The 57671-nt window shown below is 35.0% G+C and carries 61 protein-coding genes (1 of these 61 running past the window's edge); 30 read left to right on the top strand and 31 right to left on the bottom strand.

Annotation, left to right across the window (positions count from 1 at the left end; all coding sequences use genetic code 11):
* On the top strand, positions 1-299 hold the 3' end of the coding sequence (locus tag AACP56_RS15870) for a DNA polymerase III subunit gamma/tau (RefSeq protein ID WP_339335349.1). The gene continues 1435 nt to the left of window position 1, outside the view; 299 of the gene's 1734 nt are visible here — the last part of the coding sequence; its start codon lies off the left edge, out of view; the stop codon is at positions 297-299.
* Here AACP56_RS15870 and AACP56_RS15865 read toward each other — a convergent pair.
* Complete coding sequence (locus AACP56_RS15865) at positions 288-647, bottom strand: transmembrane 220 family protein (RefSeq protein WP_339335351.1); 360 nt, start codon at positions 645-647, stop codon at positions 288-290. The two genes, AACP56_RS15870 and AACP56_RS15865, sit on opposite strands and share 12 nt — an antisense overlap.
* Before the next feature lie 126 nt (positions 648-773).
* Between AACP56_RS15865 and AACP56_RS15860 the strand changes: the two genes are divergently transcribed.
* Complete coding sequence (locus AACP56_RS15860) at positions 774-1355, top strand: tRNA-(ms[2]io[6]A)-hydroxylase (RefSeq protein WP_339335492.1); 582 nt, start codon at positions 774-776, stop codon at positions 1353-1355.
* A 4-nt stretch (positions 1356-1359) separates the two neighbouring features.
* On the opposite strand, the gene ppk1 is transcribed toward AACP56_RS15860, so the two are convergent.
* Genes ppk1 through pdxH form a run of 3 tightly spaced genes read right to left on the bottom strand, consistent with a single transcriptional unit; the run spans position 1360 to position 4581 of the window.
* A complete protein-coding gene (gene ppk1, locus AACP56_RS15855; RefSeq protein ID WP_339335353.1) occupies positions 1360-3441 on the bottom strand; it encodes a polyphosphate kinase 1 in 2082 nt (693 codons plus the stop codon).
* A gap of 1 nt (position 3442) precedes the next feature.
* Positions 3443-3928 carry a SixA phosphatase family protein gene (locus tag AACP56_RS15850; protein WP_339335355.1) on the bottom strand — a complete coding sequence of 162 codons (486 nt, stop codon included), beginning with the start codon at positions 3926-3928 and terminating at the stop codon, positions 3443-3445.
* Positions 3929-3933: 5 nt separating this feature from the next.
* Positions 3934-4581 (bottom strand): pyridoxamine 5'-phosphate oxidase, encoded by a 648-nt coding sequence (gene pdxH, locus AACP56_RS15845; RefSeq protein WP_339335357.1) that lies wholly within the window; start codon positions 4579-4581, stop codon positions 3934-3936.
* Positions 4582-4722: 141 nt separating this feature from the next.
* On the opposite strand from pdxH, the gene AACP56_RS15840 reads away from it, so the two are divergent.
* A complete protein-coding gene (locus AACP56_RS15840) occupies positions 4723-5460 on the top strand; it encodes a hypothetical protein (protein ID WP_339335359.1) in 738 nt (245 codons plus the stop codon).
* 32 nt (positions 5461-5492) lie between these two features.
* Here the strand turns inward: AACP56_RS15840 and AACP56_RS15835 are convergent, their stop codons facing one another.
* The 5 genes from AACP56_RS15835 to rpsA all read right to left on the bottom strand — a co-directional run bounded on the left by AACP56_RS15835 (position 5493) and on the right by rpsA (position 10178).
* Entirely contained in the window at positions 5493-6398 is a 906-nt protein-coding gene (locus AACP56_RS15835) for a ribonuclease Z (protein ID WP_339335361.1), read from the bottom strand.
* Positions 6395-6727 carry a ribonuclease Z gene (locus tag AACP56_RS15830; protein WP_339335363.1) on the bottom strand — a complete coding sequence of 111 codons (333 nt, stop codon included), beginning with the start codon at positions 6725-6727 and terminating at the stop codon, positions 6395-6397. The genes AACP56_RS15835 and AACP56_RS15830 overlap by 4 nt, the downstream gene beginning before the upstream one ends.
* Before the next feature lies 1 nt (position 6728).
* A complete protein-coding gene (locus AACP56_RS15825; protein ID WP_339335365.1) occupies positions 6729-7655 on the bottom strand; it encodes an aspartate carbamoyltransferase catalytic subunit in 927 nt (308 codons plus the stop codon).
* A 3-nt stretch (positions 7656-7658) separates the two neighbouring features.
* Positions 7659-8198 carry a bifunctional pyr operon transcriptional regulator/uracil phosphoribosyltransferase PyrR gene (gene pyrR / locus AACP56_RS15820; RefSeq protein WP_339335367.1) on the bottom strand — a complete coding sequence of 180 codons (540 nt, stop codon included), beginning with the start codon at positions 8196-8198 and terminating at the stop codon, positions 7659-7661.
* A gap of 120 nt (positions 8199-8318) precedes the next feature.
* On the bottom strand, positions 8319-10178 hold the full coding sequence (rpsA, locus tag AACP56_RS15815; RefSeq protein ID WP_339335369.1) for a 30S ribosomal protein S1: 1860 nt from the start codon (positions 10176-10178) through the stop codon (positions 8319-8321).
* A 258-nt stretch (positions 10179-10436) separates the two neighbouring features.
* On the opposite strand from rpsA, the gene AACP56_RS15810 reads away from it, so the two are divergent.
* Entirely contained in the window at positions 10437-10817 is a 381-nt protein-coding gene (locus tag AACP56_RS15810; RefSeq protein ID WP_339335371.1) for a LysM peptidoglycan-binding domain-containing protein, read from the top strand.
* A gap of 202 nt (positions 10818-11019) precedes the next feature.
* On the opposite strand, the gene AACP56_RS15805 is transcribed toward AACP56_RS15810, so the two are convergent.
* The 4 genes from AACP56_RS15805 to lon all read right to left on the bottom strand — a co-directional run bounded on the left by AACP56_RS15805 (position 11020) and on the right by lon (position 15552).
* On the bottom strand, positions 11020-12009 hold the full coding sequence (locus AACP56_RS15805) for a DUF4062 domain-containing protein (RefSeq protein ID WP_339335373.1): 990 nt from the start codon (positions 12007-12009) through the stop codon (positions 11020-11022).
* 160 nt (positions 12010-12169) lie between these two features.
* On the bottom strand, positions 12170-12859 hold the full coding sequence (gene cmk / locus AACP56_RS15800) for a (d)CMP kinase (protein WP_339335375.1): 690 nt from the start codon (positions 12857-12859) through the stop codon (positions 12170-12172).
* Positions 12860-12864: 5 nt separating this feature from the next.
* Positions 12865-13083: a hypothetical protein gene (locus AACP56_RS15795; protein ID WP_339335377.1), complete on the bottom strand. Its 219-nt coding sequence runs from the start codon at positions 13081-13083 to the stop codon at positions 12865-12867.
* Between the two features lie 18 nt (positions 13084-13101).
* Positions 13102-15552, bottom strand: a complete 2451-nt coding sequence (lon, locus tag AACP56_RS15790) for an endopeptidase La (protein ID WP_339335494.1) — start codon at positions 15550-15552, stop codon at positions 13102-13104.
* A 220-nt stretch (positions 15553-15772) separates the two neighbouring features.
* Here lon and AACP56_RS15785 point away from each other — a divergent pair, with 220 nt between their 5' ends.
* From AACP56_RS15785 to AACP56_RS15770, 4 genes are read left to right on the top strand one after another with little or no spacing between them, the layout of a single operon-like run.
* Positions 15773-16330: an RNA polymerase sigma factor gene (locus AACP56_RS15785; RefSeq protein WP_339335379.1), complete on the top strand. Its 558-nt coding sequence runs from the start codon at positions 15773-15775 to the stop codon at positions 16328-16330.
* 2 nt (positions 16331-16332) lie between these two features.
* Positions 16333-16896, top strand: coding sequence for a hypothetical protein (locus tag AACP56_RS15780; protein WP_339335381.1), 564 nt, complete (start codon positions 16333-16335; stop codon positions 16894-16896).
* Positions 16877-17974, top strand: coding sequence for a hypothetical protein (locus AACP56_RS15775; protein WP_339335383.1), 1098 nt, complete (start codon positions 16877-16879; stop codon positions 17972-17974). Before AACP56_RS15780 ends, AACP56_RS15775 begins: the two co-directional genes overlap by 20 nt.
* Before the next feature lie 52 nt (positions 17975-18026).
* A complete protein-coding gene (locus AACP56_RS15770) occupies positions 18027-18749 on the top strand; it encodes a head GIN domain-containing protein (protein ID WP_339335385.1) in 723 nt (240 codons plus the stop codon).
* Between the two features lie 75 nt (positions 18750-18824).
* Here the strand turns inward: AACP56_RS15770 and AACP56_RS15765 are convergent, their stop codons facing one another.
* From AACP56_RS15765 to glgB, 5 genes are all read right to left on the bottom strand, one after another.
* Positions 18825-19223, bottom strand: a complete 399-nt coding sequence (locus tag AACP56_RS15765; RefSeq protein ID WP_339335387.1) for a hypothetical protein — start codon at positions 19221-19223, stop codon at positions 18825-18827.
* A 32-nt stretch (positions 19224-19255) separates the two neighbouring features.
* Complete coding sequence (locus AACP56_RS15760; protein WP_339335389.1) at positions 19256-20578, bottom strand: MFS transporter; 1323 nt, start codon at positions 20576-20578, stop codon at positions 19256-19258.
* A gap of 64 nt (positions 20579-20642) precedes the next feature.
* Positions 20643-21452, bottom strand: coding sequence for a M48 family metallopeptidase (locus AACP56_RS15755; RefSeq protein WP_339335391.1), 810 nt, complete (start codon positions 21450-21452; stop codon positions 20643-20645).
* A 36-nt stretch (positions 21453-21488) separates the two neighbouring features.
* Complete coding sequence (locus tag AACP56_RS15750) at positions 21489-23888, bottom strand: glycoside hydrolase family 31 protein (RefSeq protein WP_339335393.1); 2400 nt, start codon at positions 23886-23888, stop codon at positions 21489-21491.
* 100 nt (positions 23889-23988) lie between these two features.
* Positions 23989-25884, bottom strand: a complete 1896-nt coding sequence (gene glgB / locus AACP56_RS15745) for a 1,4-alpha-glucan branching protein GlgB (RefSeq protein WP_339335395.1) — start codon at positions 25882-25884, stop codon at positions 23989-23991.
* Between the two features lie 166 nt (positions 25885-26050).
* Between glgB and AACP56_RS15740 the strand changes: the two genes are divergently transcribed.
* The 5 genes from AACP56_RS15740 to AACP56_RS15720 all read left to right on the top strand — a co-directional run bounded on the left by AACP56_RS15740 (position 26051) and on the right by AACP56_RS15720 (position 29551).
* The gene (locus AACP56_RS15740; RefSeq protein ID WP_339335397.1) at positions 26051-26620 is read left to right on the top strand and encodes a collagen-like triple helix repeat-containing protein; all 570 of its coding nucleotides are present in this window, start codon (positions 26051-26053) and stop codon (positions 26618-26620) included.
* A 123-nt stretch (positions 26621-26743) separates the two neighbouring features.
* Positions 26744-27247, top strand: a complete 504-nt coding sequence (gene msrB, locus AACP56_RS15735) for a peptide-methionine (R)-S-oxide reductase MsrB (RefSeq protein WP_339335399.1) — start codon at positions 26744-26746, stop codon at positions 27245-27247.
* Entirely contained in the window at positions 27244-27651 is a 408-nt protein-coding gene (gene msrB, locus AACP56_RS15730; RefSeq protein WP_339335401.1) for a peptide-methionine (R)-S-oxide reductase MsrB, read from the top strand. Before msrB (AACP56_RS15735) ends, msrB (AACP56_RS15730) begins: the two co-directional genes overlap by 4 nt.
* A 137-nt stretch (positions 27652-27788) precedes the next feature.
* On the top strand, positions 27789-29180 hold the full coding sequence (gene lpdA, locus AACP56_RS15725; protein WP_339335403.1) for a dihydrolipoyl dehydrogenase: 1392 nt from the start codon (positions 27789-27791) through the stop codon (positions 29178-29180).
* A 92-nt stretch (positions 29181-29272) separates the two neighbouring features.
* Positions 29273-29551 (top strand): DUF3817 domain-containing protein, encoded by a 279-nt coding sequence (locus tag AACP56_RS15720; protein ID WP_339335405.1) that lies wholly within the window; start codon positions 29273-29275, stop codon positions 29549-29551.
* On the opposite strand, the gene AACP56_RS15715 is transcribed toward AACP56_RS15720, so the two are convergent.
* The 4 genes from AACP56_RS15715 to AACP56_RS15700 form a co-directional block, all read right to left on the bottom strand.
* The gene (locus AACP56_RS15715; RefSeq protein WP_339335407.1) at positions 29548-30732 is read right to left on the bottom strand and encodes a PQQ-dependent sugar dehydrogenase; all 1185 of its coding nucleotides are present in this window, start codon (positions 30730-30732) and stop codon (positions 29548-29550) included. The genes AACP56_RS15720 and AACP56_RS15715 overlap by 4 nt on opposite strands.
* A gap of 59 nt (positions 30733-30791) precedes the next feature.
* Complete coding sequence (gene aroQ / locus AACP56_RS15710; protein WP_339335409.1) at positions 30792-31208, bottom strand: type II 3-dehydroquinate dehydratase; 417 nt, start codon at positions 31206-31208, stop codon at positions 30792-30794.
* A gap of 80 nt (positions 31209-31288) precedes the next feature.
* Positions 31289-31762: a hypothetical protein gene (locus AACP56_RS15705; protein ID WP_339335412.1), complete on the bottom strand. Its 474-nt coding sequence runs from the start codon at positions 31760-31762 to the stop codon at positions 31289-31291.
* A gap of 154 nt (positions 31763-31916) precedes the next feature.
* Positions 31917-32429 carry an outer membrane beta-barrel protein gene (locus tag AACP56_RS15700; protein WP_339335414.1) on the bottom strand — a complete coding sequence of 171 codons (513 nt, stop codon included), beginning with the start codon at positions 32427-32429 and terminating at the stop codon, positions 31917-31919.
* Between the two features lie 145 nt (positions 32430-32574).
* Between AACP56_RS15700 and xerD the strand changes: the two genes are divergently transcribed.
* Together xerD and AACP56_RS15690 are read left to right on the top strand one after the other, a co-directional pair.
* Positions 32575-33471, top strand: coding sequence for a site-specific tyrosine recombinase XerD (xerD, locus tag AACP56_RS15695; RefSeq protein ID WP_339335416.1), 897 nt, complete (start codon positions 32575-32577; stop codon positions 33469-33471).
* Between the two features lie 27 nt (positions 33472-33498).
* Entirely contained in the window at positions 33499-35190 is a 1692-nt protein-coding gene (locus AACP56_RS15690; protein WP_339335418.1) for a glycoside hydrolase family 13 protein, read from the top strand.
* On the opposite strand, the gene AACP56_RS15685 is transcribed toward AACP56_RS15690, so the two are convergent.
* Entirely contained in the window at positions 35175-36464 is a 1290-nt protein-coding gene (locus tag AACP56_RS15685; protein WP_339335420.1) for an NAD(P)/FAD-dependent oxidoreductase, read from the bottom strand. The genes AACP56_RS15690 and AACP56_RS15685 overlap by 16 nt on opposite strands.
* Positions 36465-36566: 102 nt before the next feature.
* Between AACP56_RS15685 and AACP56_RS15680 the strand changes: the two genes are divergently transcribed.
* From AACP56_RS15680 to AACP56_RS15670, 3 genes are read left to right on the top strand one after another with little or no spacing between them, the layout of a single operon-like run.
* Positions 36567-37994, top strand: coding sequence for an amidohydrolase (locus AACP56_RS15680; protein WP_339335422.1), 1428 nt, complete (start codon positions 36567-36569; stop codon positions 37992-37994).
* A 54-nt stretch (positions 37995-38048) separates the two neighbouring features.
* Positions 38049-38543, top strand: coding sequence for an RNA polymerase sigma factor (locus tag AACP56_RS15675; RefSeq protein WP_339335424.1), 495 nt, complete (start codon positions 38049-38051; stop codon positions 38541-38543).
* A gap of 2 nt (positions 38544-38545) precedes the next feature.
* Entirely contained in the window at positions 38546-39193 is a 648-nt protein-coding gene (locus AACP56_RS15670; protein WP_339335426.1) for a hypothetical protein, read from the top strand.
* On the opposite strand, the gene AACP56_RS15665 is transcribed toward AACP56_RS15670, so the two are convergent.
* Together AACP56_RS15665 and AACP56_RS15660 are read right to left on the bottom strand one after the other, a co-directional pair.
* A complete protein-coding gene (locus AACP56_RS15665) occupies positions 39190-39999 on the bottom strand; it encodes a lysophospholipid acyltransferase family protein (protein WP_339335428.1) in 810 nt (269 codons plus the stop codon). The genes AACP56_RS15670 and AACP56_RS15665 overlap by 4 nt on opposite strands.
* 35 nt (positions 40000-40034) lie before the next feature.
* The gene (locus tag AACP56_RS15660) at positions 40035-40676 is read right to left on the bottom strand and encodes an NUDIX hydrolase (protein WP_339335430.1); all 642 of its coding nucleotides are present in this window, start codon (positions 40674-40676) and stop codon (positions 40035-40037) included.
* On the opposite strand from AACP56_RS15660, the gene AACP56_RS15655 reads away from it, so the two are divergent.
* The gene (locus AACP56_RS15655) at positions 40675-41391 is read left to right on the top strand and encodes a peptidylprolyl isomerase (RefSeq protein WP_339335432.1); all 717 of its coding nucleotides are present in this window, start codon (positions 40675-40677) and stop codon (positions 41389-41391) included. The genes AACP56_RS15660 and AACP56_RS15655 overlap by 2 nt on opposite strands.
* Here the strand turns inward: AACP56_RS15655 and AACP56_RS15650 are convergent.
* Both AACP56_RS15650 and AACP56_RS15645 read right to left on the bottom strand, forming a co-directional pair.
* Complete coding sequence (locus tag AACP56_RS15650; RefSeq protein WP_339335434.1) at positions 41388-41999, bottom strand: trimeric intracellular cation channel family protein; 612 nt, start codon at positions 41997-41999, stop codon at positions 41388-41390. The two genes, AACP56_RS15655 and AACP56_RS15650, sit on opposite strands and share 4 nt — an antisense overlap.
* Before the next feature lie 3 nt (positions 42000-42002).
* Positions 42003-42728, bottom strand: a complete 726-nt coding sequence (locus tag AACP56_RS15645) for an RDD family protein (protein WP_339335436.1) — start codon at positions 42726-42728, stop codon at positions 42003-42005.
* A gap of 33 nt (positions 42729-42761) precedes the next feature.
* Between AACP56_RS15645 and AACP56_RS15640 the strand changes: the two genes are divergently transcribed.
* Genes AACP56_RS15640 through AACP56_RS15615 form a run of 6 tightly spaced genes read left to right on the top strand, consistent with a single transcriptional unit; the run spans position 42762 to position 48924 of the window.
* Positions 42762-43748: a stage II sporulation protein M gene (locus AACP56_RS15640; protein WP_339335438.1), complete on the top strand. Its 987-nt coding sequence runs from the start codon at positions 42762-42764 to the stop codon at positions 43746-43748.
* On the top strand, positions 43711-44649 hold the full coding sequence (locus AACP56_RS15635) for a hypothetical protein (protein ID WP_339335440.1): 939 nt from the start codon (positions 43711-43713) through the stop codon (positions 44647-44649). The genes AACP56_RS15640 and AACP56_RS15635 overlap by 38 nt, the downstream gene beginning before the upstream one ends.
* Positions 44649-45374 carry a DUF4129 domain-containing protein gene (locus AACP56_RS15630; protein WP_339335442.1) on the top strand — a complete coding sequence of 242 codons (726 nt, stop codon included), beginning with the start codon at positions 44649-44651 and terminating at the stop codon, positions 45372-45374. The genes AACP56_RS15635 and AACP56_RS15630 overlap by 1 nt, the downstream gene beginning before the upstream one ends.
* Position 45375: 1 nt before the next feature.
* Positions 45376-46584 (top strand): DUF4350 domain-containing protein, encoded by a 1209-nt coding sequence (locus tag AACP56_RS15625; protein WP_339335444.1) that lies wholly within the window; start codon positions 45376-45378, stop codon positions 46582-46584.
* Between the two features lies 1 nt (position 46585).
* Complete coding sequence (locus AACP56_RS15620) at positions 46586-47584, top strand: AAA family ATPase (protein WP_339335446.1); 999 nt, start codon at positions 46586-46588, stop codon at positions 47582-47584.
* 5 nt (positions 47585-47589) lie between these two features.
* Positions 47590-48924: a DUF58 domain-containing protein gene (locus AACP56_RS15615; RefSeq protein ID WP_339335448.1), complete on the top strand. Its 1335-nt coding sequence runs from the start codon at positions 47590-47592 to the stop codon at positions 48922-48924.
* A 2-nt stretch (positions 48925-48926) separates the two neighbouring features.
* On the opposite strand, the gene AACP56_RS15610 is transcribed toward AACP56_RS15615, so the two are convergent.
* Positions 48927-49370, bottom strand: coding sequence for a hypothetical protein (locus AACP56_RS15610; protein ID WP_339335450.1), 444 nt, complete (start codon positions 49368-49370; stop codon positions 48927-48929).
* Between the two features lie 216 nt (positions 49371-49586).
* Here AACP56_RS15610 and AACP56_RS15605 point away from each other — a divergent pair, with 216 nt between their 5' ends.
* Positions 49587-50897 (top strand): carboxypeptidase-like regulatory domain-containing protein, encoded by a 1311-nt coding sequence (locus AACP56_RS15605; RefSeq protein WP_339335452.1) that lies wholly within the window; start codon positions 49587-49589, stop codon positions 50895-50897.
* Positions 50898-50938: 41 nt separating this feature from the next.
* On the opposite strand, the gene rocD is transcribed toward AACP56_RS15605, so the two are convergent.
* Positions 50939-52219: an ornithine--oxo-acid transaminase gene (gene rocD / locus AACP56_RS15600; RefSeq protein ID WP_339335454.1), complete on the bottom strand. Its 1281-nt coding sequence runs from the start codon at positions 52217-52219 to the stop codon at positions 50939-50941.
* A gap of 192 nt (positions 52220-52411) precedes the next feature.
* Between rocD and rlmD the strand changes: the two genes are divergently transcribed.
* From rlmD to AACP56_RS15585, 3 genes are read left to right on the top strand one after another with little or no spacing between them, the layout of a single operon-like run.
* Positions 52412-53824, top strand: coding sequence for a 23S rRNA (uracil(1939)-C(5))-methyltransferase RlmD (gene rlmD, locus AACP56_RS15595; RefSeq protein ID WP_339335456.1), 1413 nt, complete (start codon positions 52412-52414; stop codon positions 53822-53824).
* Between the two features lie 26 nt (positions 53825-53850).
* A complete protein-coding gene (locus AACP56_RS15590) occupies positions 53851-54378 on the top strand; it encodes a DUF6452 family protein (protein ID WP_339335458.1) in 528 nt (175 codons plus the stop codon).
* A complete protein-coding gene (locus AACP56_RS15585; RefSeq protein WP_339335460.1) occupies positions 54359-55120 on the top strand; it encodes a DUF6048 family protein in 762 nt (253 codons plus the stop codon). Before AACP56_RS15590 ends, AACP56_RS15585 begins: the two co-directional genes overlap by 20 nt.
* A 15-nt stretch (positions 55121-55135) precedes the next feature.
* Here the strand turns inward: AACP56_RS15585 and AACP56_RS15580 are convergent, their stop codons facing one another.
* Entirely contained in the window at positions 55136-56290 is a 1155-nt protein-coding gene (locus AACP56_RS15580) for a THUMP domain-containing class I SAM-dependent RNA methyltransferase (RefSeq protein WP_339335496.1), read from the bottom strand.
* Positions 56291-56363: 73 nt separating this feature from the next.
* Between AACP56_RS15580 and AACP56_RS15575 the strand changes: the two genes are divergently transcribed.
* Positions 56364-57035 carry a ZIP family metal transporter gene (locus AACP56_RS15575; protein ID WP_339335462.1) on the top strand — a complete coding sequence of 224 codons (672 nt, stop codon included), beginning with the start codon at positions 56364-56366 and terminating at the stop codon, positions 57033-57035.
* 1 nt (position 57036) lies between these two features.
* Here the strand turns inward: AACP56_RS15575 and trhA are convergent, their stop codons facing one another.
* Positions 57037-57654, bottom strand: a complete 618-nt coding sequence (gene trhA / locus AACP56_RS15570; protein WP_339335464.1) for a PAQR family membrane homeostasis protein TrhA — start codon at positions 57652-57654, stop codon at positions 57037-57039.
* Between the last annotated feature and the right edge of the window lie 17 nt (positions 57655-57671).

Here is a 57671-nt window from a genome sequence, read left to right as displayed (position 1 = left end):
AAGGAAAGAAAATATTAGCTTCAAATTTGAATGCTGATATCCCAAAACTTAAAAATGGAAATACTATTTGGATTGAGCTTCCCAACTCCACAATGAAAAAAGAAGTGGAGCGTGAACAAAGTTTAATGCTCAACTATTTAAAGGAAAACCTAAATAATTATAGTATTTCTCTTCAGATTACGGTGAATGAAGAAACTTCTAAGAAATTTGTATTTACACCAGAAGAAAAATATCAAAAACTAAAAGAAAAAAATCCGGTAATTGATTTACTCAGAAAAGAGTTTGATTTAGACCTTTGATTTATTAGCGTACCACATTCTTGCACAATAAATTAACATTGCAAATCCTGAAATAAACAAGCCTCCCACTTCTCGCGCTCTTTCAATATTTACAATATCACCTTCATCAATGGTAAATCCCTCAAATTTTGTTGGCCAATTGTAAATCGCAAAACCAAAATAAAAAACAGCTAAAATTATTCCCCACTTGGGTTTAAGCTGATTGATAATGAAAAAGATGGAAGCTAGTGCTCCCATTCCATAAATTAAGTACCATCTAAAAGCATCTGGATCATTTCCTTGTAACACAGCTGACCAAATAAATAAAACGGTAAATATGATAGCAATGATCTTAAAAAGCTTATTCATAATAACACATAAATCATATTTAAAAATTTCTACTGGTATCCTGTAACAAATATAACTCTAGAAATAGTATATGATAAGCTATATATAACTAACTTAATATCTTTGTAATTGGAATCCATAACAACTATGCTAGGCTTAAAACTACCTACTGACCCTAGATGGGTAAATATTGTAGAAAAAAATATCGAAGAAATTTTAACAGACCATGCCTATTGTGAGCAAAAAGCTGCAAGCACAGCTATTTCACTTATAGTTTCATTCCCAGAGTATACTGAATTGACACAAGAAATGATTGCACTATCTAGGGAAGAAATGGGGCACTTTAAAATGGTGCATGACTTGATATTAAAACGGGGTTCAGTCCTTGGTAGGGATCGAAAAGACGAATATGTTATACAACTTTTAAAGTTTTTCCCAAAAGGAGGGAATCGTACTACTCAATTGGTTCATAGACTTTTATACGCTGCGCTCATTGAAGCTAGAAGTTGTGAACGTTTTAGATTGCTTTCCGAAGAATTAGAGGACAAAGAACTTTCCCATTTTTATCATAAATTAATGGTCAGCGAAGCTAGTCACTATACGATGTTCTTAAAATTTGCTCGAAAATATGGGGATGTAGAAGAAGTAAATCAAAAATGGCAGGATTTATTAATCTACGAAGCAGAAATCATGAAAGGTCTAGGCAATAAAGAAACAATTCACGGTTAAAAAATTACTCTTCCAATTTTTTCTTGTAATAGTCATATAGTGCGAACTGTGAACGTACCTTTGGCTTATCATCATCTTTATAAGCGTTGTCATGTTTATCAGAGAACACCCTAGCCTTGGTGTTATCATTCCAAGAAATTTCAAAAGTATCCAATAACTCTTGCTTTACATCTTCATCATATATTGGACAACCCACTTCCACACGATAATCCAAGTTTCTGGTCATCCAATCTGCTGATGATATGTAAACTCTAGGATTTCCATCATTCCCAAAAATGAATAACCTGGGGTGCTCTAAAAATTTATCAACTACACTAATTGCTTCAATATTTTCACTCATCCCCTCTACACCTGGGACCAAACAACATATACCCCTGATAATCAACTGCACTTTGACCCCTGCCCTACTTGCCTCATACAACTTATCTACCATTTTATAGGAAGTGAAGCTGTTCATTTTTATTTTGATGTAAGCTTCTTTGCCTACAATTGCGTTTGCAATTTCATTATCAATAAGCTTAGCAAAAACATTCTTTGTGTAATGGGGCGAAACTATAAGGTGTTTATACTTGTTTATTTTATAAGTAGTCTCAAAGAAACCAAATACTTTCTGTAGCTCCTTTAATATGGCTTCGTTTGCTGTAAATAATGTATAATCCGTGTAAATTTTTGCGGTAGACTCATTGAAATTACCTGTGCTTATGAAGCCATAACGTTTTACTTTACCTTTCTCTTCACGCTCTGCCAAACATATTTTACTATGCACTTTAAGGCCTGGAATCCCAAAAATTAATTTTATACCCTCTTCTTGTAATTGATTGGCGTATTCAATATTTGCTTGCTCGTCAAAACGGGCTTGTAGCTCAATTTGCACAGTTACCTGTTTACCATTTTTTGCTGCATTTATTAAGGCCGCAGCTACTTGTGAATTACTGGCCAAGCGATAAACTGTAATCTGTATCGATTTTACAAAAGGGTCTAAAGCTGCTTCCTTTAAAAATTTAACAACATAAGAATAGGTATGGTAAGGAGTATAAATTAGAAAATCTTTTTGGGCTATCTGTTCTAATAAGCTACCTTCTAGACTAAACCCTTTAACAGGCAGTGGTGTTATCTTATCATACAATAAATCTGTGCGTCCAAGGCTTGGAAATCCCATGTAATCCCTACGATTATGATATCTACCGCCTGGGATAACACTATCCGTTTCCTCGATATTCATTTTCTCTTTTAGAAAGCGGAGTGTATCTACTTTAATTTTTTTATCATAAACGAAACGCACCGGGTCACCAATTTTTCGATGCTCCACACTAGAAGAAATTTTTTCTATAAAACTTTTACTTAAGTCGTTATCAATATCAAGTTCTGCATCTCTCGTGATTTTTATCATATGTGCAGAAATATCTTTATACTCGAACATGGTAAAAATATTATCCAAACAAAAACGGATTAGATCATCTAGGATGATGATGTAATTTTTACCGTTCTCTTCTGGCAAAACCACAAAACGGTCAATTCCCTTGGGAATCTCAATAAGCGCATATTGCATCTCCGTTTTTCGCTTTAAAAAACCACTTTCCTCTTTTTTTAAAGCCATTTTTACTGCTAGGTAAGCCGCAGTGTCTTTTAGTCTTGGAAACTCAGCCAGATTATTTAGAATAATCACTATGAGCTCCGGGCTTACTTTCCGCGAAAAATAATCCTTAATAAATAAGGCCTGTTTTTCTGAAACTTCTGTTTCATTAATAATATGGATATTCTCCGTTGCTAGTTCCGCCTCAATTTGCTTTAAAATCTCTAAACTTTTTGTTTGTTGTTTAATGACCACTTGTGTAATCTCTTCCAACAGATCTTTTGCTATTTGACCTCCCAAAACGCTTTTACCGCTTTTTCCTGCTTCTACTATACGCTTTACAGTTGCATAACGTACCTTAAAAAATTCATCCAAATTGTTACTGAATATTCCCAAAAAACGTAATCGCTCAATCAACGGTACATTTTTATCCGCACTTTCCTGTAATACCCTATCATTAAAATGTAACCAGCTAATTTCCCTGTTTACATATTCGTTTTGAGCTTTGGCCATTCTATCTTAATTCTTTTGGAAAAATAACTTGTACTGTTTTACCTTTTGAAATAGTTTCCCAATTTTCAACTGGGAATTCAATTTCTACCAACCCTGCCGTCGGCACGTTTTCAATATACCTATCTCCAAGCGTATTTACAAGTGTGGTAAGTGCATAATTATGACCAAAAACAAGTATTGTTTGGCAATCATTGTCCACTTCTTTGATAAAGTTTAAAACACTTTCCCCAGAAAAATCATATAAGTCTTTATTAACCAATAATTTACTTCGGTCAAAATCCAAAATTTTTAAGAAAATCATGCAAGTATGCAATGCTCTATTGGCAGGACTGGAAAAAACAAAATCAATAACTTTTTTCTGAGATTCTAATTTTTGGGCAACCAAATGCGCATCATTTATGCCCCTTTCTTTTAAAGGCCTGTCTTCATCTTTAACATCATAATCCCACGAAGATTTGGCATGTCTTACAAATATGATAGTTTTCATGCTTCTTACGGTTGTAGTCTTTCTATTTTCCAATTAAGGTCATCAAGCAATGTATACCGGATCCTATCGTGCAGACGGTTTGGTCTTCCTTGCCAAAACTCTATGGATATTGGTCTAACCAAATATCCCCCCCAGTGCTCTGGTCTATTTACAGCTTTACCTTCATAATCTTCTTCCAGTTTCTTTAAACGCATTTCAAGAATGTCTCTAGATTCTACGGTCTCACTCTGTTCCGAAACCACAGCTCCCAATTGACTGCCTTTGGGGCGTGACTCAAAATAGCCATCTGAAAGATTTTTAGCTACTCTTTCCGCTTTACCCTTTACGATTACCTGTCTTTCTAAGTTTGGCCAAAAAAATGATAAGCAAATTGATGGATTCTTTTCTATCGCTCTTCCTTTCTCACTTTTATAATTGGTATAAAAAATAAAGCCTTCGTAAGTAAATTTCTTCATAAGAACCACTCTGTTCTTAGGAAAACCGTCAGTTCCAATAGTTGAAACTGTCATCGCATTGGGTTCCTCCAACCCATCAGTGGCTTCAACCTCATAAAACCATTTTTGGAATTGTTGCAATGGGTTTTCATCTATAGAAGACTCATTCAATTCACTTTTTTCGTATGATTTTCTATAATCGCTAAGGTCTTTTTGCATAGTATCACAAAGTTCCGCAAAAATGGGGAGAAGAAAAAGTTCCGAAAATCGAATTTTATTTATAATTCTCAACTTTCAATTAAAAATATGATAACTTACTCTTTAAGAGCTAGTCAGCCTTTATAATTTGTTCAAAAACCAATGTTTAAATTCTTTCGAGCAATTCGACAAACATTACTATCTGAAAAAAGATTAAGCAAATATCTTGTTTATGCCGTAGGTGAACTTTTTTTGATAGTCTTTGGGATTTTAATCGCACTCCAATTAAATAACTGGAATGAAAATGGGAAAAGTAGAGAAGTTGAAATAAAAATACTTATAGAACTTCGGAAAGCAATTTCGGATGATTTGCAACTCCTAAATTTTTCTTATGAGGGAAATAAAGGAACCCAGAAATCGTGTTCCATAATTCTTCTCCATCTAGAACAAAATCTTCCTTACCATGATTCCTTAGCATTACATTTTGAAAACGCAAATCTTTGGTGGAAGGTTGCCCCTAGGGCTCATGCTTATGAGAAAGCAAAATTGTACGGTCTTGATTTCATAAAGAATGACTCAACTCGAATTTTACTTACACAACTATATGAGGAAAGGTATGTATTCGCCGAAACTTTGGATCAGCGCCAATCTCAATTCTATTATTCTACTGTAACCCCTATTTTAATCGAACTGTTTAAATCCATAGAAGTCACTTGGCAGAAACCAACTTCAGGTAATGTGCCATTAGATTATGAAGCCTTAAAAACAAACGAAAGGTACAAGACTATTCTACGTACATCAATTGGTCAAAGGGAATATTTCAATGGATGGATAAAATTGTTGATATCTCACATAGAAGAACTGGACCAACTACTTCTTACGGAAGTAGAAAAGAGATAAATGTTTTTTTACATCCGTATTGGCCGTGACATTTAAATCTCAAAAACCTTTCCATCATCAGCCAATTCTACATTTTTAAAAATTGGTTCAGCTTCTTCTTTAAAAAGGGATATAGACTTGTACCTAGTAGAATAGTGTCCCAACAAGAGTTGCTTTACATTGGCCTTTTTTGCAATTGTAGCTGCTTCAGCTGCAGTAGAATGCTTAGTTTTAGCACATAAGTGTTGTTCCGTCTCTAAAAAAGTAGATTCATGATACAGTAAATCCACATTTTCTATTATAGGTATAATATCCTCCTTATAAGCAGTATCACTACAAAATGCATAGCTTTTAGGCTTTGGAGGGTCAAAAGTCAAGGCTTTATTAGGTATTAAATCACCGTCTTTAGAGGTCCCATCTTTACCCTTTTTAATGCTATTAAATTGACTTTTGTCTATTTTATGCTTTGCTACAACTTCCACATTCAATGCTCTAAGAGAAAGCTTTTCTTCAAATAAGAATCCGTTAGTATATATTCTATGGTTAAGGGGAATTGTGCTCACTTTAACCTTTTCATCTTCAAAAACTAGCTCAGGCTCTTTTGAATTCAATTCATGGAATAACAAGGGATAGTTTGTCCAAGAATTCCCAAGTTTTAGAAAAAGCGTTATAGCCTCTTTAATTCCTTTTGGCCCATAGATATGGAGTTCTGATTCCCTTCCCAATAAGCGAAAAGTGGAAATTAAACCAGGCAGACCAAAAAAATGATCTCCATGCAAGTGGGAAATAAATATATGTTTGATTCTGGAAAATTTTAATTTATGCTGCCGTAATTGTACTTGGGTCCCTTCTCCACAGTCTATTAAAAATATATGGTTTTTAATTTCCAAAACCTGTGAGGTAGGGTTGGTCATTGTACGTGGAGTGGCAGAATAGCAACCTAGTATGGTGAGCTTCATAATTCAAGGTCGCGCTCTATTTCCTCCATTTCAATAATATCTTTCGCTTCTTGGATTGTTGGTACTACACATATTTCATCAGGCACTTCATCAAAAGATACCTTTTCGGTAACCAATACAAATGATTTTTTGGCTTCGCGATGGGTATTGGATAGTTCCAAAAATTCTAAAACATCATTGGCATTGAGCTCACTGAAAGAAAACAGGTTAACAATAATATGATCATGCTTAATATTCTTATAAGCATTGTTTAGGTTCGTTAAAAAAGCTTTTAACGATATATCTTCTTGAAAAACTATGGTTGTTGTTCCGTCCTTGTCAAAAATCATATCATTTAATTTTTGAGGCCAGTAAGTAAATTACGGCCATTCTAATAGCAACTCCATTTTCTACTTGCTCTAAGATAATGGATTGATTTGAATCTGCAACATCACTGGTAATTTCCACACCTCTATTTATTGGTCCTGGGTGCATAATCACAATCTGATTGTTTAGGCTATCCAGCAGCGCCTTATTCACTCCAAACTGCTGAGTATACTCTCTTGTAGTGGGAAAATAACTTACATCCATCCGCTCGTTTTGTACGCGTAGCATATTCGCTACGTCGCACCACTCCAAAGCCTTTCTTAGGTTAGTTTCCACTTCCACACCCAAGGATTCTATATGCTTTGGGATTAAGGTTTTAGGACCACAAACTTTTACATTGGCCTTTTGCAACTTTAAAGCAAATATATTGGAAAGGGCTACCCTCGAATGTAAAATATCACCCACTATAACCACATTTTTTCCAGCGACATCTCCCAGTTTCTCTCGTATTGAGTAAGAGTCCAACAAAGCTTGTGTAGGGTGTTCATGTGCTCCGTCTCCCGCGTTAATTATTGATGCATTTACATGTTTAGATAGAAAAATTCCGGCACCAGGATTTGGGTGTCGCATGACGACCATATCCACTTTCATGGATAGAATATTGTTTACCGTATCAATTAAGGTCTCTCCTTTTTTTACTGATGATTGTGATGCCGAAAAATTAATGACATCTGCAGATAATCTTTTTTCTGCTAGCTCAAAAGAGAGTTTTGTACGCGTACTGTTCTCAAAGAAAATATTGGCTATTGTAATATCTCTTAAAGTGGGTACTTTTTTAATGGAGCGATTGATAACTTCCTTGAAATGGTCTGCGGTTTCAAAAATTAGGTCAATATCCTTTTTGTTAAGGTATTTTATTCCCAATAAATGATTTACGCTTAACTCGCTCATTCTTTAATTACTTATCAAATAAATAGTATCCTCACCATCATTTTCTTTCCACATCACTTTTACCTTCTCATTATTTATAGCATCAACTTGACGGCCTCTGTAATTTGGCTGTATAGGTAAATGTCTGCTAAATCTTCTATCTATCAGTGTCAATAATTCTATCCCTTCTGGTCTGCCAAAAGATTGGATTGCCGTTAAGGCCGCCCTGATACTTCTTCCTGTATAAAGAACATCGTCTATAAATACAACCTTCTTATTTTCTACCAAAAAATCAATTTTGGTTTTGTTGGCTTCATGAATTTTTTCTCCCCTTCTAAAGTCATCCCTATAAAAAGTTATGTCCAAAGAACCTAGGTCAATGTTTTTGACCTTGTAATCTTTTTTGAGGATTTCTGTAAGTCTTTGTGCAAGAAAAACACCTCTAGGCTGTATACCTATTAAGACCGTATTCGAAAAATCTAGATGGTTTTCTAATAACTGACAAGCCAAACGATGAAGTATAATATGAATTTCTTTGGCGGAAAGCAGTACTTTTTGACTCATGGACTTAACTACCGAATCGTTTAGCATACAAAAGTACACATTTCTTAACAAGAAGAATAGTAAGAAACAAAAAGCCCTTGATAAATTACCAAGGGCTTTAAAAATCTATTTAAAAAAAGACTATTTTTTGGAGTCTGCCTCCATTTTGTCTTTTAAAGCTTGTAATGCTGAATTTGCATCCCCTAAAGTAGGAGCAGCTTCATCTGCAGACTTAGCCATTTTCTTTTTGGCTGCCTTTACATTACGTTCCTCTTGCTCTCTAAATAAAGCAGTGTGACTAGCAACAACACGTTTGAAGTCTTTATTGAACTCTATTATCTTAAATTCAACTTCTTCACCTTTAGTTATTTTTTTACCGTCTTCTTTTTCCATGTGTCTTGATGGAATAAAACCAGTAATATCCTCATTAAATACAACTGTTGCCCCTTTGTCAACAATATCAGAAACAGCTGCTTTGTGAATTGTTCCTTCAGCAAATTCTTTAGAATATTTATCCCAAGGGTTCTCTGTAGTCTGCTTGTGACCTAAGCTAAGTTTTCTTCCCTCAACATCAAGTTCCAATACTTCAACTTCTAGAGTATCGCTAACATTTACAAATTCTGATGGGTGCTTGATTTTCTTAGTCCAAGAAAGGTCAGAGATATAAATCAGACCATCGATACCCTCTTCCATCTCTACAAACACTCCAAAATTGGTAAAGTTTCTAACAATACCTTTATGTCTGGAGCCTACAGGATATTTAGTAGTAATATCTGTCCATGGGTCTGGAGTCATTTGCTTAATACCAAGAGACATTTTTCTATCTTCCCTGTCAAGCGTCAATACTACTGCCTCTACCTCATCACCAACCTTCACAAAATCTTGTGCAGACCTTAAGTGCGTTGACCATGACATTTCAGAAACGTGAATAAGACCTTCAACACCTTCAGCAACTTCAATAAATGCACCGTAATCTGCGATTACAACTACCTTACCTTTTACTTTGTCACCAACCTTGATTTCATCGCCTAAAGCATCCCAAGGATGTTTCTCTAATTGCTTAAGACCTAACTGAATTCTAGACTTATTATCATCAAAGTCAAGGATTACCACGTTAAGTTTCTGGTCTAGTTCAACAACCTCGTTCGGGTGGTTGATTCTACTCCAAGAAAGGTCAGTAATGTGAATTAATCCGTCAACACCACCAAGATCGATAAAGACACCATAAGAAGTTACGTTCTTAACAATACCTTCCAATACTTGACCTTTTTCAAGCTGACCGATAATTTCTTTCTTCTGTTCTTCAATATCCGCTTCAATCAATGCTTTGTGCGATACAACAACGTTCTTAAATTCATGATTAATTTTAACCACTTTAAATTCCATTGTCTTACCAACATACTGATCGTAATCACGGATTGGTTTCACATCAATCTGAGAACCTGGTAAGAAAGCTTCGATGCCAAATACATCGACAATCATACCACCTTTTGTTCTACATTTTACGAAACCGGTAACTATTTCTTCTTTATCATGAGCCGCATTTACACGATCCCATGCCATTATAGTTCTAGCTTTTCTGTGCGAAAGAACCAATTGACCTGTTTTATCCTCACGAATGTCAATCAATACCTCGACAGTATCGCCAACCTTTAAATCTGGATTATAACGAAACTCGTTTAATGAGATTACTCCTTCAGACTTTGCATTAATGTCAATGATTGCCTCACGGTCTGTCATGTGAACAACTTTCCCTTCAACAACCTCTGCATCGGCAGTGTCAACAAAATTTTCTGCTACGAGTTTTTCAAATTCTTCTAATTTGGAATCTTCTACGCGCTCAATACCCTCTTCGTACTTATCCCAATCAAAGTTGTTCAAAAATTCTTGTGGGTCTTGTTTTGGAGTTTCTTCTTTTGGTGCTACCTCTTGCAGTGTCTCGGTAGCTGTTTCTGTTGCTTCAACAGCCTTAGCTGCTTTTGCTTTTTTTTCTTCAGCCATTTGCTGATTAAAATTTGTATTCCATAGTACTTGCAAGAGTTAACGATGACTATGAAAGTTGTTATAGTTATGTGTTTCCCTTTTCCTCTTGATTATTCGCTAAAAAGGAGCGCAAAAATACAATTAATTTGTTGTTCTACAAAGCATTAAACCAAAGACCCCATAATTTATTCAGGTTTTATAAAAATTTAAGCCCAAATGTGACTTTTATGAGTATCTTGTTTCCTAATAATAACCATTAAATTAATACAGGACATTATGAGTGTTAAAGCAAAATATCAAGGTGTATTGGATTTAGGTCAGCAACTTGGAATAAAAAATGGAGACGTATCTGAAGAAGGTGGCGTTCTTAAAATTAAAGGTGAAGCAAATACACCTTATGAAAAAGACTTACTTTGGGATAAAATAAAGCAATTAGGAGGCGAAGGTGCTTCTGATGTTAAAGCAAATATTACGGTAAGTGATGATTCTGTTTATCACAGACACACTGTTGCTAGTGGAGAATCTTTAAGCAAAATTGCTAAGCATTACTATGGTGATGCAATGAAATACAATAAGATTTTTGAAGCAAATACTAATATTTTGAAAAATCCAGATGTGATTCATCCAGATCAGGTTTTGGTGATTCCTAATATCTAATTGAAACTATGAATTAAAGAAAAAGGCGCTCGATGAGTGCCTTTTTTATTGCCGTTTAGTTTATAACGGTCTCGGCTATGAGTAGTTGCGTGGGTTAGCACTTAACTTTGCAAGTAAGCACCAAACTGAAAATCTGCGAGGATTTTCAGAAGTAGGAGATAACAAGCAATTACTTATAGCCTTTGTTAGCAAAAGTATTTATTTAGAATGGAAGGTCATCTTCATCGTCTAAATCTTCTACAGACATTTCTATGAATTTCTTATCCCAGTCTTCTTTTCTGTATACTTTTAATTTATTTTCTTCATTAAATATTTCGGCACTTACTCTTAAAGAGTAGTATTTATTTCTTCTTGTCAGATTCCAATAATTTGTGCTTTCATCAATAATTGGATCTCCATCTTCATCAACTCCTACTCGTACAATATCTGGTTTAAATCCTTTAGCCTTTAAGAGTTCATCTAATTCTTTATAGTTAGTAAAATAAACTCTATGATTTATTCCTAAAGTTTGTTGAATTTCTTCCAGTGCAGGATGATTACTCATTAATATTTCATTAATAGCGTTATCCTTTTCTGTTCTTTCTTGAGTTAGGAATTTCACAAGTTGATTCAAAGTATTTGATGTAGATTCTAATCCTTGGATTAAGTTTACTTCTTTAATTCGTGTTTGTTCTTGAAGGAATCTTTGAAAAAGTCCAGCCCATTGCTCTTTAAGAAAGTTGGTGATTTCTCTTGAAGTTTCAAATCCGTGAATAGTATTATTATTGGGTAGACTTTCAACAAATTCAATGAATTCGTGAATTTTAACGTTATCAGCAAATTTGTATTTTACATCCTTAGTTTTTTTATTATCAAGATAAAATTGATACTCTTGATAAACATTTTTATCAATGAAAATATATACCTGTTTGTTTAATTCAATCGCAGTATTTAGTTCCATCTGAGAAACTGATTTTTCACCGTGTTGAGAAGAAGAGCCAAAGCGTCCACCAATTACAGAAACTAGTATGTCAATTCCACCAATTTCCTTGTAGCAATACTCTTCGAGTCGCTCATCTTTTCCGTAAGGAATATTTCCTAATTCATTTAAGACAGGTTCGTAGCCTTGCTCTCTTATAAACCTTTCCAAATCAGCTCTAATCTGTTTTAGGTCATAATATGTTGAACTTAAAAATACTCTAGGTTTTGCCATAAAGTTTGGTTTATATTTTTGCTAACTTGTTGTATGTGCACTAAAATACCGCTCAAACGTTTATTACATCCGGATAAAGATACTTTTGGCAACTCATATCAGGATTCAGAATGTAGTTAAAGTGCACTTATAATGAGCACCTAAGCATACCAATAAAACCTTATGAATTAATCACACGAAGTGTATAATTATGCACACGTTCAAATTGTTCTTCTAGCCCAATATCACTATTGTCAAACTCAATAGCGTCTTCTGCTTTTCTAAGCGGTGAAATCTCCCGAGTAGAATCTATATGGTCGCGTTCCTGTACATTTTTGAGCACCTCGTCATAAACTACTTCTTCTCCCCTATCCAACAATTCTTTATAGCGCCTATGGGCTCTTGTTTCTGGTGATGCGGTCATAAATATTTTTAATTCAGCTTCTGGAAAAACTACGGTTCCAATATCGCGGCCGTCCATTACAATTCCCTTATCTTTTCCCATCTGTTGTTGAAGCGCAACCAATTTTTCTCGTACTTCCTTAATTACAGCTACTTGGCTTACATTTTCAGAAACTTCCATCTTACGGATTTCAGTTTCAACATTTTCTCCGTTCAAAAACATCTCTGATTTACCCAAACTAGGATTTGGAACAAACTTTAACTGTATTTCTGAAAGCGCATTTACCAAGTCATTGATCTTAACCTCCCCATTAGCAATTAAACCTTTTTCCAAAGCAAAAAAAGTAACTGCTCTGTACATTGCACCAGTATCTATGAAAACATAGCCTAGGGCATTCGCCAAACGTTTGGAGATAGTACTTTTACCCGTAGAAGAATAACCGTCTATTGCAATGGTAATTTTTCTCAAAAAAATTAATATTTAAAACCGTTCTTTAAAGTTAGACCTTTATAATTCAATAAAAACTCTTCATCAACTATTTTTGATTTTTCAACTGAAAGTAAATCATGATAACCTTTTCCACAGTCATCTAAGCATAAAAGAGATTGAAATTCTTTGCTATTTAAAATTTTTCTGTCAAACAAGTTTGAAACAAATGCTGACCACGTATTAACAATATTTTTTTCTTCCATTTTTGTTTTCTGAAGTTATTACAATTTCTTCGCATTCTTAACTTTCTGTTTGGTAACAGCAAGTTCGATTACCTCGCTCATATCACTAACATAATGGAAAGTCAAGCCTTTTAAGTAGTCTTCTTTTATTTCCAAAATATCTTTTCTATTTTCTTCACAAAGAATAATTTCTTTAATACGAGCTCTTTTAGCAGCTAATATTTTTTCCTTTATCCCACCAACTGGAAGCACTCTACCTCGTAACGTAATCTCACCGGTCATTGCCAAGCTCTTCTTCACTTTTCGTTGTGTAAACAAGGAAACCAAAGAAGTAAGCATAGTAATACCGGCACTAGGTCCATCTTTTGGCGTTGCTCCTTCTGGAACGTGAATATGTACATTATAGTTGCTAAAAACTTCCGGGTTTATTCCAAAAGTATCCGCATTGGACTTAATATATTCCAAAGCAATCGTTGCAGATTCCCTCATCACCTTTCCTAGATTCCCAGTAATATTTAAAGTTCCTTTCCCTTTAGATAGAATAGACTCAATAAAAAGGATATCACCACCAACACTAGTCCAAGCTAATCCGGTGACTACACCTGCAACCTCATTGTTTTCATATTTATCGCGCTCCAAGCGAGCAGGGCCTAAAACTTTTTCAATAGTTTCATTGGCTACTTTAACATCGTATTCTTCTTCAGTAGCAATGTTCTTAGCAGCATAACGTACCATCTTAGCCAATTGCTTTTCTAAGGAACGCACTCCAGATTCTCTGGTATAGCCTTCAACAATCTTCTCCATTTGTGGTTTTCCAATCTTTAAATGCTTCGCATTAAGACCATGCTCCTTAAGCTGTTTTGGTAATAAGTGCTTTTTAGCGATCTCTACCTTTTCCTCTATGGTGTAACCAGTAACATTAATAATTTCCATACGATCACGTAATGCTGGCTGAATGGAACCTAAATTATTTGCAGTAGCAATAAACATAACTTTAGAAAGGTCATAACCCATTTCCAAGAAATTATCATAAAACTCACTATTCTGTTCTGGGTCCAAAACCTCTAGCATAGCAGATGAGGGATCTCCTTGATGACTATTGGACAACTTGTCTATTTCATCCAAAATAAATACTGGATTAGAAGTACCTGCTTTTTTAAGGCTTTGGACAATTCTCCCGGGCATTGCGCCTATGTATGTTTTACGGTGACCACGTATTTCAGCCTCATCTCGTAATCCGCCTAAAGACATGCGCACGTATTCTCTACCAAGTGCCTCTGCTACTGATTTTCCCAAAGAAGTTTTACCTACTCCCGGAGGTCCATACAAACAAAGAATAGGAGATTTCATATCATTACGAAGCTTTAAGACTGCCAAATACTCTATTATTCTGCGTTTTACGTCCTCAAGACCATAATGGTCACGGTCAAGAATTTTTTCAGCTCTTTTTAAATCGAACTTATCTTTTGAAAACTCGTTCCAAGGTAAATCCAAGAATAGGTCTAAATAGTTTCTTTGAATGGAATATTCTGCAACCTGAGGATTCATGCGTTGCATTTTAGCCAATTCTTTTTCAAAATGCTCCTTCACTTTTTTATCCCATTTCTTTTTCTTGGCTTTCACCTTCATTTCATCAACTTCTTCTTCATAAGAAACACCGCCCAATTCTTCTTGGATGGTCTTCATTTGTTGATGCAAAAAGTATTCACGTTGCTGTTGGTCCATATCGCTACGAACCTTGGATTGTATATCGTTCTTCAATTCCAATTTTTGGAACTCAAGATTCATATACTTTAAAGTGGCTAAAGCACGCTCTTGTAAGTCAGGGATTTCAAGTAAATGTTGTTTTTCTGCAACACCCAGATTTAAATTGGACGATACAAAATTGATTAAGAAAGAGTTACTCTGAATATTCTTAATTGCAAAAGTTGCCTCGCTAGGAATATTTGGATTGTCTTTTATTATTTTAAATGCCAAATCTTTAATGGACTCAATAATCGCCAAGAATTCCTCATCTTTTTGGTCTGGTCTTGTCTCCCCAGCTTCACGGATTGTTGCTGTCATGTAAGGGTCTTCCGTAAGCACCTCAGCAATTTCAAAACGTTTCTTACCCTGTATAATTACAGTAGTATTACCATCTGGCATCTGTAGTACTCTTAGAATACGAGCCACAGTACCCAGCGTATTTATATCCTTTACCTCCGGGTCTTCCGTTTCGGCATCTTTTTGAGAAACTACCCCAATGGTTTTATTTCCAGCATTGGCATCTTTTATTAAGCTAATAGATTTATCCCTGCCTGCAGTAATAGGAATAACCACTCCTGGAAACAATACGGTATTCCTTAAAGGCAAAACTGGTAAAGTTTCTGGTAAGGTCTCCTTATTCATTTCCTCTTCATCTTCTGGCGTCAATAATGGAATCAATTCAGATTCCTCATCTATTCCCTGCATGGACATATTGTCAAAATTTGTGAATTTTACTTCTCCCATAACATCAATATCGGTCATTCTGTCATTTTACTAATAGTGTTTTTTACCACTACTTGTAACTCCCTATGTGCTTAGTGCCTATTTTTAAAGGGAATCTAACAACAAATTGATTTTATTTTTCTCTCTAAGTACAATTGTTATGCCACTGAAAATGAAAAAAAATAAAAGAAAGTGTAACAAACACTAAATTGCCACATCTATAAGACAAACCATTCACTTTTTGAGCCACAAAAATGAACATACTGACGCATTGTTGCAATTGTGTTTAGAAGGGAAACAAAGTGCCCAACTAGAAATTTACAACCGGTATTATAAAGCAATGTACAATACAGCTTTACGAATTGTAAAACACACAGCCGAAGCAGAAGATGTTATGCAAGAGTCATTTTTAAACGCGTTTATGAAGCTGCATACATTTAAAGGGGAAGTAACCTTTGGGGCTTGGTTGAAAAGAATTGTGATCAACAACAGTATCTATCATTACAGAAAACAACAGAAGAATCAAACTTCTGATTTAAATGAAGTATTGTACAAGGTCGAAGATAATGATGGAGTTGCTTTAGATCACAATGGTTATACTGAACTGAAGGCTCAAAAAGTGATGGAAACCATGAAAAGTTTAAAAGACAATTACAGAGTTTCTTTGACCTTACATTTAATTGAAGGGTACGATTATGAAGAAATAAGTAAAATAATGAATATCAGCTATGCAAATTGTAGAACAACAATTTCTAGAGCTAAAGAAAATTTAAGAAAGCGGTTAACAGTAAATGCTTAACTATGAAAGAGAAAGATAACATAAAAGAATTGTTTGAGAGGTTGCTAAATGATTTTGACTTTGAGAGCCCAGAGACAAACCATGAACAGCGTTTTTTAGAAAAATTAAATCAATCAAAAGGAGTTGTCAGTTTACAAAGGAAAAAGAGAAACTGGTTAAAACCTTTATCCATAGCGGCATCAGTAGTGCTATTATGTGTTCTTGGTCTACAATTTTTTAACAGCCAACCAACTATAAAAGAACAAGTGGTTGAAATTTCTCCTGAAGTCTCCAAAACTGAATTCTATTTTGCGAGTTTGATCGAGGAACAAATACAAGAGTTGAAAAACGAAAAATCCCCAGAGACGGCTAGGCTAGTTGACGACACGCTATTGCAATTAAACAAACTTGAGGGTGATTACATGAAACTTGAACAAGACCTCATCAAAGGAGGAAACAGTAAAATAATATTGAATGCAATGATAATCAACTTTCAAACTAGAATTGATTTGCTAAAAGAAGTATTAAACAATATCGAAGACATTAAAAATTTAAAATCTAATAATGATGCGAACTTTACTATCTAAATATCTAATATTAACCCTTTTATTGGTACCATTTGCCATAAACGCGAGTGAAGGCGGTGGTGGTCCAAAAGGGAAATACACCAAGGAAAAAACCATTAAAAAAGAGTTTAATGTGAACTCAGATGCGCTTTTTAAAGTGAAGAACAGCTATGGCAACCTTAATATTACTTCTTGGGACCAAGACAAGGTTATGATAGAGGTGCATATAAAGACCAATGGCAATAACGAAGAAAAAGTTCAAAATCGATTAAATGAAATCGATGTGGATTTTGAAAATAGTAGTAATCTTGTTTCAGCAGTTACAAGGTTTGGTGACAAAGACCGTAATTGGGGCTGGAACTGGGGAAAAAAGAATAATGTAAACGTACAGGTCAATTACACTATTAAACTGCCTGTAAAGAACAGCATTAATCTAAATAACGACTACGGAAATATTTATGTTAATAGAGTAGATGGTCACGCCAAAATTAACTGTGATTACGGTAAAATGGAAATTGGCGAATTACGAGGTAGAAATAATGAATTGCGTTTTGATTATACTTCCCGTTCGACCTTTGAATATATTAATAGTGGAGAAATTATTGCCGATTACTCAGGGTTTACCGTTGAAAAAGCTGGTAATCTAACCGTAAAAGCAGATTATACTAATGCTGTCATTGGAGAAATGGGGAATCTCGATTATTCATCGGACTATGGATCCATGGAGGTAGGAAATGTAAAAAATGTTCAAGGTAATGGTGATTACATTGGAATAAAATTAGGAGAAGTACATGGTAATGTTGATGTCATTTCGGATTATGGATCTGTAAAAATTGGTAAAATGGCTTCAGATGCTGGTAACATTAACATAAAGTCTGACTATACCGGAATAAAAATAGGCTACGATTCTGGATATTATTTTGATTTTGAGATTTCTACTGAATATGCAGGTGTAAGTGGTAAAGACGACTTTACCATAAATGTTAGTAAAGAAAAATCTTCTGATAAGTATTACAAAGGATATTATGGAAAAGAAAACTCAGGTAATTCGGTTAATATAACCAGTGATTATGGAGGAATATCATTTTATAAAAATTAATAATCAATTAAAAACTAAACCCTGAATCAAGTTCAGGATAAAAAACACAATCATGAAAAAATTATTGACACTTAGTTTAGTATTCTGCACAGTTGTTGCGACAGCACAGTGGGGAAAAAGAGTAAAAGGAAACGGTAAAACGGTTACCATTGAAAGATCTGTAGGTGATTATGACGGTATTGCAGTAGCTGGCTGGTTCGACGTGAAATTGGTAGATGGTAATGAGGGTGAGTTAACATTAAAAGGAGAAGAAAATCTTTTGGAGTATATAAAGACCGAGGTTAAAGATGGGAAACTGGTGATTAAAGTAGAAAAAGGAGTGAACCTTAAACCATCTAATTGGAATTCTGGAATTTATGTAACTGTTCCTGTAGAATCCATAGACATGGTAGCACTTTCAGGTTCTGGTGATATTGTTGGGGAAACTAAAATAAAATCTGATAATTTTAAAACAAAGATGTCTGGTTCTGGAGATATTTCATTAACTATTGAAGCAACATCTATAGATGCCTCAATGTCTGGTTCCGGGGATATCAACCTATCTGGAAAAACCAATGAGCTGGATGTTCAGGTATCTGGTTCTGGGGATATAAAAGCGTATGATTTGGATGCTGAATTTGTTACTGCCCAAGTTTCAGGTTCTGCAGATATAAAAGTAACCGCAAATCAAATGATAAAGGCAAGAGTATCTGGCTCTGGAGATATCAGCTATAAAGGAAATCCTAAAAAGATTGACACAAAAACTTCAGGTTCTGGCGATATTTCCAGTTACTAAAGAGTTTACAATCAAAAAACAACCATATCAATCAATAAACAAAAAAGCCCTAACTAGTTAAGTTAGGGCTTTTTATTACTGATGTTTTATACTGTCTATCGCAAAAACCGACCTTCTAAATTCTGAGGGTTTTTTCTTGTTCAATAGTTTAAGACCGCCACTTTGAGAAATTAATGCTTGAAAAGCCTGCTCTCTATTCATATATTTTTCTTTGTTGGCATAGCTGGTCATCAAAATTAAATCAAAAGGTGATTCTTCACTTTTTTTGCTCTCCATAAGGTTAAACCCAGTAATATCATCTTTAGCAAGTGCTTTTTCTCGCAGCACTTTCCAATTATTTTTAAAATAGTACAATGCTTCTGCTTTGTTATTATTTAGGATTTCAACAAATTCCATTGTGGAGATTTGGGGCTTCTCTTGTGAGTGTAACAAAAAGCCTCCAAAAAATAGGACAACTAATACTTTAAATTTCATGATTATTTATTTTGATTGATGAATGAATAAATTTACTTTTTTCTTTCTACCCTAATAAGTAAAAAAGCCCCTATCATAAAAAAGACACCTAAAAAAATTGTACTATTCCGCATACTACCGGTCAATTGTGCAACCGCTCCGTACATTAAAGTTCCAATAACAATTCCTATTTTTTCAGCTACGTCATAAAAACTAAAAAATGAAGTGGTGTCTGTGGTTTCAGGCAAAAACTTTGAATATGTGGAGCGTGATAGTGCCTGTATTCCACCCATTACAATACCTACAAGCCCTGCAGCAATATAAAAATCCGTTGGTGTTTGTAAAAAATAGGCATATACACAAAGTAACACCCAAAAAATATTAACTACGATTAAAGTATTTATATTTCCAAAACGCTTAGATGCTTTCGCGGTTAATGTAGCTCCTCCAATAGCAATGACTTGGATTATTAATATACTAACAATTAACCCAGTCGTACGCTCATTATCGCCTCCCCAGTTAATCTCTTCCTCTCCAAAATAAGTAGCGATCAGCATTATGGTCTGTACAGCCATACTGTAAACAAAAAAAGCACCTAGATATCGTTTTAATTTTATCTGACTACCTAACTGTTTCCAAACACTCAGAAGCTCTTTAAAACCATTTAAAATAATGTTATTTCGTTCCCCTTCGCGTTTATACCCTTTTGGCAAATGCATAAAGGTGTATTGGCTAAAAAGTATCCACCAAATTCCAACAGTCACAAAAGAATACTTCATAGCTTTTATCTCTGCAACTTCTCCACCACTATCTGTAATCCCAAATATATCTGGCTTCATTACCATTGCCAAGTTGAACAATAAGAGTATAACACTGCCTATATAACCCAATGAGAAACCTTTTGCACTTATGCCATCTTGTTGCTCTGGAAAAGCAATATCCGGTAAATAGGAGTTATTGATAGCAAAACTTACCCAAAAACCGACCAGTCCGAAAAAATAACAGGCAAGTCCAAAATAGATATTATCCAAGGAAAACCAGTACAATCCTATACATGAAACTGCGCCCAAATAACAAAAGAATTTCAAGAAGATTCTTTTATTTCCAAGATAATCCGCGATACCAGAAATCAGTGGCGTAACAATGGCAATAAATACAAAAGCAGCAGAAGTCACATAACTTATCAAAGGAGCTCGAGCAATTTCACCACCAAAAACAGTTACCTTTTCAATTTCGGCCACTCTAAATAACGCACCGTAAAAAATTGGAAATATCGCTGAAGAAATTACCAGACTATATACTGAATTTGCCCAGTCATAAAAGGCCCAAGCATTTAATAATTTTTTGGTTCCCTTTAGTGTTAGTGTGCTGGTCATGATTATAAAAATAGAAAAGCTACATCAAAAATGTAGCTTTTAAACTTTATATTTAATAACTTTTTTATTTAAAGGAGGTAACCCCAAATTTGGCAGCTTCTTGTTTTGCCAATGGAGCCCAAGCAGTCAAATTATTAATACGCGTGTCATTGGAAGGGTGAGTACTCATAAACTCTGGAGGTGCCTGACCACCGCTTTTTGCTTTCATCCTCCTCCATAGTTGCGCGGCTTCATCCGGATTATAACCTGCTATTGCCATAATCTGTAGTCCTATTCTATCAGCTTCAGTTTCATGACTTCTACTAAAAGGAAGCATCACACCCAAAGTGGAACCCAATCCATAAGCTTGATTGAATGTGTTTCTTGCCTTAGGGTCTTTAATGGCAACATTACCAGCTACTGCACCAAGTTGCTGTACCATACCAGCACTCATACGTTGTGCGCCATGATCAGCTAATGCATGGGCCACTTCATGTCCCATAACTACGGCAACTCCTGTTTCTGTTTGGGTTATTGGCAAAATTCCCGTGTAAAAAACTATTTTCCCCCCGGGCATACACCAGGCATTTACCGTTTCATCATTGACGAGATTATACTCCCATTTATAGTCGTTCAAATAACCTGGGTATCCGTTGGCATCCAACCATCTTTCTGCAGCAGAAGAAATACGCTGCCCAACATTGGTAATCATTTGTGCTTCAGCAGTTCCAGTTACAACCTTATTTTCCGTCAAAAATTGGTCATATTGTGCAAAAGCCATCGGAAAAAGCTGGCTATTGGACATAAAATTCAAAGTACTCTTTCCTGTAAACGGATTTGTCTTACATGCTGCAACAGCTAAAAAAATAGCTATCGTTAAAATTAATTTTTTCATTTAGTATAGTGTTTATAACTAGTAAATTACAAAAATTTATTTAGCTGAAATATATAAAGAAGTAAAGTCTTTGCTTACTTCAATACTATTATTCCCATTTAGTTTAATTGATTTAAAATCAACTTGTTCATTATCTATTTCTATAGTCTTTATTTTAAATGGAAGACCATGGAAATGAAGTTTTATTGTCTGGTACTCGGTGATATAACTTCCGTCTTTAAACTGTTGGATGCTCATACCATCATTCTTTCCCTTGAGCCTAAAATTCCTTAAGCTGTAACGCCCCTTCTTATAATCATAACCATCTTGTTGGTCTTCATACACTGTTGAAGTTTCCAACCCCTCTTTATAATAGACATCAATTTTTAACTGCTCAATGGGTTTTTCACCCACATATTGTTGAACTGGATATTTTGGAATCATTGCACCTTCCTTTACAAATAAGGGAATCTTATCGATTCCAGCTGAAACCCATTTCTCTACTCCACCTTCCACTACCTCTTCCGTCCAATAATTATACCATTTACCCCTAGGAATATACATTCTTCTACCCTGCGAATTTGGCTCTTGTACTGGACAGACCAATATTTGTTCCCCAAATAAAAACTCGTCCGTTCTAAAATGTGTTTGCGTATCTTCTTGATCATAAAACACCATTGATTGTAGCATTGGTAAGCCCTCTTTTATGTACTTATAGAACATAGTATATAAATAAGGTAAAAGCTGATACCTAAGCTCAATGTATTTTCTAACTATATCTGTAACCTCTGTTCCAAAAGACCAAGGTTCCTGTTCTCCATGATCACCGCTGGAATGTACCCTACAAAAAGGATGAAAAACACCTAACTGTACCCATCTGGCAAATAATTCTCCATTAGGTTGTTCTGCAAAACCTCCAATATCTGAACCTACAAACGAATATCCACTCATGCACATTCGTTGCATCTGTACATTAGCAATCCATAAATGTTCCCATGTTGCAACATTATCTCCAGTCCAAGTAGCACAATAACGTTGCGTGCCTGAATACCCCGCCCTTGTTAGAACAAATGGGCGCTGTGGAAAGCTGAACTTTTTAATTCCGTCAAAAGTGGCACGAATCATTTGCATGCCATATACATTATGCGCTTTTCTGTGACTACAAGGATGGCCATCATAATCATGACGTACATCTAAATTGGCAGTTTTTGATGGCACTTCCATAACTGCAGGTTCATTCATATCGTTCCAGACACCATGCACACCAACATCTGCAATCATTTCTTTATACAATCCACCCCACCATTCTCTTACCTCTGGGTCTGTAAAATCTGGAAATTTACATTCGCCAGGCCATACTTTACCTTTAAAATGTGGACCATCTGCTCTACGACAAAAGAAGCCATTATCCATTGCCTGTTGGTAAACCCAATAATCTCGATCAATCTTAATACCCGGGTCAATCATTGTGACGGTTTTAAAACCATCTTTTTGTAAATCCTCGACCATTTGCTTTGGATTTGGAAAACGTTGATTATCCCAAGTAAAGCATCTAAAACCTTCCATGTAATCAATATCCAAATAGATGGCATCGCATGGGATTTTTAGTTCGCGGAATTTAATTGCAATGTCCTTTACATTTTTTTCTGGATAATAACTCCATTTAGATTGGTGAAAACCTAAAGCCCATAAGGGAGGTAACTCAGGGACGCCTGTTAAATTTGTGTAGGCCTCAACTACCTGAGAAATTTTAGGCCCGTAGAAGAAATAATAATTCATTTCACCACCATCTGCCCAAAAACTTGTTGTATTCCTACGTTCATGGGCAAAATCGAAATGAGTTCTAAATGAATTGTCAAAGAATATTCCGTAAGCTATATCCTTGTTTAAGCCTATATAAAAGGGAATAGATTTGTATAAAGGCTCTTGGTCTTTTCCATATGCGTATGAATCTGTGTTCCAGTTGCTTACACGTTTCCCTTTTAAATTAGTATGTGAAGCCTTATCGCCCATGCCGTAGTAACTTTCTGCAGATTGGGTTACTTTGCTCATTTTTACAATATTACCACCGTAATCATAGCTTTCTTCCCAATGAAAACCTTTCTCATCTTCATTAATAATATTATCCTCTAAGTCTGTAATTTGAACTTTTAGGTTAGCCTTCTTTATATAAATTTTAATTTTGCCAGTAGTAATTACATATTCTGGTGGCTCTTCTTTAACATCCAGTTCATTATAACCTAAACTAACATTATCACTAATAGCATATGAAAAATCTGGTTCAAATACATGTTCTGTGGCATAGCGAAATCTAATTGCGCTATCCCTCATAACTGTTATTTCTAAGATCGCTCCATTCTGAGTTGTAAAATATAGCTTATCATTATCTTGGCTAAACTCAGTAATCTGATTTGGATGTTGGTTGCCCCGTCTCTCAATTTCAGTATTTGTAATCATAGGATTTAATTTATCAGACTAACAAAAAAAGAACATTAGGCCGAGATTATGAAAAGATATTTTCAACAGTAAAGGACTACAACGATTTAGTTGTCCTTATTTATTTAAAAATCTGCACACTTAGAGGTGGTAAAGTAGTTTTAACGGCATATTTCCTACCATGCATAACTTTTTTTGAAGGTTTAAGTGTCTTTTTTCCAATACCACTACCTCCATATTTTGTATCGTCACTATTAAAAATTTGCCTCAATTGTGTGGGTTTAGAAACCCCAATCTCATAATTTTCTCTAGGAACCGGAGTAAAATTACATACAACGGTTAAATCATTCTTCGTATCATGTCCTTTTCGAATATAAGCAAGTACAGAATTCTCACCATCTCCATAATCTATCCATTCAAAACCTTCAGAACTGAATTGTTTCTCATGTAGTGCAGGATACGACTTGTAGACAGCATTAAGATCTTTGATTACATTTTGTATGCCCGAATGAAAATCATATTGTGTTAAATGCCAGTCCAAGCTTTGCTGAAAATTCCACTCGGAAGTTTGTCCAAATTCCCCACCCATAAATATTAGGTTAGCTCCAGGATGGGTAAACATATAACCATACAATAATCTTAAATTGGCAAAACGTTGCCATTCATCACCTGGCATTCTGTAAACCAGTGACTGTTTGCCATAAACTACCTCATCGTGTGAAAAAGGCAACATAAAGTTTTCAGTAAAGGCATAAGTCATGCTAAATGTCAAATCATTTTGATGATGCTTTCTATAGATAGGCTCTTTCTTAAAGTACTCCAATGTATCATGCATCCAGCCCATCATCCACTTCATCCCAAAGCCTAATCCACCAAAATGAACAGGCTTAGAAACTCCCGTAAATGCGGTAGATTCCTCAGCAATGGTTTGCACCCCTTTAAAACTTGCATACACTTCTTGGTTCATTTCCCTAATAAAGGACATTGCTTCCAAATTCTCATTGTTCCCGTACATATTTGGTTCCCACTCTCCTTCTTCGCGAGAATAATCCAAATACAGCATTGAGGCAACAGCATCTACGCGTAATCCGTCTACATGGTATTGGTCCAACCAAAAAATGGCATTGCTTATTAAAAAAGCCCGTACTTCATTTCGACCATAATTAAATATTAAGCTTTTCCAGTCAGGATGGTATCCCCTTCTCCTATCTGGATGTTCATATAAATGTGAGCCATCAAAAAAACCTAAACCATGTGCATCCTCTGGAAAATGTGAGGGTACCCAGTCTAAAATTACCCCAATACCAGCCTGGTGTAACTTATCTACCAGTAATTTAAAGTCCTCTGGCTTCCCAAAACGGGAGGTAGGCGCAAAATATCCCGTAAGCTGATAACCCCAGGAAGGGTCGTAAGGATATTCCATTACCGGCATAAATTCTACATGGGTAAAACCCATATCTTTTACATATGAAACTAAATCCTCAGCTAAATCTAAGTAAGAAAGAAACTCATTATCACTTTTTCTTTTCCAAGAACCCAAATGAACTTCATAAACTGAGTATGGCTTGTCCAAAGCATTATGCTCTTCCCTGGAATCCATCCATTTTTTATCTTTCCATGCATAAGATGCATCCCATACTACAGAAGCCGTATTTGGGGGGTGCTCACATAAACGTGCAAAAGGATCTGCCTTTTCCGTAACTACTCCATTGTTATTAGATGTAATCTTGTATTTGTAGAGTGTTCCTTTATCCAAACCAGGAATAAAACCTTCCCATATACCACTAGAATCCCAGCGCACATTGAGTTTATGCTCATCCTCATTCCAAAAATTAAAGTCCCCAACTACAGAAACCGACTTGGCAGAGGGAGCCCAAACCGCAAAATAAGTTCCCTTTACACCATTAACTTCGACCATATGAGAGCCTAACTTCTCATAAAGCCTGTAATGCTTTCCCCCTTTGAACAAATCAATATCAAAATCTGTGAAAAGACTATGCGCAATAATGGCTGCCATGGTTTTTATTTAAGTTAAATGCAATATTACGGATCTTTCAGAAAGATAAGCAATACACAGAGAAGTAAATGTGAATTAGAGTCTGTTTAAAAAGTGGAACGCTTTTTGATTCAACAATATTGGATTAAAAAAATTAATAAACCATTTCAATTCAAAATCAAAAATTATGCAAAAAATCAAACTCATTTTAGGTTCTGCCTTAGTACTCCTTTTTATGTCATGTGAAGGACCTCAAGGACCCCCAGGATTTGACGGCCTTAACGGGTTAAATGGTCTCGATGGTCAGGACGGAATAAATATTCTTGGAAAAGTTCTGGAAATACAAGGTACTTTTTCTGCAGCCAATGATTACACAATTTCATATGAGTTTCCAGATACTGTTGAAGTATTTGAGTCGGATGTGGTCTTAGTATATCTTCTATTTGAACAAGTTGATGACCCAGATGGTGGAGATCCAATTGATGTTTGGAGGTTACTGCCACAAACTCGAATTATTGACCAGGGGCTTTTACAGTACAACTATGACCATACTTTTTTTGATGTAAACATCTTTTTAGAATCAGATTTTGATTTAGCTACTTTGCCAGCTGGTGATACCGATGATCAAGTTTTTAGAATTGCAGTAGTACCTGCTGAATTTGGTGTAGATAACGATATTGATGTATCTAATTTAGATGCCGTAATGGGCGCGCTAAAATTGGACACAGATACTATAGATACCTCTTTGGTAAACTAAATATTTGACTTACATAATATTAAAACCCATCTCAATTTTGATTTGGGCTTTTTTCGTTTCATTTAATGCGTAAATTTGAAAGGATACGACAAAAAATGCGTCTTACTAAAAAAAATATAATTGATGGGAAAAAATATTGCGCTTGTAATTCTTTTAATCTTTTCAGGATGTAAAGGAATTTCTCAAGAAGAAAAGGAAAAGAAAACTGCAAGCAATTCGGAAAAAGTAGAATATCCAGTTACTAAAACTGATGCAGAATGGCGTGCAGAGCTTACGGATATTGAATACTACGTGCTCCGCAAAGCGGCTACAGAAAATTCTTTTAGCAGTGACCTTTTAAACAACAAAGAAAAAGGCACTTATGTTTGTGCAGGTTGTGCCACACCACTTTTTAAAAGTGAAAATAAATATAAATCTGGAACAGGTTGGCCATCCTTTGACCAAGAAATAGAAGGCAACGTAGCTTATGACGTTGATTATAAAATTGGCTATGCCAGAACGGAGGAACATTGTGCTACTTGTGGTGGCCATTTGGGACATATTTTTAACGATGGTCCAAGTGAGACTACCGGAAAAAGGCATTGTATTAATGGTGCCGCACTAGATTTTATACCAGATTCCAAATGAAAAAATACGCTGTAGAAAAAACAGATGCTGAGTGGAAAGAAGAACTTTCTCCAGAAGAATATTATGTTTTAAGACAAAAAGGAACCGAAAGACCACATACTGGAGAGTTCAATTTGCATTTTGAGAATGGAGATTACTACTGTAAAGCTTGCAATGTAAAACTTTTTGAGAGCGAACACAAATTTGAAAGTGGGTGTGGTTGGCCATCTTTTGATGAAGCTGTTGAAGGCGCCATAGAGTACATAAGGGACACTACACATGGTATGATTCGTACCGAAACGGTTTGCGCCAATTGCGGTAGCCACCTAGGTCATGTTTTTAATGACGGACCTAGAGAGACAACAGGGCAGCGTTATTGCATTAACTCTGTGAGTATAGATTTTGATTCTTCCAAAGGTAAATAAGCATTACAGTACCAAAGTTTAGATTACCGTAACACTACTTCATACTTCTGTTATACAAAACCTTGCGTGAGATTATTAAAAACTTAGAAGTGTTCACTATCTTTGCACCTCCATTTTAACAACTAAAATCTTTACAAATGAGCAATTTTGATGTTATTGTTTTAGGTAGTGGTCCTGGAGGGTACGTAACTGCTATAAGGGCTTCTCAATTAGGTTTAAAAACAGCCATAGTGGAAAAAGAGAATCTTGGTGGTGTTTGCCTTAACTGGGGTTGTATTCCTACCAAAGCACTATTAAAATCTGCTCAAGTTTTTGAATACTTAAAACATGCCGAAGATTACGGTTTAAATGCCAAAAAAGTAGAACGTGATTTTGATGCTGTCGTTAAAAGAAGTAGAGGTGTCGCGGATGGCATGAGCAAAGGGGTTCAATTTTTAATGAAAAAGAATAAGATTGAGGTCTTAAATGGTTATGGTAAGGTACAACCTGGCAAAAAAGTATTGGTGAAAGGGGAACATGGAGAGCCAGCTACTTACACAGCAGACCATATCATAATTGCTACTGGTGCAAGAAGTCGCGAATTGCCAAGTCTACCTCAAGATGGTAAAAAAGTGATTGGATATCGTGAGGCAATGACTTTAGAAAAGCAACCTAAAAAAATGATAGTTGTTGGTAGTGGTGCAATAGGAATTGAATTTGCCTATTTCTATAACAGTATGGGTACAGAGGTCACTGTTGTAGAATATTTGCCAAATATTGTTCCTGTAGAAGATGAAGAAGTGTCCAAACAATTGGAACGCAGTTTTAAAAAAACAGGAATAAAAATTAAAACCTCAGCTGAAGTTACCAAAGTAGATACTTCTGGTGATGGCGTAAAAGCAACGGTAAAAACTGCCAAAGGTGAAGAAGTGCTAGAAGCAGATATTGTTTTATCTGCCGTAGGTATTAAAACAAATATCGAAGACATAGGACTAGAAGATGTTGGTATTGCAACCGATAGGGATAAAATCTTGGTCAATGACTATTATCAAACCAATATTCCTGGTTACTACGCAATTGGAGATGTCACCCCTGGGCAAGCATTGGCACACGTTGCATCTGCAGAAGGAATTCTTTGTGTAGAAAAAATTGCAGGCATGCATGTTGAAGCATTAGATTATGGGAATATCCCAGGATGTACCTATTGTTCCCCAGAAATTGCTTCTGTTGGTTTAACAGAGAAACAAGCCAAAGAAAAAGGATATGATATTAAAGTAGGTAAGTTCCCATTCTCAGCTAGCGGAAAAGCAAAAGCTTCTGGTGCTTCAGATGGTTTTGTGAAAGTTATTTTTGATGCCAAGTATGGAGAATGGCTGGGCTGTCACATGATAGGCGCTGGGGTTACTGATATGATTGCGGAAGCTGTTGTAGCCAGAAAACTGGAAACTACTGGACATGAGGTATTAAAAGCTGTTCATCCACATCCAACTATGAGTGAAGCAGTTATGGAAGCTGTTGCTGCAGCATATGATGAAGTTATTCATTTATAAAAAGTTTATGGGTTAGAGGTTTATAAGTTTATATTATTTCTAAACTAATCTGCTTTAAACTGTTCAACACTTAAACTCATAAACCTTAAATCATGTTAAAAATATTTAGGACAACCGCCATTCTTGAAGGAATATCTTATTTATTACTTTTTGGACTAACCATGCCCTTAAAATACTGGGCAGAAATTGGTGAACCCAACAAAGTAATTGGTATGGTTCATGGAATTCTATTTATCCTTTTTGTAGTATTGGCAGGAATTGTTTGCTGGGAACGTAAATGGGGCATCAAAAGATTTGTTATTCTTTTTATAGCGTCTTTACTACCTTTTGGAACTTTTTACGCTGACAAAAAATACCTTAAAAGCAATTAGTTCTCCTCAACTATAAACTTGTAAATATTTCCATCAAAGGTGCAAACAAAAAGCTCTTGATCGGCATCCGTCCCAAAAGAGGCAATATTAAGTCCAGACTCAAGCAGTAATTCGTTAGCACTGCCATCTCCTGTTAATGCCCATATTCTCCCACTTACAAAATCGCCATACACATATTTTCCTTGTAAGGTAGTAATAGCATCGCCTCTATAGACACAACCACCAGTTATAGACCTATCCCCATTATCTTGATTATACTCAAAAATTGGAGGAATAAAATTTGTATCATCACAATTTCCTGAAAAACAGGATGTACCTTCAAAAAGTTTCCAACCATAATTTCCACCAATTTCCACAACATCTATCTCTTCAATCTCATTCTGCCCAACATCACCTGTCCATAATTTTCCTGTAGTGGTGTCAAAACTCATTCTCCACGGATTTCGAAAACCATAAGCAAAAATCTCATCTCTTACACTGGTATCATTGATGAATGGATTATCTGTGGGAACTGCATAATTTAATCCTGGTTGTGTATTATCAACGTCTATTCTCAAGATATTACCTAATAAGTTCGTTCTGTTCTGTGCATTCCCATCTGGGTCCCCACTACCACCACCATCTCCCATAGCTATGTACAAATACCCATCAGTGTGAAAAGCAATTTGACCTCCATTATGATTTGTAGCAGGTTGGGGTATTTCAATAATCACCAACTCACTAGCTAAGTCAACAGTATTTTGATTTGTACTTGAAACTGTAAACCTAGAAATTACCGAAAGTCTTTCAGTTGGCGTATAGCATACATATACATAACCGTTACTTTGAAAACTAGGATGAAAAGCGAAGCCTAATAATCCTTGTTCACTTGATGTGGAAATAGTACCCCTTAAATCTAAAAAAACACTTGTTTCTGTAGCATCTGAGTCATTATCGAATACTTTAATAGCTCCACCTTTTTCACCAATGAATATTCTATTTGAGCCATCTTCTGGAGATTGCAAATCTAGGGGTTGAGTAAAACTTAAATTAGGAAAGGCATTTACTAATACTATAGACTCGCTGGACATTTCTTCACCAGTATCATCCATTTCATCATTTAAATTACTATTGAATTCTTCTGTTTCGCACGAAAAAAGAAGAAAAATAGATGCCAAGGCAACTGTTTTCAGAAATTTCATAGCTCGGGGTTTTTATATACATACGTAAATAACCCACAGTAAGATGTTTATGCAAACAGCTAACTCTTAAAGCTTTGGATAGCCAAGTCATAACTTTGCATTCCAAATCCCAGAATTACTCCCTTTGCTCCAGATGATATATAAGATATGTGCCTAAAATCTTCACGTTTAAACGTATTGGAAATATGTACTTCCACTACTGGTGTTTCTATTGCTTTAACAGCATCGCCGATACCTACAGAAGTATGCGTGTAAGAAGCTGCATTTAAAACAATTCCATCATAAGAAAAACCTATTTCTTGCAGTTTATCAATTAGCTCTCCTTCTATATTTGATTGAAAATATTCTAATTGAATTTCCTTGAATTTAAATTGCAATTTTGAAAAATAATCTTCAAAAGTGGTATTACCATATACTACTGGCTCCCTTTTTCCAAGTAAATTTAAATTTGGACCATTTATAATTATCAGCTTCATAGGTTAAAAGTAACAATAATTTTAAGGCATAAAAAAACGGAAGCAATTGCTTCCGTTTGTATCTAAGAAAAATAAAACTATTAATCGAAAGCATATCTAAAACCAAGCGCAAAAATACCTGCTTCAAAACGATCTCCTTCAAATCCACTACTCAGTCCAAATCCTGGTCTCCAACTTGCCGAGAAAGCTAAAGGCACGTTAGGAATCTTGAAGTCAAGGCCAGCATGTGGTCTCAATAAAATCTGAGTGTCAAAGTCTTTAATCAACCAAATACTAGGGCCAACTCCCGCAAACCATTGTAAGCCATCAGCACCAGTAAATTGACCATGATATGAGTACAAAAAGGTCAATGAGGTAACACTGTCTTCAAAACCTAAATCAAATTGTCCAGCATGATTTTCGCTAAAAAAGTACTTTCCGCTAGGACCTACAAAGGTAAAACCATCACCAAGATCTAGTCCAAGACCAACAGCAGCTGTATAGCTTGTTTGTCCAAAGGATGAGGAAAATGCAAAAGCAAAAAAGGTCATACAAATAATCACTGTTTTTTTCATAATTCTAAAATTTAGTGTTCATGTTTAAATTATAGGGTTGATATTTCAAAAGTAAAAGAAAGCAAACTTATTTCAGTCAAAAATTGTTAAAATTATTGACTGACTATTTATGCTGTAGTAAAAATCACGCCCAAATCTATTTAGAATTCAAGAATTAAAATAAGAAAAGCACTCCTATCATCGCGGTAGCAAAAGTACCGTCATTACTAATAGCAGTGTAAGAAACATTTAACTCTGTAGTACCGTTAATATCCACACCAATCATAGGTCTATAATAAAGACCTCCATCAAAACCATCACTTACACCAATAGCGTATCCAACGTCACCTCCCAATTTAAATCCATAAGATGGATATATTCTTAAGGCAGCAGCAGCAGGAATGTACTGTAAATTGGCAAACTCTGTTGTTACGGTAATTCCACCATTTGTAAATGATTCCTCTTCACCAAATGCATTGTTGAATCCTGTTGCAAATCCTAAATCAATTTCTTTTGAAAGCCCCCAAACATATTGGAAGTCCACACCAAGACTAAAACTATAAAAATCTGAAACTTCCCCTGTAATTATCCCAGCATTAAGACCTGCTCTAAAATTTGTTCTATCTACTTGTGCTTGAAGCGATAAGGAGATAAATAAAAAAGCTAAAACTGATATGATTGTCTTCATAAAATAAATATTTGGTTGTTATTTAATGCAAACTTATCATCTTAACCGCTATTGGATAATTTAAGTTGTAATATGTTAAAAACTGGTTGTCAAAACCACTTTTTTTGTAGAAAATAGATTTTGTATTCTAATGTATCTTTACAGTATGAGATGGAATCAGGCATTACAGGATTACAATCAATTCCTTAAAATTGAGAGAGGCCTATCCGATAATTCAATAAAAAATTATACCCTAGACATTAAAAAGCTTGTTGAGTTCATAGAGGAGTCCAATATTCATGAAAACCCTATTTCCATATCCAAAGAAACCGTACAACAGTTTATTTATGAAATTGCTAAAGTGATCAAACCCAGATCACAAGCAAGAATAATTTCTGGACTTAAAGGTTTTTTTAATTATTTGGTATTTGAAGACCTTAGAACAGAAAATCCTATGGATTTAATTGAATCCCCAAAAATTGGAAGAAAACTTCCGGATACCCTATCAACTAAGGAGATTAATAAATTAATTGCCGCCATTGACCTCTCAAAATCTGAAAGTGAACGTAATAGAGCTATTATTGAAACACTCTATGGTTGTGGTCTTAGGGTTTCTGAACTTATCAACTTAAGGCTCTCCGATTTATTTTTTGATGAAGACTTTATAAAAATTACTGGAAAGGGAGACAAACAGCGTTTTGTACCCATTAGTAACTTGAACAAAAAATACATAAACCTCTACAGAAATGAGATTAGAATTCATCAAAAAATAGAAGCTGGACATGAAGACTTTTTATTTCTTAACAGAAGAGGAAAACAGCTTACCAGGGCTATGATTTTTACCATTATAAAGCAGTTGGCAGAAAATATTGGATTACAAAAAAATATAAGCCCACATACCTTTAGGCACTCTTTTGCCACACATCTATTAGAAAATGGAGCAGATTTAAGAGCCATACAACAAATGCTTGGGCATGAAAGCATTACAACCACCGAAGTTTACTTGCATATAAATAGAACTCATCTGGCAAAGGTTTTAAATGAGTTTCATCCCAGAAAATAATATATTTGAACCCTTATCATAGAAAATATGAAACAGCTAAACCGGGAATGGTGGAAAGAGGGAATTGTATATCAAATTTACCCGCGAAGTTTTCAGGATACAACAGGTAATGGTATTGGTGATATTAGTGGCATCATAAAAAGATTGGATTACATTAAAGATCTTGGTGTTGATATCATTTGGCTCTGCCCTGTATATGAATCACCAAACGATGACAATGGATATGACATTAGTAATTATAGGGCTATATCAAAAGAGTTTGGCACTATGGCTGATTTCGATTTATTATTAAAAGAGATGAAGATTCGTAACCTAAAATTGTTAATGGATCTTGTTGTAAATCATACAAGTGATGAACATTTTTGGTTTAAAGAATCCAAAAAGTCCAGAGATAATCCCTATCGCAATTATTACCACTGGTGGCCTGCTGAGAAGGGCATTCCGCCCAAAAGATGGAGCTATTTTGACGTAGATGGCAATGCCTGGAAATATGATAAAACTACAGATGCCTACTATTTACATTATTTTTCGGTAAAACAACCAGATTTAAAATGGGAGAATCCAAAAGTGAGGCAGGAGATATTTGACATGATGAAATTTTGGTTTGACAAAGGCGTTGATGGTTTTAGAATGGATGTAATTCCTTTTATATCCAAAGACACAAGCTATCCAGAGTTGCCAGAAAAATATGAAGGCAATTTTATACCTTTTTATGCTGACGGACCAAAGCTACATGAGTATTTAAATGAAATGAATCGTAAAGTCTTAAGCAAGTATAATATTATGACCGTGGGGGAATGTCCTGGGATTTCATTAAATCAGGCCTTAAACTTTGTCGATGAGGATAGGAATGAACTTAACATGTTCTTTCATTTTGAATTAATGTCTTTAGATCGTGATGGGGATGAAGTCTTTTGGATGAGAGGAGACAAATGGAAACTTACAGAATTTAAAAAGATACATTCAGATTGGGATAAAGTATTTGCCGAAAAGGGATGGGGCAGTATGTTCTTGGGTAATCATGACAACCCACGTGTAGTTAGCCGTTGGGGTAATGACTCCAAAAAACACTGGCACAATTCTGCAACTATGCTACATACTTTTTTATTGACAATGCGAGGCACTCCATATTTTTATTTTGGAGATGAAATTGGAATGACCAATGCTAGGTTTGATTCTATAGATGACTATCAAGACATTAATACATTAAACAGATATCGTCTATTAAGTCAACAAAATATAAGCCTAGAAGATTTTATAGAAAATGAAAAGGAAGCTTCACGTGATAACGGAAGGACACCAATGCAGTGGGATAACACTATAAATTCAGGATTTTCGGAAAATAATCCTTGGCTTAAAGTAAATAACAATTACAAAAACGGAATCAACGTAGCCGAACAAGAAAAAAATACGAATTCTGTCCTAAACTATTTCAAAAAAATGGTTGGGATTCGCAAATCACATTTAGGTTTAGTATACGGAAAATACAGTTTATTGCTTGCAGGCAGCGAAGAAGTTTATGCTTATACTAGAACTTTCGAATCAGAAAGATATCTTGTCTTGCTAAGCTTTTCTGAAACGAAAACAACCGCAGAAATAGATGAAATTTCTTTTGATAAGGCAATTTTATTAATTTCTAATGATGAAGCCGAATTGGAGCAAGTAGGTTCAAATTTCACACTGAAACCCTATCAAGCTTCAGTTTATGAATTGACCTGATACTTCTTTTTAAAAGGACGAATAATCAATCTTGCCTCTCTATCAAATTTGATGTAATTGTAGACCCAATTGATAAAGACTACTACCCTATTTCTAAAACCTATCAGAAAATAGAGGTGTACAAACATCCAAATAAACCAAGCAAAAACTCCTTGAAACTTTATTTTTGGCAAATCCGCAACCGCTTTATTACGACCAATGGTTGCCATACTCCCTTTATCCTTGTATCTAAAAGCTTTTAAAGTTTTGCCTTCTGACATTCTAACTAGGTTCTCCCCTAAATTCTCACCTTGTTGTATTGCAGGTTGCGCCATCATAGGGTGTCCATGCGGATAAAGTTCAGATTCCATCTGGGCAACATCTCCTACTGCGAATATATTTTCATAGCCGTCTAATTGATGAAACTTATTTACCTTTAATCGGTTGCCACTACATAGGAAATCTTTTCCATCCAAACCTTTTATCGTCACAGCCTGTACGCCAGCAGCCCAAACCATAGTATAGGCATTAAAAATGACATCTGTATTGGTAGTTACCCTTTTTCCATCGTAATCACTTACCCTTATGTTTTTCCAAACGTGCACACCTAGACTCTCAAGAAATTTTTCAGCTTTCTCAGAAGCGATTTTGCTCATAGCCGGCAAAATTCTGTCACTTCCTTGGACAAGATTAATCTGTGCTATTCTGGTATCTAAATCTGGATAATCTTTTGGTAGAATCCCTTTTTTAATTTCAGCTAAAGCTCCAGCTAGTTCAACTCCAGTAGGGCCTCCTCCAACAATTACAAAATTCATTAATGCTTCACGCTCATGAAGGTCATCCGTTAATAAAGCCTGCTCAAAATTTTGCAGAATCAGGCTACGTAAATTCAAGGATTGTGGAATAGTCTTCATTGCCATTCCATTATTCTTAATAGAACTGTTTCCAAAAAAATTGGTTTTAGAACCTGTAGCAACTACCAAATAATCATACTTTAACTCTCCAATAGTGGTATGAACCAAATTAGAATTGGTGTCGACCGAAATAACTTCAGTCAATCTAAAATAAAAGTTAGGATATCCTTGGAGTACTTTTCTAATAGGATATGCAATCGAATCTGGTTCCAATCCTCCAGTAGATACTTGATATAGTAAAGGCTGGAAAGTATGATAGTTGTGTTTGTCCATCAAAACTACCTGAAACTCTTTTTTACTAAGCCTTTTAGCTATGGATATACCTCCAAAACCACCACCAATAATGATTACTCTTGGAAAACTTGATTGTGGAATATTCATATTGAAAATTGAAATGCAAATTTAGGTAATTACTTATGAGTCTGTTTAACAAAAAAAAATGCTTTTCACTATATTTATCAATCGACAAAATCAATCAAACCCATGAAAATTAAAGTTAAGTTACTCATTCTTTCCATAATCATATATAGCTCTTTACAAGCCCAAAAAAATAAGAAAAGTATATTGAGCGAATTAGATACCAGAAGTGAAAAATATGCTTCTATTGCTCAAGAAATATGGGGATTGGCCGAAATGGGCTATCAAGAAACCAAAAGCTCTTCCCTTTTACAAAAAACCTTAAAAGATGAAGGTTTTAAAATTGAAACTGGTGTAGCCAATATACCAACCGCATTTATAGCAGAATATGGCTCAGGTTATCCGGTTATTGCAATTTTAGGTGAGTTTGATGCATTGCCCGGATTATCCCAGAAAGCAATTCCAGAAAAAGTATCAAATGGAGCAACTGCAGGACACGCTTGTGGTCATCACCTATTTGGCACAGCTTCTTCTGCAGCAGCTATAGCGGTAAAAGATTGGATGAAAGCAAATAATGTCATTGGAACAATTCGCTTCTATGGCTGTCCAGCCGAAGAAGGTGGAGGGGCTAAAGTCTACATGTCCAGAGAAGGTTTGTTCAATGATGTTGATATCGCTTTGCATTGGCATCCAAGTTCTCAAAACGCTGCTAGTGCAGCAGCAGCTTTAGCTAATATTTCTGCTAAGTTTAGGTTCTATGGAGTTTCTGCACATGCTGCTGGGGCTCCAGAAATGGGACGCTCTTCGCTAGATGGTGTTGAAGCAATGAACACTATGGTAAACATGATGCGGGAGCATATTCCACAAGAAGCAAGAATACACTATGTAATCACGGATGGAGGTAAGGCCCCAAATGTAGTTCCCGACTTTGCCGAAGTATATTATTATGCAAGACACAACAGAAGGGATGTGGTAAGAAACATTTTTGAGCGTATTGTAAAAACGGCCGAGGGTGCCGCTTTAGGTACCGAAACAACTATGAAGTATGAAATAGTTAATGGAGTACATGAGCTTTTACCAAATTTGACACTGCAGAAACTGGTTCACACCAATTTGACAGAAATTGGTGGGATAATCTATACTGATGAAGAGAAAGAGTTTGGAAAAAAAATAGCTTTAAGTCTTGGTCAAAAAAGTTTAAATGAAGCACGTGCATTAGAAGTTCAACCCTACAAAGAAACGGCTCGAGCTTATGGCTCTACAGATGTTGGTGATGTAAGTTTTGTTGTACCAACGGTCGGTTTTGGAACTGCTACATGGGTTCCTGGAACTCCAGCACATAGCTGGCAGGCAGTAGCCGCTGGAGGCACTTCGATTGGAAACAAAGGGATGATGGTAGCTGCAAAAACATTGACTGCCACTGCTATTGATTTGTTCACAAATCAAAACTTGATAAAAAAAGCTAAAATCGAATTTGAAGAAAAAAGGGGTAAAGACTTTGTGTACAAGCCTTTATTAGGAGATAGACCACCTGCTTTGGATTACAGAAAATAAGTGTAACAAAAGTCCTTTTTTAACTACTAACAGTTAACTACCTACCAACCATCTGTGAATAAAGAACTGGAACACAAATTTGTTACGGAACTTGAGAACAATCAAAACATTGTTCACAAGGTATGCAGTTTGTATACCAACGATAGGGATTCCCATAACGATTTGTTTCAGGAAATTACAATTCAATTATGGAAAGCATATCCTAAATTTCGTGGCGATTCAAAGTTTAGTACATGGATGTACCGTGTAGCTCTAAATACAGCGATCACTCTCTACAGAAAATCTAAACGGAGAGTTAAAACCCAAGATTTTGACGGTGTACTTTATAAAATTAAGGCAGATGAATATGATGATACAGAAGAAAAACAGTTGAAATTAATATATGATGCGGTAAAGCAACTAGGAGATATAGATAAAGCCCTTGTTTTCTTGTATCTAGAAGATAAAGATTATTCGGAAATAGCAGCAACTTTGGGTATAACAGAGGTAAATGCTAGAGTAAAAATGAATCGTATAAAAAACAAACTAAGGACCATCCTAAATCCGTAAGTATGATGATGGACGAATTAGAACTCTTAAAAAAAGACTGGCAGAAAAAGGAAGAACACCTTCCAAAATTGTCATTTGATGAAATCTACAAGATGATTTGGAAAAAATCATCTTCCATAGTAAAATGGATATTCTATATAAGTATTATAGAATTTTTATTTTGGATTGCTATGTCATTCATTCCCATGGAAAATGACGAATTAACTGGTCCTGGATCAAAAACCTTCCAGACTGTAGAGAATATAGTTGAAGTTCTAGGGTATTTGGTAATCGTATACTTCATTTTTAAATTCTATTTAAATTACAAAAAAATAAACACCACAGATTCTGCAAGAGCCTTAATGAAAAAAATTATTGTTACCCGAAAAACAGTAATGCAATATGTATGGTTCAATCTAGGATTGTTCGCAGTATTGATGATAATAGTTTTCTTGGAATCAATACTTTACAATGCTGAATATGCAGACTTATCGCAACGGATTTCAGAAGCTGGCAACCCAATTTTAATTTGGTTCATAGTAGGCCTGTTATTGGCATTTACAATTGTACTGTTTGGAATCTTACTTTGGCTTTTTTACAGGTTGCTCTATGGCATTCTCCTCAAAAGATTGAATATCAATTACAGAGAGCTAAAAAAACTAGAGGTTTAAGATTTATGGCTATACTTTCTTTTTTCATGATCGGCCTCATAAGCTGCCAATTCTGATTCAGGAATTACATGTAAGAAGGATGGATGTTGCTCAATCGCGTATTCTAATTTCTCAATAATCTGTTCTATGGATTCGTTGTCGTAATCAATCTCTAATGGTTCTTTTATTTGCATAGATTGCAAAATTCCTTTCTTTTTTATGTACAATCCCTTCTTGTCAAAAGAACGGCGAAATCCATCTATAACTACAGGAACAACTATTGGTTTATATCGTTTTATGATATGGGCAGTACCCTTACGAAGTGGTTTCCATGGCTTTGTAGTACCCTGTGGAAAAGTTATTACCCAACCATCATCCAGCGCCACTCCAATATTCGAAATATCACTCATTTTAACCTGCCTATTCACATCTTGCCCATCAGCTCGCCATGTTCGTTCAATACTTATGGAACCGGCATAAGCTAAAATTTTGGTCAAAAGACTTTTACCCATGGTTTCCTTAGCCGCTACGTAGTAAAAATTTAACTTAGGATTCCACAGATAACCAACGTTCTTTATACTATCATCCCTTCCTTTTAAACTAGCATTAAAAACATGGAACATGGCCACTACATCCGCAAAGTAAGTTTGGTGATTGCTTACAAACAGAACATTTTTATCAGGCAAACTACGTATGATTTCAGATCCTTCTATCTCCAGTTTGTTAAAGCCTTTATAACGAGAATGGGTAATAAGCCCCATAATGCGGATTAGCCATTTCTTTAAAAAGAGAATATGTCCGAAAGGATTTTCTTTGAAAATTCCCATAAGTTGGTTTGATTGGCTAAAATACGAAATAGTGCCTAAAGCACTTGTTTTAAAAGCTCTTTGATCTCACTAAGCATCATGGCAGTAGCACCCCAAACCACATAACCATTTAATTTAAAGGCAGGTACATCAATTTTATCTGCATACGAAGTTGTAAGGTTTTGATAGGTTAAATTTCTTTCATCCATAAAATCTGAATATAAAACCTCAACTAAATCTTCAACCTCACTTTCTTGAATCCTAAATGGTTTTGGCTCTGCATAAACTCCAATATAGGGTTGTACCATAAAATTGCTGGGCGGAATATACAAGTCGCTCAACTCCTTTAATACTTCAATTTTAGATGGCAATACTCCTACTTCTTCTTTTGTTTCCCTAAGTGCAGTTTCTAAAAGGTTTTTATCAGCTTCTTCAACTTTCCCTCCAGGAAAACCAACTTGATTGGAATGTACTCCCTTGTAGGTCTTTCTTAAGATAAGCAATAAGCGTGTTTCCTCTTCTCTTCCAGGATAGAACAAAGCCATTACAGCAGCTCTCTTTGGTTTACGCTCTGCAATTTTTTCAGAATCCCGCCATTGCTTTCTCATTTCTGGTTCCATTTTAAAATGGGATTCCTCACCGGGCAATGGTAGATTCTTTATTTTAGTAACCTGTTTATAAAAATCAGTAAAATTCATGCTTAAGGACAGTATTACTTTTGGTACAAGTTTACTATTATTTTTTCTTGTGGGCTGTGGAGAATCTAAAAAGGAGCAGCAAAAAACCATTGCCAAAGAAGTAGAATCTGTAAAAATAGATTCAGCTACTGTAATATTAGAAGAAAAAGAGGAATCCCAAGAGCCTTTTCAACTCTCTGAAGAAAATGCAATTGATTTTTTCTTTGAATACGCAAAAACGTTAAAAAAAGATAAAGTAAAGCTAACGACCAGTCTTGGTAGTTTTACCATAGAATTATATGATAATGTACCTTATCATAAAGCCAACTTCATTTATTTGACAAAGCAAAAGTATTTTGATAATACCATGTTCCATAGGGTAGTGAAAAATTTTATAATTCAAGGTGGAAATTCAGATAACCGAGAAACTGCTAAAAAAAGGACTAAGATTGGTAGGTATTTACTTCCACCAGATGCCAAAAAAGGACACAAACACCATAGAGGTGTAATTTCCATGCCAAGTAGTGAACGTGACAATCCACACAAATTAGCATCCCCTTATGAGTTTTTTATTGTGGTGACCAAACCTGGTTCTTACCATTTGGATGGTAGCTATACCCCTTTTGGAAGGGTAATTGAAGGAATGGATGTAGTTGATAAAATAAACAATGTAAATGTAGATAAAGGAGATTGGCCCATGCAAAACGTTTATATCCTTAAAGCTGAAGTTCTTTAGGGATTTTTACGATAAATATTGGGCAATCTTATACCAAACTTTACCGCTAGTAGTCTAAGGCTTATCACTACCAAAATACCACCAACGTAGGCATAAGCATCAACAATAGGCAGCTGTTCCAACAAGAAAAAGCTAAAACCTCCTAAAATACAAGGTGTAGCATATATTTCCTTTCTAAAAATCACAGGGATTTCATTACATAGAATATCTCGAATAACCCCTCCAAAACTTGCTGTTATAGTTCCAAGTGCTACGCACATTACAGGTAACAAACCTGCATCCAAACCCTTTTCTATGCCTATCATAGTAAAAAGGCCCAGACCAATGGTATCAAATAAAAACAGTGATTTCCTAAAGTATTTCAGCTGTTTTACAAAAATAATGGCAAATATGACCGAAGCTAAAATTGTGATTACATAAGTAGAATCCCGCATCCAAACCACGGGGGTATTTCCAATCAATAAATCCCGCAAAGTTCCCCCTCCTATTGAGGTTACAAATGCTATGATTATCACCCCAAATAAGTCAAGCTTTTTTTCCATTGCCACCAATACCCCAGAAATGGCAAAGGCAATTGTTCCCAATATATCGATTACGGTATAGAACATAGTTTATAATTTCTGAGTGTAATAGTTGTAGTCTTTCAGTACTGTATCTAAATACTGTATATCATACAATTCAGATTTGGTCTGTAAAATACTATCCACTTTAACACGCAAAGCCGTTAATGTTTTAAAATCATTGCTTTTACGTGCCACTCGGTAAGTTTCCTTGATAAGCCTAACATCTTTATCCGTTAAAAGAGTAACATTGGTAAACTTGGGCTGGTACGCTTCTTCAACCTCCTCCAAAATGGTATGGGAAACTTTTGTTTTCTTTTTTGTACTAATAACAACCGTGCCAGCTGCTGCATCACCCAAACGTTGTCTACGTTCAGAAAAAAGTATAGTTAACAACCCTATTGACCCAAGAAAAATCCATATATCAACCAAACGCAACATCCAACGCACCAAATAATTGCTCCAATGTACGGGGCTTCCATCATACCGTACCACTCTCATTTTGAGCAACATTTTGCCAACGGTTCGACCATTAAAAATACTGTGCATCAAAAGGCTATAAAACATAGCCGGTAAAAATATTAGTGCTACAAGACCTCTTTGGGTCCATCTATCCTCGTATATATACCCAATTGCATCTCCAATAACATTTACCAGTATAGCATAGAGATAAAGAATAAAACCGTCTATAAAAAAAGCAACGATTCTTTCACCAATACTTACAATTTTATAATTAAGGTTAACATTTTGCGTTGTATTGATTTGAAGGTTACTCATTAAGTATTAAATTTAGCTTGGTAAATACAATTTATGCGCGAAGCCGCTTTTGTGAAGCAAAATAAGGAAAAATGGATAGCATTTGAAAAGGCTATCAATCTTAGCTCCAATACCAACCCTGATGAACTTGCCGATGGTTATATCCAGCTCACCAATGATTTAGCATACGCCCAAACGTATTACGAAGAAAGTAAAACTTTATTGTATTTGAATGCATTAGCTTCGCAAGCCCATCAAAAAATATACAAGAACAAAAAAGAAAGTGGCAATAGGATTATTGACTTTTGGGTTACTGAATTTCCTTTATTTTTTAAGCAATATCATAACACTTTAGGGGTAGCTTTTTTAATTTTTATGGTTGCTACTGCAATCGGCAGTATTTCTGCGATAAACGATTCTACTTTTCTAAGATTGATACTTGGAGATGCTTATGTAAACGAAACATTGAATAATATTTCCAAAGGTGACCCAGCAGCAATATACAAGGGTGGTAGTGAAATAGGAACTTTTCTAGGAATTACCATCAATAATATTAGGGTTGCTTTTTTAGCGTTTGCCTTTGGTGTTATTACCAGTATTGGCACTGCATACATCTTGTTTAGCAATGGGGTAATGTTAGGGGCATTTATCACGTTTTTTTACACTAAAGGGGTCTTTTTTGAAGCTAATAAACAGATTTGGTTACATGGTACCATTGAGATTTCTGTTATTATCATCGCAGGTTGTGCAGGACTTATCATGGGGAACAGTGTTTTGTTTCCCAAGACATATTCACGGCGGGTTTCATTCATGAAAGGGGCAAAAGATGGCTTGAAGGTTGTTATAAGTACAATTCCATTTTTTATAATTGCAGGCTTTATAGAAGGCTTTATTACACGGTACACCAGCATGCCCAACTGGTTGGCATTTTTAATTATAGGAACTTCTCTTTTACTAATACTGTTTTATTATATCATATATCCCATTTTGTTAAATAGAATACATGGCAGACAATTACATACCGCTACGAGTAAATCGTGACTTTGGCGATATTATAACTACATATTTTGATTTTTTTAAGCAGAACATAAAAAAGTTTACCAATGTTTTCTTGAGTTACAATGGTATTTTTTTGATTGGCTTATTAATAGCTAGTTACCTATTAGTTTCGGGTTTTATTGGCTTGATAGCTTATGAAAATACCCCAAACCGTTTTACATCTGGTGTAGAACTTGAAGAAAAATATACAATCTATTTAATTGCTGGTGGAATCTTGTTTTTTATCATCTTTTTAATGGTAATGGTATTGAATTATGCTCTGGCAAGTAGTTATATGATAAAGTATGATAACCATCAAAACAATAAGTTTGATAAAAAGGAGGTTTGGGAGTACACCAAAGGGCAATTTGGAAACATTATTATATTCATTCTATTGTTAATCCCTATCTATTTGGTTTTCTTTATTGTTTCCATTGTATTTGCGTTTATCCCAATTGTCGGCATTTTTGTTCAGTACATACTACAATTTTTTATAACTGCTTGGTTAGGGGTGTCTTTTTACGAAATGCTCCAGAATAAAAAAGGGGTAACTGATGGTTTAGGTGAAGGTTGGAATCTGGTCACTAAAAATTTCTGGAAGTCAGTTGGAGTAAATTTTATTATGGGTCTTTTATTGGGTATCTTAATATTTATAGCACTAATAATACCTGGGGTAATCATAGGCATTTATACCTTTCATGTAGTTGAAAATAATGTTGATTATTCTACCTCAGTAGTATCTACCGTTATATATACACTAGGCACTTGCTTGGTTTTGATAATCGCTGTTTATGGTCAGTGTCTTTCACAATTCGTAAACGGTATTTTGTACTATGCACTTCATGAAAAAACATATAATGTGAATGCAAGAAGTAAAATTGAACAAATCGGAAAAAGCGAATAGTGAAACTACTTCTGACTCTTATCATATCCTTTTCTTTTGGTTCACTTGTATTTTCTCAAGAAGTTACAACAGACACCATAGTCCGCATAGATTCCTCTTCGACTTTATACGACCGTTACATAGATGAAGAGTTGAATAAAAAATATATGGGAGAAGATTTTAATTATGATACCAAAACCGGGGAGTCGCAAAATCTCCTAAGTCGTTTTTTTAGATGGATTGGAATAGGGCTACGTGATGTTTTCGGAATAAACCTATCCCCTGAAGCTTTAAAATTACTTGAGTATACCATCTATTTTTTAATGGGTGGCTTGGTCATCTATTTACTGGTCAGGGTTTTGGTCAATGAAAAATTCAATTCCATTTTCACAAAAAAGGCAAAGACCATTTTTGATATTGATTTAGCTGAGCAGCATATAGAAAGTTTAGATTTAGATGCGTTGTTAAATGCTGCATTAGAAGATAAAAATTATCGGTTAGCAATCAGGTACCATTTTCTCAGAATCTTAAAGCGGTTGTCCCAAAAAGATATTATTGAATGGCACTTTGATAAGACCAATTCTGACTATCAAAACGAAATAGCACCAAAACAATTACAATCAGGTTTTAAAGAAGTAGCTTATTTATATGACTATATCTGGTATGGGGAACAACCCATTGATGAAAAAAAATATGACACAGCAAGAGCCAGGTTTAAAGCTTTGAATAATTTAATAGCAAATTAGGTTGGATAAACGTTCAAAAATCATAATTATAATTTTTGCTGTAGTTTTAGTAGGTATTATCGTAACCGAAATTACGCGTCCAAAACCTATTAATTGGAGACCTTCTTATACTTCAGAATCAAAGATTCCTTTTGGATGCTATGTGCTTTATAACGAATTACCACAGCTTTTCTCTAAAACCAAAACTATTAACGTAAACGAAAGTGTTTATGACCTTATGGTAGAAAGGGATTCTACCCAAAGCTCCAATTATTTGCTAATAAACAATAATATTCAACTAGACAAACAGGAAACCAATCAACTACTAAATTATGTTTCCAAAGGAAATTCTGTTTTTATAGCAGCAACTTCTTTTAGCTATTTCCTAAAAGACACTTTAAATGTAGAGCTGGCCAGTAATTACTCCTTAGTAGAAGATACGGTAACGGTTGAGCTAACCCATAAAAAGTTCAAAGCTCAAAAATTTGAATTATCAAGAGGAGCATCCAAAACCTATTTTAGTTCTGTAGATACCCTAAATACAGAAATATTAGGATATGTAAAGTATGTCAATAAGAACTCCTTAACTGCTGGAAATACAACTATTATAGAGGAACCAAATTTTATACGAACAAAATTTGGCAACGGTTATTTTTACTTTCATACAGCACCAGAGGCATATAGTAATTATTACATGCTAAAGGGGAATAAAGACTACGCAAGTAATACATTTTCATATATAAATGACAATTTATTGTATTGGGATGATTACAAAAAGGCTGGCAGAGTGGTCATAGATTCTCCCATGCGCTTTGTTCTAAACCAAACTGCACTAAAATGGGTATATTATTTAACTATGGGTGGACTTCTACTTTTTGTGATTTTTAAAGCCAAACGGGAGCAACGTATTATCCCAGTAATTAAACCTCTGGAGAACTCTTCTGTTGAATTTGCACGTACCGTTGGCACTTTATACCATCAGAACAAAGACTACACTAACCTTATCAATAAAAAGTTGAATTATTTTTTGGCAGATTTAAGAAATCGTTACTTTATTGATACCACCACTTTAAACGAAAAAAGTATTCATCAATTAGCTGCAAAATCTGGCAAATCCGTTGAAGAAGTAAAAAAACTAATAGAGTTTATACTGTACCTTAAAAATGAAACGGTGCATAGCGAACAAGACACTATAGAATTAACAAAAAAAATAACAGCATTTAAAAATTAATATGGAAGATAACACAAAAAAAGACAAGCCGTTGGAGTTTAACTCAAGGGTGGACCTTACCAAATTACAAGAAGCGGTAACCAAAGTAAAATCAGAACTGGGCAAAGTAATTATTGGTCAAAAAGACATGGTTGAGTTATTGATAATCTCAATTTTAGCAAATGGCCATTCCCTTATTGAAGGTGTTCCTGGTGTTGCTAAAACCGTAACTGCAAAACTGTTGGCAAAGACTATGAATGTGGACTTTAGCAGAATCCAGTTTACACCAGATTTAATGCCAAGTGATATTTTGGGAACTTCCATTTTCAATGTAAAAACCTCGGAGTTCGAATTTAAAAAAGGCCCTATTTTTTCCAATATTATATTAATTGATGAAATCAATCGTGCACCGGCAAAAACACAAGCCGCCTTGTTTGAAGCTATGGCAGAACGCCAAATTACCATTGATGGTGAAGAATATGATATGCAACCTCCTTTTTTAGTATTTGCCACTCAAAACCCTGTGGAACAAGAAGGAACTTATCGCCTACCCGAGGCACAATTGGACCGTTTCCTTTTTAAAATAAATGTGGATTACCCATCTCTGGAAGAAGAGGTTCAGATATTGGAGAGTAAACATGAACAAAAAAACACTAACGTTGAAAGTTTAATTAAATCCGTTCTTTCGGCAAAGCAAATAGCAGAATATCAAAATGTGATTAAACAAATTATTGTAGAAGATAATCTTCTAAAATATATCGCAGCTATAGTCAATAATACCCGTACCAATGCAAATCTTTATCTGGGGGCTTCCCCTAGAGCTTCAATTGCCATAATGGATGCCTCTAAAGCCTTAGCCGCAATAAATGGTAGGGATTTTATAACACCTGAGGATATTAAAAAAGTAGCAAGCCCAATTCTTTCGCATCGTATTATTTTAACTCCAGAGCGTGAGATGGAAGGTTTTACCGCAGAAAAAGTGGTACAACAATTAATTGAAACCATAGAAATACCAAGATAAGAAACGTGAAGAAGGCATTTAAAAGTATTTATTTTCAAAAAAGGTTCTTTATAGTATTAACAACTATTATAGTAGGGTTTTTACTATCATTCATCTTTGAAAATCTGTTTGGTGCCGTTCGTATTCTATTCTTTGTGTTTCTCGTTTTTATTTTAGTGGATTTATTACTGCTCTTTTTATCAAAAGGAGGGATAGAAGCAGAGCGAGTATTGCCCGATAAATTATCCAATGGTGATGAAAACCCCATTCAGATTCAACTTGCAAATCAATACCTTTTTAATGCTAGTATCAAGTTAATTGATGAACTACCATTTCAATTTCAAAAACGCGATTTTGGGTTGATAAATAAAATAAAAAGTGGAGGTACTAAATCGTACTCATATTCGGTTAGACCAACTGAAAGGGGGGTATACTCCTTTGGTAGTTTAAATATTTTTGCAAGTTCCCCAATTGGTTTTTTATCCAAAAAGTTCACTTTTGATAAAAGTAAGGAAGTACCTGTTTATCCTTCATTTTTACAATTACGTAAGTACGATTTGATTGCTTTTACCAATCGTCTTTTTGAATACGGCCTTAAAAAGATTAGACGTATTGGACATACTATGGAGTTTGAGCAAATTAAGGACTATATCCAAGGTGATGATATTCGCAATATCAACTGGAAGGCAACGGCAAAAAAAGGGCAATTGATGGTAAATCAGTTCCAAGATGAAAAATCTCAGCCTATTTATTCGGTGATAGATAAGGGTAGGGTGATGAAAATGCCATTTGAAGAGTTGAGTTTATTGGATTACGCAATCAATGCTACTTTGGTCATCAGTAACATAGCTATAAAAAAGAATGATAAAGCAGGGATGTTTGCTTTTAGCAACTCCATTGAAAACAGGGTAGTTGCCGAACGTAGAAGTTCTCAAATGAATTTAATTCTGGAAACTCTTTACAATCTAGAGACTAATTTTGTTGAGAGTGATTTTAGCAGACTTTATATAGATGTTAAACGTAACCTAAACCAACGGAGCTTACTATTGCTCTATACAAATTTTGAAACCTTAGATGCTCTTAATAGACAATTGCCATACCTGCAGGCAATTTCAAAACAACACCTGCTTGTAGTTATATTTTTTGAGAATACTGAACTACTGGAGTTTGCCGAAAAGAAAGCAGATACCACACAGCAAATTTTTGAACAAACAATCGCGGAAAAGTTTATTTACGAAAAGAAACTTATCGTAAATGAATTAAGAAAATATGGCATACAGACCATTCTGACAAAACCAGAAAACTTGACTATAAATACCATAAACAAGTATTTAGAAATTAAAGCTAGGGGCTTACTTTAGGGTTATTCTGTATGTAGTAAAGAGTTGGTTAATCTTAACTCATTTAAAGTTGGTAACCGTTCATTTACAATCAAATTCACATCTTCACCAAAATTGAGGGAACTTGTGATTACCCTTTTCTTTTTCTTCTTTTTAGTAAAAATATCAATGGTAAAACCAACTGCAACTCCACCCAGAACTGTTGCTAATACGTCCCCATTGTCCCATTGATTCCCCTCTTGACCAGAATCTATGGCTTCTTTTCCCAAACCAATTAACAAAGCACCACCAACGGCACCAGCAAAGGTCCAATAACGGTCACCATTGGAAATTTCTTTAGCAATCCCAGCTCCTGCTAGGCCAAACAATGCTCCTCCCGCAAAATGTAATGCTTTATCTTTTTCTATTTGAGAATTTCCTAAATTAAAAGATAAAAGAGCTATTAATAATAGTATAATTAATCTCATAATGTTCTAAGCCAAATATAAGTAACCAATACAATTCTTTGCATACTATTATATAAACGGTTGATTATTAGGTTTAAAAGGCAGAAATAATTATGTTCCTACGTAAAGAGACAAACTTAAAATTTGACTCTCCCAATTTATATAAGTACAATACTAGATTCATATCTACTTAAAAATCATTAATTTAGATAAGTGTTTAAGTTTAAAACATAGCCTATGAAAACTATATCCTTACAAACAACAATCTGCCGGAGTTTTTTAAGTATACTTGGGATACTCCTTTTAACACTTAGCACTCCAGTTTCAGCCTTTCAAACAACTGAAACCAGCTTTAACCAATTTGAAGGTGAAGTTGTGGATGCTGAAAACAATAACCCTCTAGTTTTCGCTACAATAACCGTAGAAGGAACTAATATTAGTACAATCACCAATACTGAAGGTACTTTCCTACTGAAAGTACCTGCTTCCATGAATGATGGTACCGTTCTTTTCTCTTTTATTGGATATACAACTGAGAGAATTGCGCTTAGCGACTTAGAATCTAAGAAAAACAAAATCAAACTTAAAACCTCTGCACTTCAACTATCAGAAGTTGATATTAACGCACCAAAAGATGCCAAGGCTTTGTTTAGGGAAACCCTTAGTAAAAAAGGGGTTAATTATTTTGAAGACCCTACATTAATGACTGCGTTTTACAGGGAAACAATAAAGAAAAGGAGAAAGAATGTATCCTTATCTGAAGCAGTTGTAAATATCTACAAAACACCATATTCATCAGAAAAAAGAGATGCTGTAGAATTATATAAAGCAAGGAAAAGTACAGATTATAGCAAATTGGATACTGTAGCCTTAAAACTTCAGGGAGGACCCTTCAATACACTTTACGTGGATATAATGAAGTACCCCGAATACATTTTCACCAACAAATCCATAGATGATTATGAGTTTACTTTTGATAGGTCCACAAGGGTCAATGATAGGCTTATATATGTTATTAATTTTAATCAGTTAAGCAGTATACAAGAGCCATTGTATGAAGGCAAATTATATATTGATGCTGAGGATAAAACCTTAACAAGTGCCGTCTACAACTTAAATATTACCAATAGAGAACTCGCTGCTAGACTTTTTGTTAGGAAAAAGCCTGCTAAAGTTGATGTATGGCCTACTGAGGTTGCCTACCGTGTAGATTACCGCAGTAAAAATGGTAAATGGTATTACGGCTACAGTAATGTACTTTTAGAGTTTAAAGTGGACTGGCAAGACAAGCTTTTTAACTCTGTCTATAGTATGACTGCTGAAATGGCCGTTACTGATTGGGAAAAAAATGATACTGGTAAATTGCCAAAATATAAAGAGCGCTTAAAAAAATCAATTATTCTAAGTGATGAGGCACTTGGGTTTTCAGACCCAGATTTTTGGGGTGAATACAATATCATAGAGCCTGAAAAATCTATAGAATCTGCAATTAAAAAAATTCAACGCCAACTTAGAAGAGCTAAGAAGAACGGAACTTCTGAACCTTAAAAAGATTAGGGGAAACCTCCCGAAATTATTGGGAGGTTTTTTTATTTCTTAAACTCTTTGAGCGTCTGAATAATTATTGAAACACAATCAAGAAGCTGCTCTTTTGTCATTACCAGAGGTGGTGCAAAGCGAATAATATTGCCATGGGTGGGTTTTGCCAACAACCCATTTTCTTTTAGCGCCATACAAATATCCCATGCCGTAGAACTATCTTCGGTAGCATTGATTAAAATTGCATTCAATAATCCTTTACCTCTCACCGAAGTTACCAAATCGCAGTTTGGAATAAACTCATTGAGTTCCTTTCTAAAAAGTACTCCCAATTCATATGCGTTTTCCGCTAATTCTTCGTTTTTTATTACATCCAAAGCAGCAATACCAATTGCAGCGGCAATAGGATTGCCTCCAAAAGTACTACCATGATTACCAGGGCGAATAACTTCCATAATGTCATCATTTGCCAAGACAGCGGATACTGGATAAGCTCCTCCTGAAAGTGCTTTTCCTAAAATTAAAATATCTGGCTTTACATCTGGAGTTCCACTACAATGCTTATCTGAACAAGAACAATTACCACAAGTGGCCAAAAGCCTACCAGTACGAGCAATACCCGTTTGAACTTCATCAGCTATAAACAATACATTGTTCTCCTCACATAATACTTTGGCTGCTTTTAAATACCCTTCCGAGGGTACGTAAACCCCAGCTTCACCTTGAATAGGTTCAACCAAGAAACCTGCAATATTTTTATCGCTTTTTATTGCTTCTTCTAAAGCAGTAAGATTATCATATTCAATTTTAATGAAACCATCGGTGTAAGGTCCAAAATTTTTACGTGCAACCGGGTCATTGGAAAATGAAATAATTGTAGTAGTCCTACCATGAAAGTTATTCTCGCAGACAACTATTTTTGCCTCATTCTCGGGAATGCCCTTTTTTTCATAAGCCCATTTTCTACAGATTTTTAAGGCAGTTTCTACAGCTTCAGCTCCAGTATTCATTGGTAAAAGTTTATCAAACTTAAAAGTATCCGTAGCATACTTTTCAAACTTACCAAGCATATCATTGTAAAATGCCCTAGAAGTTAAGGTAAGTGTTTGAGCCTGTGCCGTCATTGCCCCAACAATAGATGGGTGACAATGTCCTTGGTTTACTGCAGAATAAGCTGATAAAAAATCATAATATTTTTTACCTTCAACATCCCATACAAATACACCTTCTCCCCTACTCAAGACTACAGGAAGTGGGTGGTAATTGTGGGCTCCGTACTTGTTTTCTAAATCTATCGCTTGCTGCGATGTTAAATGTTCTAAAACAGCCATTTTAATCGTGTTTAAATTAAAAAAATAACCATTCCTGCGATACCTTTATCCTTTCGAAGTCTCGAAAATTCAGCGTGGGAGAGAAATCATCCCTAGTAGAAATGTAAAATTAACAAAATTTGATCAAATTGGATATGGCAATCATTTGACTTTCATACAAAATCAACTCTTAAAAACCCCTATTTTTGCCCGATGCGAAAGAGAAACAAAAGACAGCTATTTGAAAAGATAGAGGTTATTGATGCCGGAGCAAAAGGGAAATCAGTTGCTAAGGCGCCAGACGGACGAGTAATTTTCTTATCCAATGCTATTCCAGGAGACGTTGTCGATGTGCAGACCACAAAAAAACGAAAAGCGTATTTTGAAGGAGTAGCAACCCACTTTCATAAACTTTCGGAAAAAAGAACAGAACCTGTTTGCCAGCATTTTGGGGTCTGCGGTGGTTGCAAGTGGCAACATATGGGTTACGAGCATCAATTATACTTTAAGGAAAGAGAGGTTGAAAATAACTTAAAACGTATTGGCGGTGTAAATCTTCCAAAAATCACTCCAATCTTGGGGTCTAAGGAACAGTATTTTTATCGCAATAAGATGGAATTTTCTTTCTCGGACAGTCGGTGGTTAACATTGGATGAAATTAATTCTGACCAAGAAATAAATGATAAGAATGCACTTGGTTTTCATATTCCAGGGATGTGGGATAAAATTTTGGACATTAAAAAGTGCCATTTACAAGAAGACCCTTCCAATTCAATTCGTTTATGGGTGAAAGATTTCGCAGAAGCAAATAATTTTAAGTTTTATAACCCAAGACAACAAAATGGATTATTACGGACTTTAATGATCCGTACTTCATCTATTGGAGAAATTATGGTGGTTATCCAGTTCTACGATAATGACAAAGCTAGCATAGAACTCTTATTGGAAAATTTGAATAAATCTTTTCCGGAAATTACCTCATTACAATATGTAGTTAACCAAAAAGGAAATGATACCATTTATGATCAAGAAGTAGTCTGCTTTTTAGGTAGAGACCACATTTTTGAAGAAATGGAGGGATTACAATTTAAAATAAATGCCAAATCATTTTATCAAACCAATTCAGCACAAGCTTACGAATTGTATAAAATAACTCGAGATTTTGCCGGATTAACAGGAAACGAATTAGTTTATGATTTATACACTGGAACGGGTACAATAGCCCAGTTTGTATCTAGGGATGCAAAAAAAGTTGTCGGTATTGAGTCTGTTCCAGAAGCAATTAGTGATGCTAAGGCAAATGCGAAACATAATAAAATTAGCAATACAGATTTTTTTGTTGGGGATATGAAAACTGTTTTTGATGATGATTTTATTTTAGCAAATGGCACACCCGATATTATTATCACTGATCCCCCAAGAGATGGAATGCATAAATTAGTTATTGAACAATTGTTAAAAGTTGCGCCAAATAAAATCGTTTACGTAAGTTGCAACAGTGCAACGCAAGCGCGAGACTTAGCCCTACTAGATGAAAAATATGAAGTTTCTAAAGTACAACCAGTTGATATGTTTCCGCAAACCCATCACGTTGAAAATGTTGTACTTTTATGCAAACGGGTATAGTTTTTGAAGCTTATTTTTAAGACCCTATGAAGAGAATCCCCATTGTTTTATTAATTCTTGTTTTAATCATAAATTTCTCATCCTGTGAAAAGGATGATATTTGTATAGATGGAGATACCCCATTATTGATTGTAGGCTTTTATGATGCAAGTTCTGAAGATACCACTGTTTTTAAATCTGTTCCTAACCTACGAATAAAGGCAATAGATAATAATAGTATTTTTTCTTCTGACATATTTTCTGACCGCTCTACTGTTGCGGACTCTGTTCTAATTCCACTTCGTATAGATGGTGTAAGCACCTCTTATGAATTCATAATCAATTCCGTCGATGATGCTACAACAATGGAAGAAACGGGAAATATAGACACACTAGGTTTTAGCTATACTCTTGGGGAGGAATTTATATCCAGGGCTTGCGGATTTGTAGCCAATTACAATGAACTTGATACTATACGTACCATAAGCAATGAGGATTGGATCCGCCGGGTTTCCATAGTTGAGAAAAATATTACTAATAATTCTACTACTATCAATGTCAAGATATTTCACTAGCCTTTTTTTGTTTTTTATAGGGCTTTGGGCGAATGCACAAGTAAATAAAACTGTGGATTTAAACCCGAAAGATTCTGTAGAATACAAGCAAAAATATGGATTGCGTATTGGTGTGGATCTAAGCAGACCTATTTTATCTTTTCTTGATGAAGATTATACTGGATTAGAGTTTGTAGGTGATTATAGGCTTAAGGAAAATTTGTTCATTGCCGCAGAACTAGGAAACGAAAAAAGAACAGATACAGAAGGTGTAGGCAGTACCGCCTTGTATAATTACACTACTTCTGGTAGTTATATAAAACTGGGATTTGATCACAACACCTATGGTAACTGGTATGGGGAGCAAAATTTTGTAACTATTGGAGCACGCTATGCTTTTAGCACCTTTAACCAAACCTTAAATAATTATCGCATCTTTAATAGCAACCGCTTTTTTAATACGGAAGAATTTACAGATTTAGTAACTGTTGCTGAAGAATTTGACAGCCTAAATGCTTCATGGTTAGAGCTAGTGGTGGGCTTTAAAGCTGAGTTGTTTAAAAATATCTATGCTGGTGCAAGTATTCGCTTGGCGTATTTGGTAAGCAACAAAGAGGAAGAACGCTTCCCTAATCTTTGGATACCTGGTTTTAATAAAGTAACTGATGGTAGCAAATTTGGGGTTGGCTATAACTACTCTATCTCTTACTTCATTCCGCTTTATAAAAAAGCAAAGAAAAAACGTGAAGAGACGGAAAATTAAGTATCATAAAAATCCCTAATTAGACCTAGCTTTTTTGCTTCCCTCGTACATTTCGTAATTCACCAATCTTGATTCCAATTTCCCATTGAATACTTTTATTTTTCTCGATGGTCTAAGACCTACATGTTTCAATGCTTGTAGGTTAGAAGTAATTAACCATGCATTTGTATTAGGATAACCTTGTTTTAAAGTGTCTCCAATTTTACCGTAAAAAGTTTCTACATCAATATTCAAACGCTCACCATAAGGTGGATTAAAAACCATTTTCAAATTAGTGTCGAAGGGTTTGTCCGTCCTAAAAAAGTCTTTGCGTTCAATCGTTATATATTCGGAAAGGTTTGCATTCTCTACATTTTCCTGTGCTTTTCTAACTGCTGAAGGAGCCTTATCATGACCTATGATTTTATGATTAAACTCCCTTATTTGATTTAATCTTGAGTCAATAATTTTTTGAAATAATGTTTCATCAAAATCGTTCCAATTCTGAAAAGAAAAAGATTCTCGATTAATATTTGCAGGTATATTACAAGCCATCATTGCCGCTTCAATTAAAAAAGTACCGCTACCACACATAGGGTCCAAAAAATCTGTACGACCATCCCAACCACTCATCAATAGTAATCCCGCAGCCAAAACCTCATTTATTGGTGCTATGTTGGTTGCAATACGATACCCCCTTTGATGAAGCGAAGCCCCAGAACTATCTAAAGAGACTGTACAATCATTATTATAAATATGAATATTGATTCGAATATCTGGATTACCCGTATTCACGGAAGGTCTTTGACGCTCTGTATCTCTAAATTTATCAACTAGAGCATCCTTTGAACGCTGTGAAACAAAAAGTGAATTATTAAAAACATCTGAGTTCATAGTAGTATCAAACGCAAAAGTTTGACTACTTTCAAAATAATCTGACCAATCGATGTCATACAACTGTCTATAAAGTTGCTTCTCATTAAAAACTTTAAAACTTTTAATAGGTTTAAAAACTTTTAAAGCGGTTCTAAGGGAAAGGTTCGCTTTATACATAAAGCCTGTATCACCTTCAAAAGTAACATTCCTAATACCCTCCTTTACATTACCTGCGCCCAAATTCCTTAATTCTTTAGCCAATAATGGTTCAAAACCATAAAGGGTTTTGGCCAGCATTTTAAAATTACCTTCCATAGCTTGAAAAATGTTCGCCAAAAATAGGCTAATTTTAGCCCTTATATCATCTAACCAGTAAATTCGAGTCTTAATGGTGTATATCTTGCCTATTTTTGCTGTCTTGGCGAGCTTTCTCTTTGTGTATATAGCGAAACCTGAGAGTCAAAAAAATATTAAGCTATTACTAGCTTTTAGCGGGGCATTTTTGTTGGCACTTACTTGTTTTGAGTTGTTGCCCGAAGTATATCAATCACCAAATCCAAAAACGATAGCGCTATTTATTTTAGTGGGAATCTTACTTCAGATTATTTTGGAATCTTTCTCAAAAGGAGCGGAACATGGTCATTTACATTTAGATTTAAAAAAGAATAATTTTCCAATTGCCTTGTTTTTTAGTCTGGCACTACATGCGCTTATTGAAGGATTGCCAATTGCAGATGATAATAACATTATTTATGGAATCTTAATCCATAAAATACCAGTAGCAATAATTCTATCTATTTTCTTACTGAATTCAACCTTGAAAATGGGCCATTCCCTTATGTTTATTATTCTATTTGCTTTAATGACCCCTTTAGGTAGTTTATTAGCGTTAGAATCAAATTTCATCGAGACCTATAGTACTCAACTTACTGCATTGGCAATTGGTGTATTTCTACACATTTCAACAGTGGTTTTGTTCGAAAGTGCTCAGGGACATACTTTTAACCTAAGAAAATTAGTAGTGATTATTTTAGGTATAGGATTGGCCTATTTTCTATAATTTATATTATGAAGTTATAGATACACCACCAATGACTAATAGCACCTCCCAAAACAAATAAATGCCAAATAAAGTGATTAAAAGGAATCTTTTTTATAGCATAAAATAGTATTCCTATTGTATAGAAGCCTCCCCCTAAAGCTAGATAGAATAATCCTTCAGAAGAAAAGTTTTGTATTAAGTAGTTATAATCTATAACTACAAGCCATCCCATTATACCATATAGAATTAATGAAAATGTTTCAAACTTACCAGTAAAAAAAAGTTTCAATATTGTTCCGAGGATAGCAATCCCCCAAACTAAGTATAATAGTAATATCCCTTTTGAATCTTTGAGTATAGATAAACAGATTGGAGTATAGGTTCCAGCAATTAAATAATAAATACTTATATGGTCTAAAACCCTTAATTTCTTTTTCAGATTAGGGTTTCTTACCCCATGATAAATAGTAGATGCGATAAAAAGTAATAACAAGGATATACTATAAATTATTAACCCCAGTTCTAGATTTTTAACTGGTTCCTTTAATAATAGAATACCTCCTACTAAGGCTAGGATAATTCCTAATCCATGGGAATAAGTATTAAGCTTTTCCTCAAGTTGTCCTGTTGAATTCATTCCTTAATATACTGCAT

Source organism: Croceitalea sp. MTPC6 (assembly GCF_036985525.1).
In the GTDB taxonomy this organism is placed as follows: Bacteria; Bacteroidota; Bacteroidia; order Flavobacteriales; family Flavobacteriaceae; genus Croceitalea.
This window is presented reverse-complemented; position numbering and strand designations above follow the sequence as displayed.

What these genes read in the sequence shown, in the direction of transcription:
- AACP56_RS15865 (WP_339335351.1), bottom strand. Translation starts at nt 647, where the DNA reads ATGAATAAGCTTTTTAAGATCATTGCTATCATATTTACCGTTTTATTT.
- AACP56_RS15860 (WP_339335492.1), top strand. Translation starts at nt 774, where the DNA reads ATGCTAGGCTTAAAACTACCTACTGACCCTAGATGGGTAAATATTGTA.
- ppk1 (WP_339335353.1), bottom strand. Translation starts at nt 3,441, where the DNA reads ATGGCCAAAGCTCAAAACGAATATGTAAACAGGGAAATTAGCTGGTTA.
- AACP56_RS15850 (WP_339335355.1), bottom strand. Translation starts at nt 3,928, where the DNA reads ATGAAAACTATCATATTTGTAAGACATGCCAAATCTTCGTGGGATTAT.
- pdxH (WP_339335357.1), bottom strand. Translation starts at nt 4,581, where the DNA reads ATGCAAAAAGACCTTAGCGATTATAGAAAATCATACGAAAAAAGTGAA.
- AACP56_RS15840 (WP_339335359.1), top strand. Translation starts at nt 4,723, where the DNA reads ATGTTTAAATTCTTTCGAGCAATTCGACAAACATTACTATCTGAAAAA.
- AACP56_RS15835 (WP_339335361.1), bottom strand. Translation starts at nt 6,398, where the DNA reads ATGAAGCTCACCATACTAGGTTGCTATTCTGCCACTCCACGTACAATG.
- AACP56_RS15830 (WP_339335363.1), bottom strand. Translation starts at nt 6,727, where the DNA reads ATGATTTTTGACAAGGACGGAACAACAACCATAGTTTTTCAAGAAGAT.
- AACP56_RS15825 (WP_339335365.1), bottom strand. Translation starts at nt 7,655, where the DNA reads ATGAGCGAGTTAAGCGTAAATCATTTATTGGGAATAAAATACCTTAAC.
- pyrR (WP_339335367.1), bottom strand. Translation starts at nt 8,198, where the DNA reads ATGAGTCAAAAAGTACTGCTTTCCGCCAAAGAAATTCATATTATACTT.
- rpsA (WP_339335369.1), bottom strand. Translation starts at nt 10,178, where the DNA reads ATGGCTGAAGAAAAAAAAGCAAAAGCAGCTAAGGCTGTTGAAGCAACA.
- AACP56_RS15810 (WP_339335371.1), top strand. Translation starts at nt 10,437, where the DNA reads ATGAGTGTTAAAGCAAAATATCAAGGTGTATTGGATTTAGGTCAGCAA.
- AACP56_RS15805 (WP_339335373.1), bottom strand. Translation starts at nt 12,009, where the DNA reads ATGGCAAAACCTAGAGTATTTTTAAGTTCAACATATTATGACCTAAAA.
- AACP56_RS15795 (WP_339335377.1), bottom strand. Translation starts at nt 13,083, where the DNA reads ATGGAAGAAAAAAATATTGTTAATACGTGGTCAGCATTTGTTTCAAAC.
- lon (WP_339335494.1), bottom strand. Translation starts at nt 15,552, where the DNA reads ATGGGAGAAGTAAAATTCACAAATTTTGACAATATGTCCATGCAGGGA.
- AACP56_RS15780 (WP_339335381.1), top strand. Translation starts at nt 16,333, where the DNA reads ATGAAAGAGAAAGATAACATAAAAGAATTGTTTGAGAGGTTGCTAAAT.
- AACP56_RS15775 (WP_339335383.1), top strand. Translation starts at nt 16,877, where the DNA reads ATGCGAACTTTACTATCTAAATATCTAATATTAACCCTTTTATTGGTA.
- AACP56_RS15770 (WP_339335385.1), top strand. Translation starts at nt 18,027, where the DNA reads ATGAAAAAATTATTGACACTTAGTTTAGTATTCTGCACAGTTGTTGCG.
- AACP56_RS15765 (WP_339335387.1), bottom strand. Translation starts at nt 19,223, where the DNA reads ATGAAATTTAAAGTATTAGTTGTCCTATTTTTTGGAGGCTTTTTGTTA.
- AACP56_RS15760 (WP_339335389.1), bottom strand. Translation starts at nt 20,578, where the DNA reads ATGACCAGCACACTAACACTAAAGGGAACCAAAAAATTATTAAATGCT.
- AACP56_RS15755 (WP_339335391.1), bottom strand. Translation starts at nt 21,452, where the DNA reads ATGAAAAAATTAATTTTAACGATAGCTATTTTTTTAGCTGTTGCAGCA.
- AACP56_RS15750 (WP_339335393.1), bottom strand. Translation starts at nt 23,888, where the DNA reads ATGATTACAAATACTGAAATTGAGAGACGGGGCAACCAACATCCAAAT.
- glgB (WP_339335395.1), bottom strand. Translation starts at nt 25,884, where the DNA reads ATGGCAGCCATTATTGCGCATAGTCTTTTCACAGATTTTGATATTGAT.
- AACP56_RS15740 (WP_339335397.1), top strand. Translation starts at nt 26,051, where the DNA reads ATGCAAAAAATCAAACTCATTTTAGGTTCTGCCTTAGTACTCCTTTTT.
- msrB (WP_339335399.1), top strand. Translation starts at nt 26,744, where the DNA reads ATGGGAAAAAATATTGCGCTTGTAATTCTTTTAATCTTTTCAGGATGT.
- msrB (WP_339335401.1), top strand. Translation starts at nt 27,244, where the DNA reads ATGAAAAAATACGCTGTAGAAAAAACAGATGCTGAGTGGAAAGAAGAA.
- lpdA (WP_339335403.1), top strand. Translation starts at nt 27,789, where the DNA reads ATGAGCAATTTTGATGTTATTGTTTTAGGTAGTGGTCCTGGAGGGTAC.
- AACP56_RS15720 (WP_339335405.1), top strand. Translation starts at nt 29,273, where the DNA reads ATGTTAAAAATATTTAGGACAACCGCCATTCTTGAAGGAATATCTTAT.
- AACP56_RS15715 (WP_339335407.1), bottom strand. Translation starts at nt 30,732, where the DNA reads ATGAAATTTCTGAAAACAGTTGCCTTGGCATCTATTTTTCTTCTTTTT.
- aroQ (WP_339335409.1), bottom strand. Translation starts at nt 31,208, where the DNA reads ATGAAGCTGATAATTATAAATGGTCCAAATTTAAATTTACTTGGAAAA.
- AACP56_RS15705 (WP_339335412.1), bottom strand. Translation starts at nt 31,762, where the DNA reads ATGAAAAAAACAGTGATTATTTGTATGACCTTTTTTGCTTTTGCATTT.
- AACP56_RS15700 (WP_339335414.1), bottom strand. Translation starts at nt 32,429, where the DNA reads ATGAAGACAATCATATCAGTTTTAGCTTTTTTATTTATCTCCTTATCG.
- xerD (WP_339335416.1), top strand. Translation starts at nt 32,575, where the DNA reads ATGAGATGGAATCAGGCATTACAGGATTACAATCAATTCCTTAAAATT.
- AACP56_RS15690 (WP_339335418.1), top strand. Translation starts at nt 33,499, where the DNA reads ATGAAACAGCTAAACCGGGAATGGTGGAAAGAGGGAATTGTATATCAA.
- AACP56_RS15685 (WP_339335420.1), bottom strand. Translation starts at nt 36,464, where the DNA reads ATGAATATTCCACAATCAAGTTTTCCAAGAGTAATCATTATTGGTGGT.
- AACP56_RS15680 (WP_339335422.1), top strand. Translation starts at nt 36,567, where the DNA reads ATGAAAATTAAAGTTAAGTTACTCATTCTTTCCATAATCATATATAGC.
- AACP56_RS15670 (WP_339335426.1), top strand. Translation starts at nt 38,546, where the DNA reads ATGATGATGGACGAATTAGAACTCTTAAAAAAAGACTGGCAGAAAAAG.
- AACP56_RS15665 (WP_339335428.1), bottom strand. Translation starts at nt 39,999, where the DNA reads ATGGGAATTTTCAAAGAAAATCCTTTCGGACATATTCTCTTTTTAAAG.
- AACP56_RS15655 (WP_339335432.1), top strand. Translation starts at nt 40,675, where the DNA reads ATGCTTAAGGACAGTATTACTTTTGGTACAAGTTTACTATTATTTTTT.
- AACP56_RS15660 (WP_339335430.1), bottom strand. Translation starts at nt 40,676, where the DNA reads ATGAATTTTACTGATTTTTATAAACAGGTTACTAAAATAAAGAATCTA.
- AACP56_RS15650 (WP_339335434.1), bottom strand. Translation starts at nt 41,999, where the DNA reads ATGTTCTATACCGTAATCGATATATTGGGAACAATTGCCTTTGCCATT.
- AACP56_RS15645 (WP_339335436.1), bottom strand. Translation starts at nt 42,728, where the DNA reads ATGAGTAACCTTCAAATCAATACAACGCAAAATGTTAACCTTAATTAT.
- AACP56_RS15640 (WP_339335438.1), top strand. Translation starts at nt 42,762, where the DNA reads ATGCGCGAAGCCGCTTTTGTGAAGCAAAATAAGGAAAAATGGATAGCA.
- AACP56_RS15635 (WP_339335440.1), top strand. Translation starts at nt 43,711, where the DNA reads ATGGCAGACAATTACATACCGCTACGAGTAAATCGTGACTTTGGCGAT.
- AACP56_RS15620 (WP_339335446.1), top strand. Translation starts at nt 46,586, where the DNA reads ATGGAAGATAACACAAAAAAAGACAAGCCGTTGGAGTTTAACTCAAGG.
- AACP56_RS15610 (WP_339335450.1), bottom strand. Translation starts at nt 49,370, where the DNA reads ATGAGATTAATTATACTATTATTAATAGCTCTTTTATCTTTTAATTTA.
- AACP56_RS15605 (WP_339335452.1), top strand. Translation starts at nt 49,587, where the DNA reads ATGAAAACTATATCCTTACAAACAACAATCTGCCGGAGTTTTTTAAGT.
- rocD (WP_339335454.1), bottom strand. Translation starts at nt 52,219, where the DNA reads ATGGCTGTTTTAGAACATTTAACATCGCAGCAAGCGATAGATTTAGAA.
- rlmD (WP_339335456.1), top strand. Translation starts at nt 52,412, where the DNA reads ATGCGAAAGAGAAACAAAAGACAGCTATTTGAAAAGATAGAGGTTATT.
- AACP56_RS15590 (WP_339335458.1), top strand. Translation starts at nt 53,851, where the DNA reads ATGAAGAGAATCCCCATTGTTTTATTAATTCTTGTTTTAATCATAAAT.
- AACP56_RS15585 (WP_339335460.1), top strand. Translation starts at nt 54,359, where the DNA reads ATGTCAAGATATTTCACTAGCCTTTTTTTGTTTTTTATAGGGCTTTGG.
- AACP56_RS15580 (WP_339335496.1), bottom strand. Translation starts at nt 56,290, where the DNA reads ATGGAAGGTAATTTTAAAATGCTGGCCAAAACCCTTTATGGTTTTGAA.
- AACP56_RS15575 (WP_339335462.1), top strand. Translation starts at nt 56,364, where the DNA reads ATGGTGTATATCTTGCCTATTTTTGCTGTCTTGGCGAGCTTTCTCTTT.
- trhA (WP_339335464.1), bottom strand. Translation starts at nt 57,654, where the DNA reads ATGAATTCAACAGGACAACTTGAGGAAAAGCTTAATACTTATTCCCAT.